Raw genomic sequence first — 57671 nt, 5'->3', positions numbered from 1 at the left:
CCGGCTACAAGACCTTCTGGATCACCAACCAGCAGACCATGACCAAGCGCAACACCATGCTCACGACGTTCTCCGAACAGGCCGACGAGCAGGTGTACCTGAACAACAACCGCAACCAGAACGCCGCGCAGTACGACGGCGACGTGATCGAGCCGTTCAACAAGGCCTTGGCCGACGCGGCGCCGCGCAAGTTGATCGTCGTGCATCTGCTCGGTACGCACATGAGCTACCAGTACCGTTATCCGCCGAGCTTCGACAAGTTCCAGGATCGCAACGGCGTTCCGGCCGGCGTGCGTGACGATCAGGTGCCGACCTACAACAGCTACGACAACGCGGTGCTGTACAACGATTTCGTGGTGTCGAGTCTGATCAAGGACTACGCCAAATCCGATCCGAACGGCTTTTTGCTGTACCTCTCCGACCACGGTGAAGACGTGTTCGACTCGGTGGGCCACAGCACCTTGGGCCGCAACGAAAACAAGCCGACCGCGCCGATGTACACCATTCCGTTCATGGCTTGGGCGTCGCCGAAGTGGCGTGAAAACCACGACTGGAGTTTCGCCGGGGATCTGAGCCGGCCGTACAGCAGCTCGCACCTGATCCACACCTGGGCGGATCTCGCCGGCTTGAGTTTCGATGAACTCGACCGCAGCAAGAGCCTGGTCAGCGACAGCTTCAAGCCCCGTCCGCTGTTGATCGGCAACCCTTACGAGCGTGAACAGCGGGCCCTGATCGACTTCAGCCTGATGAAGCCGAAAAAACCCGCCGCCACGACCACGGAAGTGGTGCTGCAGGAATAAAAAAAAGGGCCGGAAACGGCCCTTTTTTCATATCGGCGAAACATCTTCAAATAACAATATTTCTCGTTTGACACTAAATCGCACTGCCCGCTTTCGTCTTTGAGCAAACGGAATTTTTCCCTCGATGACAAGGAGTCGGCTGCGATGTTCGCGCCCATCACCCGTTCCATGACCCTCACCCTGGGCCTGTGCAGTGTTGCACTGAGCCCGGATCTGCTGGCTGAAACCGACACAGAAAAACAGTCGCCCCCCGCTGCGCCGGCCCTGGAGCTGGCATCCACCAGCGTCACCGCCCAAGGCCTGGGCAACACCACCGAAAACACCCACGCCTACACCACCGGCGCCATGAGCACGGCAACGCGGTTGAACCTGTCGATCAAGGAAACCCCGCAGTCAGTTTCCGTGGTCACTCGCCAGCAGATGGATGATTTCAAGCTCGGTACATTGTCCGAGGCCATGAGCCAGACCACCGGCATCGTGGTGCAACACAACGATTCGGATCGGGTCAGCTATTCGTCCCGCGGCTACTCGATCAACAATTTCCAGATCGACGGGATGCTCAACACCTTCCAGTACATGAAGTCCGATTCGGACACCATCATCTACGACCGCATCGAAGTCGTGCGCGGCGCCACCGGCCTGACCACCGGCGCAGGCGATCCGTCGGCAACCATCAACATGGTGCGCAAACGCCCGACCGCCCAATGGCAGGCTCAGGCCGGTGCGAGCGGCGGCAGCTATGACGATTACTACAGTTACGTCGATGTCGGCGGCCCGCTGGCGTTCGACGGGCGACTGCGCGGTCGCAGCGTGCTGGCCTACCGCGACCAGGGATCGTTTCGCGACAAGTACGCCCTGCAACGGGAAGTCGGCTACGGCATCCTCGAAGCCGACCTGACCGACTCCACCGTGCTGGCCGTCGGTTACGACTATCAGGACAAACAGGTGCAAGGCTCTTCGTGGGGCACCTTGCCGTACTGGAACGCCGACGGCAGCAAGGCCAGCCTCGGACGTTCGACCAACATGGCGACCTCCTGGAGTTCCTGGCCGCTGCGCGACAAGACCGCGTTCGCCACCCTCGATCAGGCCCTGGCGGGCGACTGGCACCTGAAAGCCGCCTACACCCACCGCAAGAGCGACACCGACGGCAAGGTCTACTACGCCGGCGCCGGTTTCCCCGAACCTGATCGCAGCGGCATGACCGCCTACAGCTCACACATGATCGGCCCGCAGCGCATGAAGGCGTACGACTTCAACCTGTCCGGCCCCTACTCGCTGCTGGGCCGCGAACATCAGATGATGATCGGCTACGGCGAAGCCGAGCGCAGCTCCAGCTCGCCGTACACCGTTGACGGTCCGGTGGCGCGCAACTACAGCACCATTCGCGACTGGAAGTACATGGGCGACATTGCCAGATTCCCGGACACCGTGACCGGGCTCACCAGTGCCAAAGACAGCACGCAACAAAAAGCAGGTTATCTGGCGACCCGCCTGAGCCTGACGGACGACCTGCACGCCGTGCTCGGCACTCGCTACGGCAGCTGGAAGGCGTCAAAAACGGCCAACACCTTCGACGACAACCTGCAACTGGAAAGCGTCGATGCCAGCCGCCAGCAGCACAACGACATGTGGACTCCCTACGCCGGCCTGCTCTATGACCTGACGCCGGAGTACACCGTTTACGCCAGCTACACCGACATCTTCAAACCGCAGACCTACCGCGACGCCAACCGCAAGTTCATCGAGCCGATCGTTGGCAGCAACTATGAAATCGGGCTCAAGGGCAGCCTGCTGGACGAACGCCTGAATCTGGCCACCGCCATTTTCTGGAGCAAGCAGGACAACGTCGCCGAAGTGGATGACTCGGTGCCGCCGGATCCGGTGACCCTGGAGGAGTTCTACAAGTCCGGCGGCAAGGGCAACAAGGTCAACGGTTTCGAAGCCGAGGTCTCTGGCGAAGTTCTCGACGGCTGGAACATGACCGCCGGTTACACCTACACCCACTCGGTCAACGGCGAGAAAAATCGCACCAACACCAACCAGCCGCTGAACCTGTTCCGTTTGTCCACGGCCTATCGCTTGCCGGGCAACTGGAACGCCCTGACCGTGGGCGGCGCGGTGAACTGGCAAAGCGACGTATACGGCAATTCCAACCGACCGGTCGGACGCAACGCCAATGGCCGGATCATCACCGAGCGGGCGCGAATCAGTCAGGACGCCTACACAGTGGTCAAGTTGATGTCGCGTTATGAGTTCGACAAACACCTGTCGGCGTCCCTCAACGTCGACAACCTGTTCGACAAGAAGTATTACGACAACGTCGGCTTCTACAACGGCGTGTTCTGGGGCGATCCTCGCACCGTGACGCTGAGCCTCGACTGGAAACTCTGACGCCCTTCCCTCGTGACCTGCACGCGTTATTCACGCGTGCAGCGTTCGTCCGATACGCCGTGGAAACACCCGGTAAAACCTACACTGAACGAGCGTTAACCTCTCGTTAATGCCCTCGACGGACACTGCGCCCCGAGGACCAGATTCATGGACGAACGGCTCCGACATTTTTCGTAGGAGGCACCATGAAAACCACGACTGCAATCCTTGCAGGTCTGCTCACACTGGCATCCGCCAGCGCATTCGCCGAAGGCGGCGCCGAGCGCATGAGACATTACTGGGCAAACTTCCCGGTTCATTCCGCACAGAGCCAGCAGGCTGACGCGAAGACCAATGAACTCAAGGTTCCGGACGACCAGACCGCCCAGGTCACCGAGTCCTATCGCCCTTGAGCGAACGCTTTACCGATGGACCTGCGATGGCTCCGCTCCGGCACCGCAGATGACAGTTGGGCGCCCTTTCCGGGCGCCTTTTTTTATGCCTGCAAATCCTTGATCCAGAACAGCATGCGCCCGTGATTGGGATCGAACATGCCCGGCGCGAAGCCGAATTTGGCGTAGGAATTTTGCGCCACGGCGTTGCCTTCAAGCACTTCCAGAGTGATCTTGCAGCAACCGCGCTGACGGGCGATGTCCTCGACCTTGCGCAGCATTTTCTGACTCAGCCCCAAACCGCGAAACTTGGTCACCACGGACACGTCGTGCACGTTGACCAGCGGCTTGCAGGCAAACGTGGAAAACCCTTCAAAGCAGTTCACCAGCCCCGCCGGCTCGCCACCGACAAACGCCAGGACGCTGAACGCGTGGGGCCGCTTGGCCAGTTCGGCGGGCAGTTGCTGCAACAGCTCGGGGGCAATGGGATGGCCGCCGCCCATCGGGTCTTCGGCGTAATGATTGAGCACCACACCGATGGCCTCGGCATGCACCGGGTTGGTGTAACTGGCTTGAAGCACAAGAATTTCTGCGGAATCCATTTCCTTCCTCGATCGCACGGCGCCCCGGCGCGTTTGATACGCACTGATAGGCTCGGCGACCTTAGCGCGAGGCAGGTCCCGGCGACAACCCGGCATTTTCAGTGCCCCCAGATGAGTTCTTCGGTCCAGCCGAGCTCGGCGAAATCCTCGGCTCGCAAACCGGACTCGCCGGCACAGAAAAACTCGTCCAGCTGCGGCGGTTTCACCGAGGTACCGCTGAGCATCGCGTGGACCTGGCCACGGTGGTGAATCTGGTGTTCGAACAGATGCGAAATCATCCGCAGACGACTGTCGTGTTGCGGCGTGTCGCGGGCGATGGTCACGATACGCCCCAGATCGGCATCGCGCAGTTGCTCGCAATAGGCGACCAGCCGACGGTCGACATGCGCCTGTTCACGGCGCAAGGCCTGAGCCTCGGTGAAGGGTTCGTCAGCGTTGAAGAACACGTAGCAATCGGGATGCGGTTCGTCGCCGCGCAACTCACGCTCCAGCGCGTCGACGTAGAACCAGTCGCAGGTGAGGATGTGGTTAAGGGTCAGGCGGATGCTCGGGAAGAAACTGACCCGTGGCGCTGCCAGCTGCGCGTCGTCGAGCTGGCTCCAGGCCTTGGCCAGTCGATGGTTGGCCCAGGCGTTCTGATAAGCCATGGTCAGCAAATGGTGGGACAGTGGCTGAGTCATGTCGCGCCCTCCGTGTTTCAGGTTTCGGCGAAGCGTTGCAGCTGCATCTCCTGCAAGCGGCTGAGGGTCCGGCGGAATGGGAATTCCAGATAGCCCTCGGTGTACAGCGCGTCCATCGGCACTTCGGCCTCGATGTACAGCGGCACCTTGCGGTCGTAGCACTCGTCGACCAGCGCGATGAAGCGGCGCACGCCGTCGTCGTGCACCGACAGCTGCGGCAATTCGCGGTCACCGGCCACCACCCGTTCCGCGCCATCCTCGGTGCCACGGGCAATCCGCCCTTCGCGTTTTTTCGCGCTGAGGTTCGGCACCTCGCTCAACAGGATAGCCCGGTAGGTGTCGCACAGCGCGATGAAATCCATGGCGGCGAACGGTTGCTCGCACAGGTCGGCGTAACGGCACCACAGCACCGAATCGCTGGCCTGCACCACGCTCAAGGCGCGGTAACCGACCGGCACCGGTTCGGCACTGACAGTCTGCCCGGCGGTCAAGGCGTCGAATACCTGGCTTAGTGCGCTAGCCTCCCCCGGAGATGCGACCCAATAGCGCTGCTCGATGGCGCCGGGATGCAAGCGGTGATCTTCGGCGCCATTCACCGCGACCACTTGCATGTGCTGCTTGATCGCGGTGATTGCCGGCAAAAAGCGGTCGCGGTTGAAGCCGTCGGCATACAACTGATCCGGCGGCAGGTTGGAGGTGCAGACCACCACCACGCCTTCGTCGAACATCACCTGAAACAGGCGCCCGAGAATGATTGCGTCACCGATGTCATTGACGAACAGTTCATCGAAACACAGCACCCGCACCTCGCCCGCCAATTCCCGAGCCAGCGCCCGCAATGGATCGGCGATCCCGGTCAGTTGAAACGAGCGTTGATGCACCCAGCCCATGAAGTGATGAAAGTGCTGCCGCCGCGCCGGCACCTGCAGGCTTTGATGGAACTGGTCCATCAGCCAGGTTTTGCCGCGCCCGACCGGGCCCCACAGGTAAACGCCGGTGACCGAAGGGGCACCGGCATGCAGGGCTTCATGGCATTTTTGCAAGGCCCAGACCGCGTGTTCCTGGGCTTCATCCTGGATGAAGCCCTTGTGGTCGACGGCGTATTGCCAGGCACTCAGGGGGGAGTCGAAAGTCATGCGCGGCAGTATGCCACGATGGCTACAGGGAAATATCCAGTCGAGCGATTTTGCCCTGTTCGTTGAGCCGGAACGTGTAGCGCAGCTCCAGCGGACTGCCGGGAAACGTTCCGGAAATCAGCCCTTGCACCAGCACCTTGCCGGTACGCTGCTGGACGCCCAGCACTTCGACCCGTGGCTGATAGCGCTGGGCGGTGTCTTGCATCCAGTTGGCGATGGCCTGCGGGCCGACCTGATGATGGCCTTCATCGAACACATGGGCATCCTCGGCAAAAAAACTGCCGACCCGGGACGTATCGCGAGCATTGGCGGCGTTGATGTACTCAACGATGGCCGGGGCGAGGATCGAGGTGGGATGGAACATGATTACAGCTCCTTTTTTCGGGTTCTGTCGCCATCCTAGAACAGCCCTGCGTCAATTCCTGTCAGGAGTGAAACGGCCGTTTTCGTCCAGTTGCATCTGCCGCTGCCAGGTTCGCAACAGGTCACTGCGACGCCCCGGATAGCGCTCGCCCTGCAGGCTGGCGGCGGCAATCCGGTCGGTGCGAAAGGTGCGATAGGCGCCGCGCAATTCACACCACGCGACGATGATCCGCACCTCGTTGAGAAAGCCCAGCGCCAGCGGCCAGATCAGGCGCTGGCTCTGCACCTGCTGCGCATCGGCGTAATCGATGTGCAGCTTGGCCTGATCGCGGATCGCGTGACGGAAAACGTTCAACGGCACCGCGTTTTGCGGAAAGCCGTAGCCCGAAGGCCCGGGCATGACGGTCGGATTGCGCATCGCCTCTTGGGCCTGCGGGTCCAGCACCGCAGCGATTTTCGCCAGTGCATCCGCCGCAGCCTTGCTCAGCACCTCGTCGCCGCGCTGATCGACATAACGCAGACCCAGCACGATGGCCTCGGTCTCGTCGGCGTTGAGCATCAGCGGCGGCAGAAACAGACCGCTGCGCAGTACGTAACCGATGCCCGCCTCGCCATGGATCGGCGCCCCGAGTGCGGTCAGTTCGGCGATGTCGCGATAGAGGGTGCGTTCAGAGATTTCCAACTCGGAGGCCAGCGTCGCCGCGGTCACCGGGCGTTTCTTGCCGCGCAGCACTTGCAGCAGGGTCAACAGACGAGTGGTTCGCGACACGGTGTGAGGCTCCGGGCAAAAATTTGCCGGAGCTTAGCAGAGCCTGGTGTCAGAAATTGTCAGGAGCTATCACCAGGCTCGGAGGGGATTACGCGTCGACTTTGTGCCGGGCCGCGTACAGGCAAAGCATCTCCATGGCCAGGGTCGCCGCCGCCAGCGACGTCACGTCCGCATGGTCATAGGCCGGCGCCACCTCCACCACGTCCATGCCCACCAGATTGATGCCGCGCAGGCCGCCAAGGATCTCCAGCGCCTGCACCGTGCTCAGGCCGCCGCACACCGGCGTACCGGTGCCCGGTGCAAAGGCCGGATCGAGGCAATCGATATCAAACGTCAGGTACACCGGGTTATCGCCGACACGCGCGCGAATGGCCTCGACGATCGCCTCACAACCACGGCGATGCACCTGCCGCGCGTCCAGCACCTGAAAGCCCTGATGATCGTCGTTGGTGGTGCGCAAGCCGATCTGCACCGAACGCGACGGATCCACCAGCCCTTCCCGCGCCGCATGCCAGAACATGGTGCCGTGATCGACCCGCTTGCCACCCTCGTCCGGCCAGGTGTCGCTGTGGGCATCGAAGTGGATCAGCGACAGCGTGCCGTGCTTGCGCGCATGGGCCTTGAGCAGCGGGTAGCTGATGAAGTGGTCGCCACCAAAGGTGAGCATCGCGCTGCCGGAACTGAGGATGTGCTCGGCGTGGGCCTCAATGCTTTCCGGAATGGTGTGTGGCGAGCCGTAATCGAAGTCGCAATCGCCGTAATCAATCACCGCCAGATGATCGAACGGGTCAAACGCCCATGGCCAGTGACGTTCCCAGGCAATCCCGGTGGACGCCGCACGAATCCCGCGCGGCCCGAAACGCGCGCCCGGACGGTTGCTGGTGGCGGTGTCGAACGGCACACCGCTGACCGCCACGTCCACGCCGCGCAAGTCACGGCTGTAGCGCCGGCGCATGAAACTGGTGATCCCGGCGTAGGTGCTTTCGGCAGCGGTGCCGTAAAGGCTGTCACGGGTCAGGGCCTGATCGTTTTGCTTTGGCACGTCCATCGGTGTGCTCCTGTTGTTATGGAAGGCTATTGGCGGCTACGGAAGGTTGTCCACAAGCGCGTGCGCTGGCGCATGTCCTTGAGGCTCATGCTGTGGTCGGCGTACAGCCGCTCGCGCACGTCGGGTTTCGGGAAAATGTCCGGATCGTTGCGCACTGCTTCATCCACCAGCGGCGTGGCGGCCTGGTTGGCGGTGGCAAAGAACAGCGTATTGGTAAGCGCCGCCACGGATTCGGGGCGCAACATGAACTCGATGAAGGTGCGAGCGGCCTCGGGGTGCGGCGCGTCTTTGGGGATGGCGAGGTTGTCCTGCCACACCAGCGTGCCTTCCTTGGGAATCCGGTAAGCCACTTCAAACGGCTTGTTGGCCTTGCGCGCCTGATCGGCCGCCATGCTCGCGTCACCGTTGTAGGTCAGCGCCAGGCAGACGCTGCCGTTGGCAAGATCGCTGATCTGCCGGCCGGTGGCGACGTACAGCACCGAGGGCTGCAACTTCTGCAACAAGGCTTCGGCGGCGGCCAGATCGGTCTTGTCGGTGCTGTAGGGATCTTTACCGAGATAGTGCAGCGCGAGGCCGATCACTTCCTGCGGCGAGTCAAGAATGGCGATTCCGCAGTCCTTGAGTTTGCTAGCGTATTCAGGCTTGAACAGCAGATCTAGGCTGTTGAGCGGCACATCCGGCAGCCGCTGTTTGACGGCTTCGACGTTCATGCCCAGCCCCAGCGTGCCCCAGGTGTACGGGACGCCGTAGCGGTTACCGGGATCGACCGCCGCCAGTTTTTCCAGCAGATCCGGATCGAGATTGGCGTAACCCTTGAGCCCTTCGTGAGGGATTTCCTTCAACGCGCCGGCGGCCAACCCACGGGCCAGCACGCTGGACGACGGCACCACCACGTCATAACCGCTGCCGCCGGTGAGCAATTTGGTTTCCAGCACCTCGGACGTATCGAAGGTGTCGTAGCGCACGTGGATGCCGGTTTCCTTTTCGAAGCGCTGCAAGGTTTCAGGCGCCACGTAATCGGCCCAGCTGTAGAGATTGAGGGTTTTCTCTTCGGCCTGAGCGGCGATGGAGACGGTAAGCAACAAAGCGGGCAAACACAGCTTGAAGACGGGAGCCATGACGAACACCTGACCGAAGGAAGTGGTGGCAGGATGCGCCGTCGGATACATTCGAGAAATATCAAGTTTGTTAACCTGACTTTATCCAGGAGTAATGTGATGCTCGGTCAGCTCCACGATGTCGATCTTCAGCTTCTGCGGCTGTTTCTCGGCGTGGTCGAATCCAATGGTTTCAGTGCTGCGCAAGGTGAACTGGGCCTGAGCCAGTCGAGCATCAGCCAGCAAATGGCCAAGCTTGAAACCCGTCTCGGCTATCGGGTGTGCAACCGTGGCAAGGGTGGTTTCAGCCTGACGCCCAAGGGCGAGCAACTGCTGATTGCCGCGCGGGCGCTGTTCGATTCGATCGAAACCTTCCGCCATCAATCCAACGGCGTCGCCGGACGCTTGATCGGCCAAGTGCGCCTGGGACTGTCGGAAGCGGTCGATCAGTCGGTGTTGCAACGGGTGGCGGATGCGATCCGGCGGTTTCGCGAGCGCGACGAATCAGTGCGCATCGAGCTGATCAGCGCCATGCCCGGAGAGATGGAGCGTCTGCTGCTGCAACAGCGGCTGGATTTGGCCATCGGTTACTTCTCCCAGGTGCAGAGCGCGTTCGACTACCGCGAACTGTTCAGCGAAACCCAGCATCTGTATTGCGCGCCCGGTCATCCGCTGTTTACCGACGAGGCGCCCGATGACGCCGCGTTGCAGGCCTGCGACCGGGTCGATCACCCCTATCGGTTTCTGCGCAGTGACGAGCCGTTTCAGGGCAAGGTCTGCTCGGCACGCTCGGAGCAGGTCGAAGGCACCCTCGCCTTTATTCTGTCCGGCAAACACGTCGGTTATCTGCCCAACCATTACGCGCGCCAATGGCAGGACAAAGGCTTGCTACGCCCGGTGCGCGAAGGCGAGTTGAGCTTTGACGTGGCGTTTCATCTGGCCCGCCATCGGGCGCAGGTGCCCGGTGATGCGCAGAAGGCTTTTGAAGAAGATCTGCTGTCAGCCTTTGGTCGAACCTGATCATTTTTTGGAACGCGGAGCGTCCCCGGCTGCATTCCCACGCAGAGCGTGGGAATGATCATGCGTTGCCCTCGCTCCCCTCTTACGGCATCCTGCGCACCCATTTTCCGACCCGGCCCCGCATTGCGGCACGCAAACCACCATGACCGTCTCTGAAAAAGCCCCGCGCAACAACGATCTGATCTACGGCCTCAACGACCGTCCGCACTTCACCGCAACGGTGTTTGCCGCCCTGCAACACGTGCTGGCCAGTTTCGTCGGCATCATCACCCCGACCCTGATCATGGGCGGCGCCCTCGGCCTGCAAAGCGAAATTCCGTACCTGATCAGCATGGCGCTGTTCGTCTCGGGCCTCGGCACATTCGTTCAGGCCAAGCGCTTCGGCCCGGTCGGTTCCGGGCTGTTGTGCCTGCAAGGCACCAGTTTTTCCTTTATCAGCGTGATTCTCAGCGCCGGTTTCATGGTCAAGGCCCGGGGCGGCGGCACCGATGAAATCCTCTCGACGATCTTCGGCGTGTGCTTCTTTGCCGCGTTCATCGAAGTGGTGCTGAGCCAGTTCATCGGCAAGTTGCGCATGCTGATCACCCCGGTGGTGACCGGCACCATCATCACCCTGATGGGCCTGTCGCTGATCAAAGTGGCGATGACCGACATTGCCGGCGGCTTCGGCGCGGCGGATCTGGGCGCGGCGAGCCATGTATTCCTGGCGGCGCTGGTGCTGGGCACCATCGTGGTGTTGAACCGGGTCGACGTGCCGTTCCTGCGGTTGGGCGCAATCGTCATCGGACTGACCCTCGGCTACGTGGTGGCGTGGTTGATGGGCACCGTGGATTTCGCCAACCTGCCGCAAGTGCCGGTGGTCAGCGTGCCGGTGCCGTTCAAATACGGTTTCAACTTCGACTGGGTGGCGTTCGTGCCGGTGGCGGTGATTTTCCTGGTTTCGCCGCTGGAAGCGGCCGGTGACCTGACCGCCAACTCGATGATCTCGCGGCAACCGGTCAAGGGCCCGCTGTACATCCGCCGGATCAAGTCCGGTTTGCTCGCCGACGGCCTCAACTCGGCCATGGCGGCGGTGTTCAACAGCATGCCGATGGTGACCTTCGCCCAGAACAACGGGGTGATTCAGCTTACTGGTGTGGCCAGCCGCTACGTGGCGTTCTTCATCGCCGGTCTGCTGGTGCTGCTGGGGCTATTCCCGATGATCGGTGCGGTGCTGCAACTGATGCCGAAACCGGTACTCGGCGGCGCAGAGCTGGTGATGTTCGGCACCGTGGCGGTGGCCGGGATCAAGATCCTCGCCGAGGCCGGCCTGCATCGGCGCAACATGCTGATCGTGGCGATTTCCCTCGGCATGGGCCTGGGCATTGCCGCCGTGCCGGAAGTGCTGCGCGAATTGCCGCAGGCGCTGCGCAATATTTTCGAGTCGCCAATTACCGTCGGTGCGCTGTGTGCGATCGTGCTGAATATCTTCCTCCCGGAAGAATTCATCGAGCTGGAAGAAGATGACTTCGACCCGGAAGCCTCTATCCTTCAGGTCATGGAAAACCCCGACCTGCCGGCCAAAGCTGAACCCGCATCAACGGCCGCTGTCGCACAGTTGAACCGTTGATCCTGTCCGCTCGATGAAAAAAGGGCTGATACCGGCGACGGTTCAGCCCTTTTTCAATGAGAGAGCATCAATGCGCCGTCTCCAAGCCGTCATCCTGTCCCTGCTTCTGCTCTCACTCAGCGCCTGCGCGCTGTTCCCCAACCGCGACCCGGTGAACATCAACGTGGTCGGCCTCGAACCGCTGCCGAGCCAGGATCTGGAAGTGCGCTTTGCGATCAAGCTGCGGGTGCAGAATCCCAACGAAACGCCCATCGACTACAACGGCATCGCGCTGGATCTGGAGGTCAACGGTCACTCGCTGGCGTCGGGTGTGAGCGATCAGAGCGGCTCGATTCCACGGTTCTCCGAAACCATCGTCAGCGTCCCGGTGAGCATTTCCGCGTTCTCGGTGCTGCGCCAGACCTTGGGCCTGAGCCAGACCCAAACCCTCGACAACCTGCCCTATGTGCTGCGCGGCAAACTGGCCGGCGGGTTGTTTGGCACGATGCGCTTTGTCGATACCGGCAAGCTGAGTCTGCCGAGGGCCAGTGCCGCAACCTGGTAAAGATGCGGTAGCCTGCAGCGTTTACTACAGAAACATGGAAGCTGCAGGCTTATGGAAGACACTCCCACGCTGTACACCGAACGGCTGATTTTGCGTCCGCTTGAACTCGCGGATGCCGAGGCGATCCAGCAGCAATTTCCCCACTGGGAAGTGGTGCAATATCTGAACGCTTTCGTGCCCTGGCCGTATCCGGACGACGGCGCCCTCACCTACCTGCGTGACATTGCGCTGCCGGCCATTGCGGCAGGCAAAGAGTGGCACTGGACGATTCGCCTCAAATCGGCACCGGAGCAATTGATCGGCAACATCAGCCTGATGGACGAGCCGGACAACCACCGTGGGTTCTGGCTCGCCCCGGCCTGGCAGGGTCAGGGCCTGATGACCGAAGCCAGCGAAGCCGTGAACCGGTACTGGTTCGAAACCCTCGATCAGCCGTTGATGCGCGTGCCGAAAGCCGCACCGAACCTTGGTTCGCGAAAGCTCTCGGAACGCGCTGGCATGTGCTTGATCCGCACCGATGAGGACGACTTCGTTGGCGGCCGCTTCCCACGGGAAATCTGGGAAATCACCCGCGAAGAATGGCGGCGCCGACAGTCCGTCAAACCGTGAACCGTACGCCCGGTTTCGCCCGCTCATCGACGCTCAACTCAAACACATCCGGCCGCGCATAGTGGCCGACCACGTCGTAGTCGTAGCGGGCGCGCACCAGTTCTTCGGTGTCGATTTCGGCGGTGAGCAGCCCGGCCTCACCGCGCAACGGCCCGGCCAACACATCGCCCATCGGCCCGACGATCACGCTGCCACCGGCGATCAGCGGTCGATCCCCCGGCCAGTTGGCGATTTCTACGCCCAGTTCATTCGGCGAGGCCTGCACCTGACAGGCGCTGACCACAAAGCAGCGCCCTTCATGGGCGATGTGGCGCATGCTCACCTGCCACATTTCGCGCTCGTCCACGGTCGGCGCACACCAGACCTCGATGCCCTTGGCGTACATCGCCGTGCGCAGCAGCGGCATCATATTTTCCCAGCAGATCACCGCGCCGAGTTTGCCGACCTGAGTGTCGAGCACCGGCAGCGTCGAACCGTCGCCCTTGCCCCAGATCAGCCGTTCGGTGCCGGTGGGCATCAGTTTGCGGTGTTTGGCCACAAGACCCGCCTGCGGGTCGAAATACAGCGCGGTGCAATGCAAGGTGCTGCCGGCCCGCTCGATCACGCCGATCACCAGATTGGCCCCGGTGCGCGCCGACAGCCCGGCCAGCGCTTCGGTTTCCGCCCCCGGCACGTCGATGGCGTTGGCAAAATAACGGGCGTAGGCCTCGCGCCCTTCCGGCAAGCGATAACCCAGTTGCGTGCCAAAGCCCTCGCCCTTCGGGTAACCGCCGAGCAACGCTTCGGGCATCACCACCAGCGTGGCGCCGGATTCGATGATCGCGGTTTCCCAACTCAGGATCTGATCCAGGGTCTCAGCCTTGCCACCGGGCAAGGCGCCGATCTGCAGGGCGGCAACGATTGATTTGGGCATGGCGGTCACTCCGTGAAGTTCAGGTGTTGCTCATTCTCCGGCGCCACGGGATCATGAATAAAGACCGATCCACTGCTGAATGATATGAGCCAGATGAATATCGCAACCGTCGACCTCAACCTGCTGAAAGTCTTCGAAGCCCTGCATGAAGAGTCCAGCGCCAGCCGCGCGGCGTTGCGCCTGGGCGTGACCCAGTCGGCGGTCAGCGCGGCCTTGCGGCGGTTGCGCGAGGTGTATGGCGATCAATTGTTCGTGCGCACCGGCCGGGGTCTGGCGCCGACGCTCAAGGCCAACCAGTTGAAACCGGTTGTCAGCGATGCGCTCAACAAATGCCGGCAAAGCCTGGCCATGGTCGACCCGACCGCCCATCACTACGAAGGACGCTCGGTCACCGTGGGCCTTTCTGACGATTTCGAGATCGCTTACGGCCGGCGGCTGATCGAGGAAATCGCCCGCCGCGCGCCGAAACTGCGGCTGATCTTCCGCCAGACCCACAGCCAGATCGTCGCCCGGGCGCTGATGGAGCGCAGCATCGACCTGGCGATCACCGCCGGCGGGTTCGCCGAGCGGCTGCTCAGCCGTCAGGTGCTGGGTGAAGGGGGTTACGCGTGTCTGGTGGATCCGGCGAGCCTGGCGCCGGGCCAGCAACAGATCGATCTGGAGGAATTCGTCACCCGCGAGCACCTTCTGGTGTCGTCGGGCGGTTTTATCGGGATTACCGATGAAGGGCTGGCGGCGCTGGGCCGCAGTCGCCGGGTCTGTGCCTCGACTACGCATTTCGCGGCGTTGCCGCATTTGCTCAAGGGCAGCGATGCGGTGGCGACCATTCCGACCCACGCGGCGCAGGCCATTGCTTCAATGAGCGGGCTGGCACTGCTGCCCTGCCCGCTGGCGCTGCCGCGTTACCCGATCGAACTGGGCTGGCGCACCAGTACCCAGATCGATCCGGTGGTACTGACGGTGCGCGAAGCGATTGGCGCCAGTTTCAGGGCCGAGTGATTACTTGTTGGCCGCCATCAGGCGATTGACTTCACTGCGCACCATGTTGGCGAACTCCGGCGGCGACATGCCGTCCAGTTCGGCGCGCACGAATTCGGCCCACTTGCCCTTGCGCTTGGAGCGCTCGCCGAACAACCGCGCGGCTTCGCCCTTGGCTTTGCCCAGATTGTTCTGCCAGAGTTCGAACAGTCGGGATTTTTCATCTTCCAGCGCGGCGCGCTCTGCGAGGGATTTGTCGGCCAGATTGAAACTCATCGGGAATTACCTGCTGCATGAAATGGCGACATCTTACACGCTGGACGGAAACCTCTGACGTTGGTTTTTGCTCCGGATGGAAAATCGCTGCAACTTTTCAAGTCGCGCCACACTCCATTGTTCACTGTCCATTCACCTGCAAGGAGTCACCCAATGGCCCGGAAAACCGCCGTTCAAGCCGCCGAAGACCAAATCAAGGACCAGGCCTTCAGCGAACTTCAGGCGCTGATCGAAGAGTCGGAAAAACTGCTCAAGAGCAGTGCCTCGCTGGTCGGCGAGGAAGCGGAGACCCTGCGCGGGCAAATCGCCCAGAAACTGCAGCAGGCGCTGGATTCGGTCACCAGCGTGCGTGACCGCACCAAACCGGCGGTGGACGCCACCGAGAGCTACATTGGCGGACACCCGTGGCAGACCGTGGCGATTTCCGCCGGTTTCGGTCTGGTGGTCGGATTGCTGCTCGGTCGCCGCTGAGCGCGAACAAAAAAGGCGAGCCCTCGGGCTCGCCTTTTTCATGTCCGGCAAACACTCATTCGCCGGCCAGTTCACGCAGCTGCGACAGGGTCTGTTGATCCAGTTCGATGCCCCTGGCCAATGATTTTGCCCGCTGCAAATGCCGCCGGTCACCCGGCAAACGCTTGAGTCCAACCCCGTGCATCTGCCGCACGAGTTCCTGACTGCGTTCGGCGAAGCTTTGCCCGGCGGTCTTGCTCGGGTCGATCACGATCAGCAGTTGGCCAGTCCACGGGGTCTTGGCCCCCGGATGGTTCTTCCAGTCGAACTCGAACGAGAAGTTGCCGCCGGTCAGCGCGGCGGCCAGCAGCTCGACCATCATCGACAGCGCCGAGCCTTTGTGTCCGCCAAACGGCAGCAATGCACCGCCTTCCAGAATCGCTTTCGGGTCGCAGGTCGGCTGGCCAAGGCTGTCGACGCCCATGCCTGCCGGCAGTTTCTCGCCCTTGCGTGCGGCGATTTGCACGTCGCCATGGGCGATGGCGCTGGTGGCCAGGTCGAACACGATCGGCGCACCGTCAGCCCGGGGTGCGGCGAAGGCGATCGGGTTGGTGCCGAACAATGGCCGGTCGGCACCGTGGGGTACCACGCAGGTCATGCTGTTGACCACGCTCAACGCCACCAGACCCTCATCCGCGAAAGGCTCGACGTCCGGCCACAGCGCGGCGAAGTGATGGGAATTACGGATCGCCAACACCGCGATCCCGGCACTGCGGGCCTTTTCCACCAGCAGTGCACGCGCCGCCGCCAGCGCAGGTTGAGCAAAACCGTTGCCGGCATCGACGCTGACGAATCCTGACGCCACGTCCTCGACTTTCGGCACAGCCTGGCCGTTGACCCAGCCGCTGTTGAGCGTCGAGACATAACCGGGGATCCGGAATACGCCGTGACTGTGCGCACCGTCCCGCTCGGCATTGGCGCAATTGGCGGCCAGCGTTCGGGCGACTTCGGCCGAGGTGCCGTGACGGGTGAAAATCGTTTCCAGCAATTGAGTCAGCTCGTCCAGCGAGACCGTGGACGAGACCGCATGATCGTGTGGCGCAGACATCTGAAGCTCCAGAGTAATTATTGGAGGGAACAACAGCGAACGAACAACCCGCCAGAGGATTAACCATGGCCGGCCGGTGGCCTGTCAACCCCGCAATATTTATCTACCACCTTCGCCAGCGTCACCCGCCCTAGCCTTGCGTCTCGACCCACCGGCGCCTGCGCGCATGCGCCCCTCATCGAGACTCGATCATGTCAGCCCCCATCAAACCCTTGTTGTTCCCCGAAGTCTTCGACTCCCCCGGACTATGGACCGAACTGGGCAAGACCCACGGTCTGTCCGAACACGAATTCAGATGGCTCGTCCACGCCAGGCTGTCCTCCCACAACTTGCGCAGCCAGCAGACCCCGGCCATGCGCGCCGAGCGGGTACTGCTTAACGTTGGCAGTGAAATCCCGGTGCCGCTTCCGGGCGCGTTTGTTCTCAGCCAGACACCCGTCAATCAGGCCCATATCCTTTACACCGCCTTCGACGGCATCAAGAAATACGCTGACCGCGCCGACTTGAAGCAACAGTTCGAGCAAAGCCTGAACGACGCCGACGACCAGACCTCGCTGTTTGCGCTCCTGTCGTTGCCACAACGTAAACGGCTGCTCGACGCGGAAAAGATTTCCGTGTCGTTCACACTGATCGAAGGTGATGTATTCGATGAGACCACCGAGGCGATCAAACAGAGCCAGTTGTTGAATGCGCAGGCAATGCGTACGGAGCTGGAGAAACTGCCGACGCTGACGCACCTGCTGGAAAACATTCTCGACGAATTGCTCAAGCCCCACTTCGGCAGCTTGCAGCAGAGCCGAACCCGCGTCGGCTTCTACACCCTGGACGGCGCCACCGGCTCCGACCGTGCGGCGCCCGACAGGCATTGGCTCGAATCCATGAGCCTGAGCGACGCAGTGCTGTTGTATTACCGCCACCAGCAATGGCCGACCGCTGCATTGCGTGAGTTCACCCACCCCGACAGAACGGCCACTCAGGATGACCAACTGCAATGGGAAGACGCCGTCAAAAGTGCTGCCGGCAAGCTGTCGGCGCTGTTGTTTCAACATCTGGAACGCTATTGGGATGCGCCCTCCAGCGACGGCTCGTCGCGTCGGACGTTTTTTGCCGAAGTACTCGAGGATCAGGCGCGCGCCGAATGGATGATCAAACGCGAAACCGGCATTCTCGATGCACCGCAATTCAACGCACTGCACCAGTTGATACGGCCCCGCAACGACGGCTCCATTCGTCCATTGACCGAAACCGTGCGTCTCTGGGAACGTGAAGCCAACTACGTCGAACTGGCGGGTTCGCTGATGATTAGCGGCACCCACGCCTTCCTTTACACGCCGGTGCAGGGCCTGCAGGTACTCACCGACTACAGCGATCTGAAACAGACGCTGCTGAGCAAGTTCATGGCCAAGGGGCATGAAGACGAACTCTACAGCCTGCTCAGCCTGGACGAGCGCAATCGCTTCATTGGCTTCGATCAGCCGCAGGTGTCGGGAGAGCGGGTCCTTGGAGAGGTCTTCAAGATCCTCTTTGAATCCATCATCACCAAGCAACGGCAAAACATCGAGTACGCCTTGCAGGTGTTTCGCCACAGCGATGGCGCGGTGAATCTGCACGCCCTGTTCGACAAGAGCCTGGACATTCGCTCGATGATTCATGCGCGTCTGCTCGAGTTCGACAGCGCTGGACGCTGGAGCACGCAACCGGTGTTGTCGGGCAATCAACAGCCGTCCCTGGTCCTGGCGGACAAGGCGCGTGCCGCGATCAAGACGTTCAGCAGCGTTGAAGCTTCGCTCGGCGAATTACTCAAGACGCAACCGATGGCAACCCTGGAAGTCCAGCGACCGTTTCTCGAAAACCTCAAGTCAAACCTGGGCCATGCCTGGTTTCTCGGGGTGACCGGCGAAGCCCGGCTGCGAGCATTGAACGGTACGCTGCAAGCGTCGGCGCGGGCGATCGTCGATGCCGTGGTCAACCCCGACCAGCCTACCCGCGCACTGCGCCGGGCGCTGGAGGGTTTTCGTCCGGATGCCTATGGGCTCACCCTGCAGTCTGCCGGCCAGCAAAACCTGCTGCCGCTCGCCCATTGCCTGCTGATGACCGAGCGTGGCGGCCTCGACGCCCGGCACTCCGGTCGCGCGGTACTGTGGACACCCGCGCTCGGGCTTGAAGTATTCAACACCGTCGCGGTTGCCCGGCAAAGGCTCGAGCAACGCCTGCTGCATAACGTGCAACGCCTGTCATTGCTGGAGAACATTCTGCCTGCACAGTTTCAGCTGCATCAGCGCTATTCCCTGGGGGCGTTTCAGTTCATCGAACACAACGTGCTGCACAACCGCATGCAATCGGCCATCGAGCATTTTCTCGGGCGCTGCGAGCAGGTGCGCAGCCGCGTCAAGGATCCCGCCCGGCGCAGCAAGACGCTGACAGCGTTGAGTGAGCCGGCTTTTCACACCAACCTGAAACTGGCCACGGCCCATGCCCGGGCAATCGCTGCACAGCAGACCTACCCGGCCTGGCTCGGCATGGCGGCGGTTGCGGAGCAGAAACTGCACGTCGAACTAATGGAGCAATGGCGCCAGAGCGTCGTCGACGACAAGGACTACCTGACAGGTGTGCCGACACTAGTGACCCATGTCGAACAAACCCTGAAATCACTGCTCGACAGCCGCTTCCCCGATAGCCGGATCAATCCTCGCCACATCCGGATATCACCCAATCTGGCCCTGGCCGGCCCTGCGCGCAACCTGGTCGAGTTTGCCCTCAATCACATCAACATCGCCCAAGGCACCGGTTTCAAAGTCACGTCGATCAACGCCAGCGCCTTGCCCAAAGGGCTGGATCAGAGCGCCGTCAGGCAACTGCTGCTGTCGCTCGAAATTCCCAACCGCTACAGCGAAAAAGTCATTCAGGCACTGGCGACGACTACGGTTGCCGGGCTCGCCCGGCAGCAGATTTTCTTCCGTCAGTTGCCCTGGCAATTGCTGCAGCATGCTCACGCGCTGAAACTGCAGCAGCATTTGTCCGAAACCGCGTTCAGTTACATTCGGCAGGCGCTGGACATGCCGGATGCCATCGCCCGTGCCGCCGTCGCCGGCACACACGCCATGGTGTGTCCACTGTCACTGGTCAAGACCGCCGGGGCTACTGCCGTCGAGGCATGCGGACTGTATGTGTTGGCACCCGGCACCGCCCACAAGGGGCCAGTGCTGCTCTATACCCCGTTTGCCGAGCAGGCATTTCACGAATTCTTCGACGAGAAAGCCCTGATTGCCGCTCTGAATACTCCGGGTTTTCTGCAAAACCTGTTGCTTCGCCGTTTACCGCAGACGCAGCGAGCGACCTTCCGCAGCCTGCTTGCCAGCAGCCTGGGACAGACCAGCGAAATGACGCTGGACTACCGCCCGATTGGCGGCAACCTGCTGGAACGTCTGTATCAGGACAATCTCGAGCTGTTGAAGCAGATGCTCGCTTCGCAGCGCGACAGCGACGGGCAATCCGACTGGGAAAACGCCAAAGTCCTGTTCAGTGATGACATCCGACAGGTCGCGGACGTGTTGCAAGGCAAACTCGCCTATGGGCGCTTTCTCTGGCAAGCCTACGATGACTTCAAGGATTCGGCCGAGGCCCTGCAGAATCATCATTGGAAGAAGGCGCTGAAGTCGTTTATCGATGGCGCAGAGCAAATGGTCACCGTCGGCCTTTTGCCTGAAATGTCCGCCGAAAGCGCAGTTGTCACCGACGTCGGTGAACAGGCAACCGAAGCCGGTGCGCAGAAGCTCGAAAAGGTGGTTGCGCCGAGCCTGGACGAAATTGAACTGACCTCGCCACAACGCACACTGCTGCAGCCTTTCGAAGCAACCGACGTAGCGCTCAAGGACCTCACCTTCAGTGCGACCCAGGGCGTGTACCAGAAGACATCCAACAACCGCAGCTATGCCGCGGTGGACGGCAAGGTGTACCGGGTCGTCAAAAACGGCTCGGACTGGCAATTGGCAAAGGGTGAAGAGCGCGGCCCGTCACTGCGCAAGACCGACTCACGGATGGTGCGGATCACGCCGGGCCAGACTGTTCATTACGGCAAAGCCTTTTCCCGAATGCTCGAGCACAGCAAATACACTCGGATTCGTCGCACGATGCTCAACATAGAAGCCCACGGTATGGAAGAAATCACCCGGCGCTACCCTGAAAAAGCCCGGGTGTTGGGGCGTGCAGTGGGACTGGCCCGGGATTATGCGTTCAACTGCCTGCATAACCTGGCCATCCTGGACATCAACGTTGTGCCCGGCGGACGGGTCAACCGGTTTCTCATGGAGTTCTTTGATGTCCCGAAAGTCACAACGCAGATCCTGTCCAGGATCAAGACCGCGATCCTGCCGATCTGCAATGCGTTGGTAGACCCGACGGACGATCTGCTCAACACCGACCGCTTCATCGTCGGCTCCACCAGGTGGTTTCACGACGTGATCGCGTTTGTCCTCGATGGCGACCAGCAGAACAAGGTCCATTTCACCCAGCACTTTTTTGACCAGGACCTGGGGGACTACGTGCCCGTCACTGCGCCTGGATTTGATATCGACGGCCACGCACAAGCCGAAACCCTGATCCACGAACTCGCCCATCAACTGAGCAACGCCTGGGATATCGCAACCGTACGCGGGCGAGAGCCTTTCTGTGACCTGATTTCGTCCGTGACACCCGACGGCGCCAAGCTGCTCCAGGAGTTGCAGGACGAACGAAGAATGGCGCTTTCACTGGCCACTCCCCGGGCGCAATTGTTTGCGGAATGGAACCCGGAGCGCGCGGTCTGGATTGACTTTGACAGAATTCCCGAAAAAGAGGCCACGGCCGCGGAGATATTCAGGCAAACGCACAGCACCACCATGAACGGGGCGCGCAATGCGTTCATGGATCAACAAACATCGGATGCCCGCGTCGGTGTCATCTTGCACAACGCCGATTCGATCGCGCTGCTGATCTGCGAAGTGGGCCGGCAGCTGGAAGTTGCATCGTCCCCTTGATCCACACAAAAAATGCGCAGGCTCGATACCTGCGCATTCCGTTCAACCGCGTTGAATTCAATCCTTCCGGTCACGAAGGACATTGCCCGATGCGCCGTCGATACGGAATTCGTACACCACGCCATCAGCCTTGCGCCCTTCCCCTTTCCAATAGCCGTTGTTGTCGGCCTCGATCTCGTAGACCTCGACATAACCGGCCTTGGTCTTGACGATCTCGATGGCTTTTTCGATGGTGATCCATCCAGCGCCCGGGCGGTCGGCCAGCGCCGCACCGGCACTCAGGAGACTGGCGGTTGCGACGAAAGCGGCCAAGGTTCTTTTGATCATTTTTTCACTCCATTTATGATTAATGTTCGCGGGACGTCCTGTTTTTTGGGGCGTCTGAGGGAAAAAAAGTTCCAAGTTTGATGGGTAAATGCCATGACGGTTGTTCTCGACACCTCCCCCCCAAGGTTAGAATGCGGGAAATCAGGATGAGTCAATGACCCAGAACACCCTCTCGGAAGCCGAATACGATGCGATCACCGATGCCGCCGCGCATTGGTGCATGCGTCTGCACGCCGTCGACTGCACCGCCGAAGAGCGGCTGGCGTTCGAACAATGGCGCGATGCACACCCGCTTCACGCGTTCGAGTATGAGGCGATGCTGGAAATCTGGGACGTGGCTGAACACTTGCCGCGCCCGGAACCCGCACCGGTTGTGCCGATTCGCCAACCCGTCAGCTCATGGCGCCAGTACGCCGTTGCGGCGTCTGTCTGCGCACTGGCCTTGCCACTGGCGGCCTGGACCGGCTGGAACCTCGGCTGGCTGCCCAACAGCTATCAGCATTTCGCGGCCACCGATAACGTCCGCCATGTCACCCTGGGTGACGGCAGTCAGGTCGAGCTGAACCTCAACACCGAGCTGACCTACAGCAACTTCAAGGACGAACGCCGCGTCACCCTGAAAAAAGGCGAGGCGTTCTTTGAAGTCAGCCACGACCTGAGCCACCCGTTCATTGTCAGGGCCGCCGAAGGCAGGATTCGCGTCACCGGCACCCGCTTCAACGTCTGGATGTATGAGGATCAGGTGAAGGTCAACCTGATCGAGGGTTCCGTGCTGGTCACCAGCAATTCCCGACTGGCCGGTGACGGCTTGCGTCTGGGGCCCTCGATGCAGGCGCGCTACAAGCACGGCGACGACATGCCGCAAATCAGCCAGACCTACGCCAACGACAACTCGCTGGCCTGGCGCAGCGGCAAACTGGTGCTCGACAACCTGTCGCTGAACGAAGCGTTGCCGCAGATCAACCGTTACCTGGACAAACCGCTGATGCTCGCCGACAACTCGACTGGCTCGATCCGGGTCGGCGGGATCTACAACATCAAGGAATTGAACAGCTTCGCCAGTTCCCTGCCCAAAGTCTTGCCGGTGTTCCTGACCCGCAACAAGGACGGCAACCCGGTCATCAATCCGATGCCGCAGCAACCGGTAAAAAACTGAAGGCCGTTCCCGTGAGGGAGCGGCCTTCTGCTTTGGCACTTGTCAGCGATGTTTACCGGTGATTACTGCGCCGCGACTTTCCCCGCCTTTTCCAGATCATCGTGCACGGTTTGCACCTGATACTGCGGATCAGCCTTGATCTGCTGCTCGGTGAACGGCAACACGCTCCACTGTTTCTTCGAGAACGCCTCGGTCTGGTCGCGGGAATACTTCGACGCCGGATCGCTGGACAGCGAGAACGCCAGCAGGCCCTGGGCATGCGGCCCCTTGTCGTCGAACGTGACGACTTGCAGATAACTGGTGCCGCTGACCACCTCCAGCTTGCCGTCTTCACGGGGCACGCTCTGGATCGCGTTGTAAATGCCCAGCGTCCCCGGGCCACCGTGGATCGGCGTTTGCTGGCCGCCACTGCTGACCACCTGCACATCGCCCCAACGGGTTTTCTCGGTCAGGCCCATTTTGGTGGCGGACTCGGCCGACGCCAGCATGGCCTCGCGCAATGCCTTGGCCACTTCCGGCTTTTCAATGGCCAGCCCGCGTGGTGTGTGTTGCGCATCCTTCGGATCGAAGGCCACACGCCAGGCCTGCGGCGATTCCTGCATCGCTTGCATGATGGTCTGGAAATGCACCAGCCCGACGCCCGATTCCAGATTCGCCCGGCCGTCCCACGCCTTCAGGCTGCTGCACACCGATTTCAACGCTGCATCAGGCTGGGAAGCACAGAACTTCAACAGATCCGGCAACACCTGCGTTGCCAGGAACACCTGATCGTCCATCACCATGTGTTGCAGGTCCTGCACCGATACCGGGCCTTTTTTGCTCAGGGTCGCCAGACGATCCAGCGCAAAGCGCGAGCGAAGGCCCAGCGGCTGGCCGTCCTGACTGATCAGCGGCGAGAAGCCGGTCAGCGGTTGCGCCGGGTTGGCCAGCCATGCCGAGTCGTTGGAGTGCTGGACGAAGTCCTTGCGCAACAGCTGCGGCAGTTGGTTAGACGCGTAGATGCCCTTTTGCGCAGCTTGCGGGTCAATGTCCCAGGCGCAGGCGCTGTTGGAACCGTCGAGCACGATCATTTTCAGACCGGCGCGCGGGTCGCTGCACTTGGTCAGTTTGTCGACGCTGACGTTCGGCACCACCGACAGGTTCATGTACAGCGTCTGGCCCTTGTCATCTACCGCCAGGGTGTTGACCCACGGGATGCCCTGAATGGTGTGCACCGAATCCTGCAGATCCTTGAGATTGCCGGCGCGGTTCATGGCGTACCACTGCTTCAGCACCCGGTCGTTGTCGAGGTTGGCATCGCGCAAGCTGTAAGCGTACTGGTTGTTCCAGTCGAGCTTGCCGGGCCACTGCACGATCGGGCCGAACTGCGAACTGTAGACATCCCGCTGGACCGGTACGACCTGACCGTCCGCCTGTTTGACCTGCACCGCGACCGTCTGCTTGCTCATCGGCAACGACTGGCCGTCGAGCAGGTAACGGGTCGAATCCTTCGGATCGAGTTGCAGGCGATACAGGGTGAAATGCTTGGACGAGTCGACGGTGTGGGTCCAGGCCAGGTGCTGGTTGAAGCCGATGTTGATCATCGGCAGGCCCGGCAGCGCCGCGCCCATCACATCGAGTTTGCCCGGAATGGTCAGGTGCATCTGATAGAAGCGCATGCCGCCGACCCACGGAAAATGCGGGTTGGCCAGCAGCATCCCACGGCCATTGAACGAACGCTCGCTGCCCACCGCTACCGCGTTGCTGCCACGGTCCAGGGCGAAGCGCTGCTGGCGCGTGTCCGCCAGTTGGTAAGCCCGCGCATCGTTTTCAATCTGCGCAGTGGCCTGCGGCGGAGTAGCACCCGCCAGCGCTTCGGTGAACTGACCGACACCGCCCTCGACCAGCAGGCGACGGGTCAGCTTTACCAGGTCTTCGGCGGCGATATCGCGCACCCATTCACCCTGGCACTGTTGCGGCAGTCCCTGCTGGCGACGTTCGGCCAGGTAACGGTTGTAGCCGGCGGCATAACCTTCCACCAGATCACGCACTTCGACCGGCTGAGCCTGCCAGAAAGCGTTCACTGCCTGCGGCGTGTTGAGCCACTGGAAGAACACGTCGCTGACGCGGTTCTCGCGCTCTTCGACTGTCAGTTGCTCCGGCCCGAAGTACCGCGACCGCTCGCCGTTGACCGTCACGATCTCGTTGGCCAGCAGGCACAGGTTGTCCTGCGCATAGGCATAACCGATGCCGAATCCGAGACCGCGTTCGTTCTCCGCACGGATGTGCGGTACGCCAAAGCCTGTGCGACGGATATCCGCGCCGGTCTGAACGGACGGGCTGAACGCCTGCGCCGACAGACTCAGCCCGAGAAACAGGCCGGCAAGGGTCAGTCCGGTGAATTGCCTGGAAATAGTCACGCTCGCTCCTGATCGAAATGCCGTAGAGCGAACCGCCCGCCACCGTGAACACGTCGGGCCCGGCTCGCTCTGAAATCACCCACGCGTCACGCGCAATGAGCCTGTCCAGAAAACGAAGCCGCGGAAAAAAAATTTAGTCGGTCACACAGCCCTCTCGCACCGTAATCACGGGGAAAAGACAAAACCACGACAAATTTTCTACATTTTTCGCTTCATGATTTGTCGAGCTGAAACGTCTTGTTTAGAGAGAGCACAAAAAACCTTTCCTGATCAGGCTCTGAAAGGAGTAATCGCATGTACAACCCACCCCTACCATCGGAAGGTAGCCAGACCCCACAAGGAGCGCCCATGGGTTCGCACGTCGACGTATTCGGGCAACGGATCGAGCGTCACGGCAATGAGCGCATCCGTTTGCTGCTTAAAAGCTTCGGCCTGCGCACCAGCCTGATTCGCCTCAAAGTCATCGACACCCTGCTGGTCGCCGCCGAGGACGACCGTCGTCTGGGTGTGCGTGGCGTGCATAGCCAACTGCTGGATCTGGACATTCCGTTGTCCTTCCTCAGCGTTCGTGAAGTGTTGAAGCGTCTGTGTGCCGAAGGCGTTATCACGTTCAACGACGACAAGAGCTACAGCCTCCATCCCCAGGCTGCCGCGGTGCTCAACAACGATTGAAGCACCCGGCAGACGCCGTCAGGGCTTGACCTTGCGGCGCATCACGCCGTTGATCACCACGACCACCACCGCCACACCGATGGCGATGTACTGGAACGTTTGCTCGCTAAGCTTGCCGGCGTTTTGCAGCCAGGACAGGCCGAGCATGATCAGCAGTACGGCGACGGCGATCAGAATCGAATATATCAAGCGTTGCTTATGGGTCATTACAGGTTCCTGAACCGTTGGAATGTATCGGGTTTGTATCGGCGTTGATGCCATGCGCATACCGTTTGACGGGGATGCGCCGCGGTAAACGGGGTCTCATGTTACAGCCGATGAAGAGCTTTGGCTTCAAACGGCGTTAACCATGAGGATCCTTGAAATGCTGCGTCGAATCACCTGGCTGATTCCTGTACTTGCACTGCTCACCCTGAGCGGCTGCATCATCTTTCCCCACGGCGGCTGGCATGGCGATCATCGCCACTATGGGCCTGGCCCGGGCTACTACTACCATCGTTAAGTCATTTCGCCGGAAGGATGCCAGCGTCCAACCATTCAAATGCAACAACGGATTTAAGCGTCAGGAAAAATGCCCACAGGAATGTGGGCTTTTTTTATGGCTCGGCCATCAATGCCGTAGGGCGTTTCACCTTTGCAAGCAAGAAAGTCTCCCTTTGCAACATCACGCATAACCGCGTCATAGACCGTCACACCAATGGCGTAGGAACAATCCCTGCTCATCCCTACCCTTTGCGCTCCCTCTCGACGACCGTGAAAGCGCATGCAAAGAACTCTCATCCCCCTCCCCCCACTCCAGGCACTCGGCTTCTGTCTGGCCATCACCCTGTTCGAATGGTTGACCTACATGGCCAGCGACATGGTCATGCCGGCCATGCTGACCGTCACCCGGGATCTCGAAGCCGAGGCCGCTCACATCCCCAACGCATTCAATCTGTATCTGATCGGCGGTGTCTGCCTGCAATGGCTGATCGGGCCGCTGTCCGATCGGTTCGGCCGGCGCCCGTTGCTGCTGGGCGGTTGCGCACTGTTCGGCGTGACCTGCGCGGCGGCTGTCGCCACGCCCGGCATCGAAGTGTTCAACGCCCTGCGCCTGTTGCAAGGCATGGGCCTGGGGTTCGTCGTGGCGGTCAGTTACCCCGCGCTTCAGGAAGTCTTCTGCGAGGCCGATGCGGTGCGCCTGATGGCGTTACTAGGTAATGTCGCGCTGCTTTCGCCCCTGCTCGGCCCGCTGCTCGGCAGTCTGCTGCTGGAATGGCTGAGCTGGCGCGAGCTGTTCCTCGGTCTGGGTCTGATCGCGACACTGACCTGGCTCGGACTGTATGCCTGCATGCCGGAGACGATCGGCGTTGTCCGCCACGATGGAGGTCGACAAGCGCCGATCCCTTTCTCGTTTCGCCAGATCAGTAGCCGCTACCTTGCATTGCTGCGCAATCACCGGTTTGTCGGCACCTGCCTGGCCCTGGGTCTGATGAGCCTGCCACTGATTGCCTGGATCGGACTGGCGCCGCTTCTTCTTGTCCAGTTGCTGGGCCTGACCACGCGCGAATATGCGCTGTGGCAGATTCCGGTGTTTTCGGCGGTCATCGTCGGCAATCTGATCCTCGACCGACTGCTGGCGTCGCGGGATCTGCCGCAATTGATTCGCCTGGCGCTCTGGCCGTTCTGCCTGGGTTTGCTGACCTTGATCGCCACCGCGGTGACCAGCCTTTCGCTTGCCGGATTGATGACCGGCCTTGGGCTGTATGCCGTGGGGCTGGGCATGAGCAACGCCGCTTTGTACCGACTGGCACTGTTTTCCAGCAATGACAGCAAAGGTCTGGTGTCTGCCGCGATCGGCATGATTTCGATTGCCGTGATGGGTGTCGGTGGTTCGTTGATCGCAGCGATCGGCGGCGGCACCCGTCTTGAATCCTTCGCTATTTGGGCGGCGCTGGGCGGCCTGCTCAGCCTGCCCCTGCTGTACCGGTTTCTGCCACACGTCCCGGCAGACACTGCTTCTTCAACATAACGACAAGGACGCCTGATGAACCACTTCCCCTACAGCGACGCACTCTGTGCGTTGACGCAACCCTATTGCCCGGATTCCGTGCCGGACGGGCTGTTTAACCAGGCCATGGCCGAAATCAGCCGGTTTCACAGCCAGCACACTCCGGGATACGAACACTGGTTGAATGCCAACGGCCTGAACGCAGGTGACCTGGACCATCTAGATGACTGGTCACGCCTTCCGCCGATCTTCGCCAGTTATTTCAAGCGCCAGGCCCTGCTCAGCCCCACCGGGATGGACGCGCTGGAACTCACCTCCTCCGGCACCAGTGGCGAGAAAAGCCGCATGCGTTACGACGAGCGCAGCCTGGGCGCGGCCCAGAACATGGTCGAGCGGATCTTCCAGCACTATGACTGGGACACCCTGCACACGCCGTGCAACTACCTGCTGCTGAGCTATGAACCCGAGGGCAGCATCAGCCTGGGAACATCATTCACCGATCAGTTTCTGTGCGGCTTCGCGCCCGTCAATCGCGTGGCCTACGCACTGCGCCGAACGGGTGGCGGTCATGAATTCGACGGCTTTGGCGTGATCGCAGCCTTGCAGTCCTTCGCCGAAGAAGGTTTGCCGGTACGGATCTTCGGCTTCCCGGCCTTTCTCTGGCAGACCCTGCAACGCATGCAGGCGACCGGGGTGGCTGACCTGCAACTGGCGCAAGGCTCGCTGACGCTGTTTGGCGGCGGCTGGAAAACCCACGCGGCGCAAGAGATTCCCCGCCAGCAACTGTACGAACGCATTCACCGCCAACTGGGCATCGAGATGTCCCGTTGCCGTGACGGCTACGGCGCAGTCGAGCATGCGGTGCCTTATCTCGAATGTGCTCACCACCGTTTCCATGTACCGGTCTATTCGAAGGTTTTCGTGCGCCATCCCGCTGACTTTACGGTTCAGCCTTACGGCCGTCAGGGCTTGCTGAGTTTTGTCTCGCCTTACATTTCTTCGAGCCCCGCGCACGCGGTGGTCATGAGCGATCTCGCCACCCTGCATCCCGGCGCCAGCTGTGGCTGTGGTCTGTCCACCGACTTGTTCGAACTGCATGGCCGCGCGGCCACCACCGCTGGCCGTAGCTGCGCCCTGGCCGCCTCTGAACTGCTGGGGAAGCACTGATATGTACTTGATCAACGGACAGCTTCACGACGACTGCACCCTCGACGGCGCACTGCAACAGCTTTACCTGGATTTGCCGGAACGATTGGCCAAAACACTCGAAACAGCGACCGTGCTGAGCGCAGCAGCCGCTTTCGCCAAACGTCTGCAGGATCCGGACACGGCATTGCCTATCGATCCCGAGCAACGCCAGTCACTGATCGAGTTCTGCCAACCCGCGGCCCTTCGGCGCAAGCTTGAGCGCGAACTCGGCGAGCAGCCGGGCAGCCTGCGTCGCCTCGACTATCGCCAGTCACGCTTTGAACGCTGGAGCCCGCTGGGCCTGGTGGTTCACATCACCCCCGGCAATGCACCGCTGCTGGCTTTCTGTGCGGTGATCGAAGGCCTGCTGGCCGGCAACGTCAACTGGTTGCGCCCCAGCAGCAGCGATCAGGGTCTGACGGCGCAATTGCTTCATGGATTGGCGCAGTGTGATGTGACCGGCCAGATCGCCGGGCATGTCGCCGTCGTTCCGGCCAGCACGGCCCAGATCGGTCAGTTGTGCCAACAGGCCAACGGCGTTTCAGCGTGGGGCGGTGAGTCGGCGCTGCAAGCCATCCGCCAGCAACTGGCACCCGGATGTCGCTGGATCGACTGGGGCCACCGCATCAGCTTCATCTACCTGACACCGGCAACGGTCACGCCAGAAGCCCTGGACAGCGTGGCCGATGAAGTCTGCCGCCTCGATCAGCAGGCCTGCTCCAGCCCGCAATGGCTGCTGGTGGACAGTGACGATGAAAACACTTTGCGCTCAATCGGCGAAGAACTGGCCGAGGCGTTCGAGCGTCGATCCCGGCAATGGCCAGTCCTGCCGCCTTCGATTCAGGAGGCCTCGGAAATCACCACCCGAACGGCGATGGCGCGCCTGGCCCAGAGCTTTGGCGGGGCCAGCGGTCATGTGTGGCAGGCGCCGGACTGGCGGGTGATCTGGACCCACGACCAGCAACTCGGTCCCTCGCCGCTGTTTCGCAGCCTGCTGCTCAAACCGATGTCGCGCGCACGGATCGCCGAGGCGCTGTTGCCCTGGCGAAACGTGTTGCAAAGCGCCGGACTGATGTGTGCCGAACAAGAAATGGCCGAACTGGCTCAAACGCTGATCGCTGCAGGTGTCACACGGGTCACTCCGGTGCAGGCGATTCACGAGGGCTATGAGGGCGAACCCCACGACGGTGTGTATGCCTTGCAGAGATTGAGCCGTCGGGTATCGGTCAGTCTGCCGGCTACAGAGCTTGCGACCCGTGCCACGCTCGACCCTCTGCCGACGCCACCCTGCGTGGCCAATCTGCCGATCATGAGCAAGGACACCTTTGTCACCCTTCCGATCCATTCAACGTCGCGGTTGTATTTCCGCTCCGGCGGCAGCAGCGGCACCCCGGCGTTGGCCGGTTACAGCTACCGCGACTTCGATCGGCAGATGCGTGCCAGCGCCGACGGCTTGTTCGCGGCGGGACTCGACCCGAGCCGCGACCGGGTGATGAACCTGTTCTTCAGCGGCGGGCTGTATGGCGGTTTTTTCAGTTTTTCCAAAGTGCTGGAGCTGCTGGGGGCCACGCACCTGCCGATGGGGGCGCCGGCCGATGACGATTACCGCGAGATCGCGCAGATAATCATCGACCAGCGCGTCACCGTGCTGGTCGGTATGCCAAGCACCCTGCACCGTCTGTTCCTCAATGAGCAGGAACGGCTACGCGAATATGGCGGGATCGAAAAAGTCTTCCTCGGCGGCGAACATCCTGGCAAACAAAGCCTTGCGCTGATGCGCAGCTGCGGCGTCAGGCTGATTCGCTCGGCCATTTACGGCAGTGTCGACGCCGGGCCGCTCGGCCATGCTTGCCCGGCCACCGGCGATGGCGTGTTTCATCTCATGAGCGATATCCAGCATCTGGAGATCGTCGAATTCGAGGCTGATCGACCGGTGATCGATGGTGAAACCGGGCGTCTGGTATTCACCTCCATCGAGCGCGAGGGGCAGGACGTTCAGCGCTACGACGTCGGCGACAGCGGTCGCTGGCTCCCCGGTGCGTGTGACTGCGGGCTGCCCACGCCGCGCTTCGAACTGCTGCAACGCCACGGCAGATTGATGCGCATCGGCACCGACTTCATCTGCCTGTCGCAACTGGCAGAGCATCTGCAGACCGAGTTCCAGCTGATCCTCGAACATGCCCCGGACGGCCTGGAGCGCATGCGCTTTCGCAGCCCACGGCAAGCCGATGATGTACAGCGTCGCCTGCTGACCTATCCGACCCTGGCGACGCTCATCCACACCGGACTGCTGACCGTTGAGGTAGAGGTTTGCGCCAGCGATCGGTTCACCCGCAACAAACACAGCGGCAAGACGCCGCTGCTGATCGACAATCGGGGCGTTGTTCCCTGCGCAGACAGGCAAGGAGCCGAACATGAACACACGATTTGAACTGCAAGAACTGGTGACCTTGGCGCGACGGCATTCCGGCTTTTATGCAAGCCACTTCGCCGACATTCCCCCGCACATCTCATCACTGGAACAACTGCCGGTGATCGACCCCGTGGAATACTGGAAAGGCAGTCATGACCTTGACCATTGGCCTGTCCTGACGGCGCCGCTGAATGACGCACTGGTTTTCAAGACCGGAGGCACCACCAGCGCCGGCAAGTTTTCACTGTTCCGGCGCGAGGAATGGCAGACGCTGGTGACGGACTTCGGTCGCAGTCTCGACGCGCAGCTGAGCGCCGGGGACCGGGTGGCCAACCTGTTCTTTGCGGGTGACCTGTATGCCAGTTTCATCTTCACCCACGATGCGCTGGCGCAGGTTGAAACCGAGATCGTCGAGTTTCCCTTCACCGGCCATATCGACTCGAACCTTCTCGCCGATGCGATCGACCGGCACCGGATCAATGTGCTCGCGGGTATACCGGCCCATCTGCTGAGCTTTGCCGCGTGGCTCGAGCAGAATGGCCGGGCCCTCGAGGGTGTCACCGCCCTGCTCTACGCCGGCGAAAGCCTGTTTGACGCACAGTTGCAACGGCTTGAGCGGGTGTTCCCCAATGCCCGCGTGGCCTCGATCGGCTACGCCAGCGTGGACGCCGGATTCATCGGTGCCAGCCATCGTGACTGCGCTCTTGGCGAACACCGGGCTCCCGAAGGCCACGGTGTGCTGGAAATTCTCGACGAACAGACCGGTGAAGTGATCGAAGAATGCGGTCGGGTCGGGCGCCTGGTCATGACCAACCTCACGCGCCGGTTGATGCCGTTGATCCGCTACCCGGTCGGCGACCGTGCGTGCTGGCGAGAGCCGCCAGGCACGTCGGGGCGCAAGTTCGCGCTGATGGGCCGCTGCGCCGACAGCCAGAGGGTGCGCGTGGGCATTCTGACTCTGCTGCCGCAATCGATTGGCGAGACCGTGCTGCGCATCACCGGCAGCGACGATTGGCAACTGGTCATCGAGCAGGATGACGCCGTGGATATCCTGCGCCTGCACTGGGCGCCGGACGCCCTGACACCGGCAAACGCTGAAGCCGACCAGACGCTGCACAGTGCCTTGATCGAAGATTATCCGTTGATCAGGCAACTGAGCGCCGATCACCTGCTGGTATTGCAGATTCGCTGCTGCAAGGTTCAGGAACTGGCACGCCATCCACGCTCCGGCAAACGGCAACACGTGCTCGATCGGCGCGTCTACAACGGCTCTGGCCAGGGGACCTGCTGATGGACGCGATCACCCTGCGAGGCTACCGCACCAGTGACGCCCCGGCCGTCAGCCACCTGTTCAGAAAGATCTATGGCGACCATTACGCTCAGCCGCATGTTTATCTGCCCCGCATGATCAGCCAGAACTATGCCGACCGCCGCTGGCACTCGTTAGTAGCGGTGGCGAACGGTCAAGTGGCAGGTCACTCCGCGTTGATTCTCGACAAAGGATCATCCCTCGCCGAACTGGCCCTGAGCGTGGTAGATCCGCAGATCCGTGGGCAAAACGTCGCCACGCAAATGGGCCGGCATTTGCTGATCCATGCGCAGGCGCTGGGTTATCAGGGGGTCACGATCAAGCAAATGACCCATCACCCCTACACCCAGAAAATGGCCGCCGGCCTTGGTTTTCACAACACCGGCGTGTTGCCCGATCACGCACCGTCGCCCTTTGGCGGCGCGGTGACGGAATCGCTCGTGCTGGGTTACGCCCCGGGCGATGGTTATCAGCGCCCGTTGCCGGCCTTGACCTGGCCGGATGAATGCCGTGAGTTCATGCAGCAGATGTGCGACGTGTTCGGAACGCGGGTGAACGTGTCGCCCTGGGTCGGCGCACCGGCGCAGCTGGAACAGCGCTGGGGGCGATACGACGGGGTATTCAACGAAGTGGACGACAGTTTGCTCAAGCAGCTGCAACAACTGCCCGACCATTGGCTGATTTCGATCAGGCTCAGGCTGGCGCAGGGTTTCGACAATGCCTGGCGCCGGTTATCGACGATGGGTTTCGTGTTCAGCGGACTGGCGCCCGATGAACGAGGCGCTGGATGGCTGGCGTTGTTTCATCGGGGGTTCCAGCCCAAATCGCTGATATTGCATTGCCCGCAAATGCAGCGACTGCATGACGATATGCAGCGGCAGATCGCCTCGCCCTCTAAACTCCACGCTTGCGGCAATCGCCCATAAACGAAAGAGCCCGCCCCGTTACCTGGGCGGGCTCTGTCTGTCATGCCTTGGCTTTTATACCTTGATCGGTAGGAGGCTTGCGCTCCCCGCCCTGACCATAAGTCTGCAGGTTCTGCAGTACATAAATGGCTTTCTTGTACTCGGGGATCAACGTATTCGCGTACTTGTTGCCCTTGAGATTGTTGTTCTGGATGGTATCCAGCTGCGTTGCGAAGTACTCCAGCGCATTGAACTTGGCATCCGGGTCCTTCTGTATGCCGAAGCGATCAAACTTGTCGCCGGCATTGAGCAGGGTCATGGACGTGATCTCGGAAATCAGGCCCCGGCCACGCAGCATTGCACTGAGACTGCCCAACTGCTTGGCAGAAACATTGGTGGGATCGAAACCCTTGATGTTCTTGTGCAGCCCCTGTTTGTCCATCTCCGCGATGCTGATCGCGTTGGGATCGTTGCCGACCAGGGCCAGCATCTGCTTGACCTTCACGCTTTGAGAAACCGGTTTGCTCGAGCTGCCTGTGTCTCGAACCAGCAAACCCGCCTTGGGTTGCCAGGCACCGGTATATCCGATAGTCATGAGCAAGCTCCTTGCGAGGAAAACATGAAAAATTCCTTGTTGAACCACATTTGAGTTGCCCGGAGTATCGGCCGGCAAACTAATGGCACCAACTCCTTTCTGCACTTTTTTACAATTTTTGTACATTCACGATACAAATCGGCAACAGCCCCGGAAATACGGGACTAGAGCGTTCATGACAAGGTGATGAAAGTGGGTTTATTGCTCTAATGTTCGGGACGGTTAGTTCCCGTGTATCAGGCCAGATACCTTCCTTTGGTCGGGATCGGCTCTTTTAGGACGAAAGTACCTAAAGCTTCCCGAGTACCCGACGATACGTTAGGAAACCCGCGCTGTTTTTCCCCTGCCCACAATAAGAATCCCTGCTCAAGGACCGGTTTCCATGCCCGCATTCCGCACCATTCAGGCTCGCTACACGCTGTTTCTGGTTCTGTTCATTCTGTTGTTGTCGGTGCTGACCGTGGTTGGCATCAGCCAGTTGGTCGCGCCCAAGCTGCGCCATACCGAAGAACAGGTCGTGCTCAACCGCATCGCTGAAGTGGCCGAGCAGATCCAGGGCGAATTGAACAAGGTCCAGGCGCAACAGCGCAGCATCACCCAGACCATTCCGCTGCTCGACAGCGCGGCCATCGACACGGTGTTGCCGGGGCTGGTGGATCAATACGGCGAACTCAAAGTATTCGGCGGCGGCATCTGGCCGCTGCCCGGCCAGCGTGAGGCCGGGCGCAACAAGTTCAGTACGTTCTGGCACCGGGATGCCTCCGGCAAACTGGCGGTGAACACCTTCTGGAACAGCGACGCGGCCCCCAATTATTATGACCAGAGCTGGTACAAGGGCGGCATGCAAACCCCGCGCGGCCAGTGCGCGTGGGCCGCTGCCTATAAAGATGACGCCAGCGCCGAACCGCGCACCAACTGCGCCATGGCCATCCAGAAAAACGGCAGCGCCTGGGGCGTCTCGACCATCGACGTGACCCTGGGCTTCTTCAACGATCTGGTGGCGCGCAAGGAAAAAGACCTCAACGCCGAAATGCTGATTGTCGAGGCCGACGGCAAGATCATCAGCAACAGCTCGCGCATCAGCGGGCCGATCGTGCTGAAGAACATCAGCGAACTGGCCGGCGGCTCGACCTTCGCCAGCCAGGTCAAGGCCGGGCTGCAAAACCGTGAGCAGGCGCAGCGCGTCGAATTCGACAACAACGGGGAAGCCAGCACGTTCTTCATGCGCCCGATCGAAGGCACCCCGTGGTTCCTCGCCACCGCGCTGCCGACCAAAATGCTCACCGCCCAGCGTGACGACGTGCTCAGCAGCCTGAGCCTGTTGCAGATTCCGCTGGTGATCCTGCTGGTGCTGTTGCAGGTCTACGCGATCCGCCAACTGGTCTCGCGCATGAAAGCGCTGAAAGCCAACATCGATTCGCTGTCCAGCGGCGATGCCGACCTGACCCGGCGCATCACCATTCGCGCTGAAGATGAACTCGGTGCCATCGGGCATTCGGTCAACACCTTCATCGCCTACCTGCAGAACATGATCGGCGAGGTCACCCAGGCCACCGGCGCCATGGCTTCGAGCCTCGACAACCTGCAACGCACCTCGGCGCACACCAGCCAGATTCTGCTGCGCCACGCTTCGGAAACCGACCAGACCGTTACCGCGATCAACGAAATGAGCTCGACCGCCGAAAGCGTCGCGCAAAATGCCGCCGAAACCGCCGCTTTCACCCAGCGCGCCAATGAAAACGCCGACCGTTCCCGCATTGTGGTCGGTGAAGCGTCCGGCAGCGTGGTGGCGTTGATCGACGAAGTGGCCAGCGCCACCCACAAAGTCGAAAGCATGCAGCAGGACGCCCAGCGCATCACCGAAATCCTCGGCGTGATCGGCGCCATTGCCGGCCAGACCAACCTGCTGGCGCTCAACGCGGCCATCGAAGCGGCCCGCGCCGGTGAACAGGGTCGCGGTTTTGCCGTGGTAGCGGACGAAGTACGAGCCCTCGCCGCCCGCACCCAGGCCAGCACCTCCGAAATCAACGAAATGTTGACCCGTCTGACCCAGGGCGTGAGCTCGTCGGTCAGCGCCATGGAAAACACCCAGGCCAGCTGCCAGTCGGCCGCCGATGCCACGGCGCGAGTCAACAGTGGCCTCGACGAGATGGCCGGTTCGGTCAGCCACATCAACAGCCTCAGCACCCAGATCGCCACCGCCGCCGAGCAACAAAGCGCGGTCACCGAAGAGATCAACCGCAGCATGGTGCAGATCCGCCACATGGTTGATGAGCTGGTGGAAAGCGGCCAGGCCAGCGAACTCAACACCTGCCAGTTGCTGGAAGCCAATAGCAGGGTGAGCGCGATCATGGGGCGCTTCAAGGTTCGCTGACCGTTTTGTCATCTTGCGCTCAGTGGCCTGTCAGCTTTGATCTACGATCATGTTGGCAGGCCTGCCTCGTATCACTTGGAAACACTCCGTTGATGCCCGGCAGGAAAAACCGGTCAAAATGCCTTTCTTTTTTGACCGTTCCTCCTTCGAGCCGAGAGCCCTCCATGCGAAACCACCTGCGTCTGGCTGCCCTGAGCGCCCTGTTCATTTCCTCCCTGGCGCAAGCCGCCGACCTTATCCCGATCGAAGTCCACCGCGACGCCAACTGCGGCTGTTGCAAAAAGTGGATCAGCCACCTGGAAGCCAATGGCTTCAAGGTCGAAGACCACGTCGAGTCCGACATGAGCAGCTTCAAGCAGCAACACGGTGTACCGCCACGTCTGGCGTCCTGCCACACCGCAATCATCAACGGCAAATTCGTCGAAGGCCACGTCCCGGCGGAACAGGTGCTGGCCCTGAGCAAGCGTGACGACCTGCTGGGCGTTGCCGCACCGGGCATGCCAATGGGCTCGCCGGGCATGGAAATGGACGGCATGAGCGATGCGTATCAAGTGATCGGCCTCAAGAAAGACGGCGCCGATGTGGTGGTGGCGGATTACCCGGCCCATTGATGACGGCGGGTTATCTCGGGCTGTTCCTGGCCGCGTTTGGCGCAGCGACACTCTTGCCACTGCAATCGGAAGCCGTGCTGGTCGGGCTGCTGGTCAGCGATCGTTACTGGCTGTGGGGGCTGCTGGCGGTGGCGACGCTGGGCAATGTCCTGGGTTCGCTGGTGAACTGGTGGCTGGGGCGCGGGCTGGAACGGTTTCAGGACCGGCGCTGGTTTCCGGTCAGCCCGAAGCATATGGAGCGTGCCCGCGTTCACTATCAGCGTTATGGTCACTGGTCGCTGCTACTTAGCTGGTTGCCGGTGATCGGCGACCCGCTGACGTTGATCGCCGGGGTCATGCGTGAACCCCTCGGGCGCTTTCTGTTGATCGTCACCCTCGCCAAAGGCGCCCGCTACGGGGTGCTGGCGATGCTCACCCTAGGCTGGCTCGGTTGAACGATCCGGCCCGGGGATTGCCTGTGTTTAACGTCGCCCTAATCCGGCCGTTCCAGCATCGGCCGATTTCTTGTGGAGTTGTCCTATGTCTGTGTCGCTGACCCGCTGGCTGCCCGGCTTGCTGCTAACCGCCGCCCTGCCCCTGCTTGCTCACGCCGAAGGCCCGCAATACGGCCCGGAGCTGCAAGGTTTCGATTATCCCTACACCCTCAAGCACTTTGCCTTTCAGTCCCAGGGCAAGTCGCTGCAGATGGGTTACATGGACGTCGCCGCCCACGGCAAGGCCAACGGACGCACCGTGGTGCTGATGCACGGCAAGAATTTTTGCGGCGCGACCTGGGACAGTTCGATCAAGGCCCTGAGCGAGGCCGGTTACCGGGTGGTCGCCCCGGATCAGATCGGTTTCTGCACCTCCAGCAAACCCGATCACTACCAGTACACCTTCCAGCAACTGGCGGCCAACACCCAGCAACTGCTCAAGACGCTGGGCATCCAGAAAGCCACTCTGCTCGGCCACTCCACCGGCGGCATGCTCGCCACCCGTTACGCGCTGCAATACCCGGATCAGGTCGAGCAACTGGCGCTGGTCAATCCGATCGGCCTGGAAGACTGGAAAGCCCTCGGCGTGCCGTATCGCAGCGTCGATCAGTGGTATCAGCGCGAACTGAAAGTCACCGCCCAGGGCATTCGCGACTATGAACGCACAACCTATTACGACGGCCGCTGGAAACCCGAATTCGACCGTTGGGTGGACATGCTCGCGGGCCTGAGCAACGGCCCGGGCAAGACTCAGGTCGCATGGAACTCGGCGCTGATCTACGACATGATCTTCACCCAGCCGGTGTACTACGAGTTCAAAGACCTGAAGATGCCGACCCTGCTGCTGATCGGCACTTCCGACACCACGGCCATCGGCAAGGACATTGCGCCGCCGGAAGTGAAGGCGAAAATCGGTCACTACGAGGTGCTGGGCAAGCAGGTCGCGAAACTGATTCCTCAGTCCACGCTGGTGGAATTCCCCGGCATGGGCCACGCCCCGCAGATGGAAGAGCCGGCGAAGTTTCACGAGGCACTGCTGGGCTGGCTGGACAAAACCAATCCCGTTCGTTGAAGAGGTAACGCTGATGGCGGTGCAGATTGCGGTGATCGATGACTGGCAGGACGTCGCGCGGGGCGTAGTTGACTGGTCGGTGCTCGACAGTCTCGGCGAAGTCACCTTCGTCCATGAGTACCCGGCGGACAACGCCACGCTGGCCGAACGTCTGGGCCAGTTCGAAGTGATCTGCGTGATGCGCGAACGCACGCGCTTCGATGAAGACCTGCTCAAACGCTTACCGAACCTGAAGCTGCTTGTCACCGGCGGCATGCGCAACGCGGCGCTGGACATGCCGGCCGCCGCCCGCCTCGGGATCAAGGTCTGCGGCACCGACAGCTACAAACACGCGGCGCCGGAACTGACCTGGGCGCTGATCATGGCCGCCACCCGCAATCTGCTGAACGAGGCCAACGCCCTGCGCGCCGGCCAGTGGCAGCAAGGCCTGGGCGGCGACCTGCACGGCAAGACCCTCGGCATTCTCGGCCTCGGCAGCATTGGCCAGCGGGTGGCGCAGTTCGGTCAGGTGTTCGGCATGCGCGTGATCGCGTGGAGCGAAAACCTCACCGCCGAGCGCGCCGAACAGGTCGGCGTCACTTATGTCAGCAAGCAGCAATTGTTCGAACAGGCTGACGTGTTGTCGGTGCATCTGGTGCTCAGCGACCGCAGCCGGGGGCTGGTCGATGCCCAGACCCTGGACTGGATGAAGCCGACCGCGCTGCTGGTCAACACCGCGCGCGGACCGATTGTCGACGAAGCGGCGCTGATCAAAGCCTTGCAGAAACAGCGCCTCGGCGGTGCGGCCCTCGACGTGTTCGATCAGGAACCGCTGCCTGCGCTGCACCCGTTTCGCACCCTCGACAACGTGCTGGCCACGCCGCATGTCGGCTACGTCAGCCGCCAGAACTATGAGCTGTTCTTTTCGCAGATGATCGAAGACATTCAAGCCTGGTCAGCCGGGGAACCGATCCGCCTGCTCAACTGAAACTCCTCGCCTTCGCGGGCAATCCCTGCCCGCGAAGCAGCACCCGCTGTTCGCCCGCCAACACAACTGTCCGCACCGCAACAGTGCGCCCGCACTTTCCCGGCGCCCGAAATCGTGACCGGCCGGTCACCATTTTGCATCATCGACCCCGCCAAACATGCACTTCGTCGGGGCGCCCCCTCTCCCGAAGCCACGGATTTCGTGAGCCCGCAACAGATTGTCGAACAATTCATCCGATTGGCCTGGCCCGCTCTAGGATCTGGCCTAGACTGGTTTTCGCGGGGTAAAACCGGCCGGTCATAAAGTCAAAAATTCGTCGAAACTTTTGCTGATCGCGGCGGGTCATCTGATAGGCAGGGCCAAAGTGACTGGTTCAAGTCTTGCAATGGCCCTCTCACCCATTCTGCTTGCACGTGTTGGGTAGCGTTTGCTCACCGATGCGTGGCGCGTTTGCGCCCGGCCACAGGACCTGGCCATGGACATCGCTTGTTCAAGACAAGAATCAGATCAAAAAAAGACGGGAGATTCATATGATCAGTGCGGCATTGGATATTCAGGGAGAACGTGCTCATCAGCCGATGGGTGAATCGAGCACCATAAGCATTCCCGGCAGCCGGTCGATCAACGTCCCGAGCACCAAGACGCTGACCCCGGTGGCCAGCCAGAACCCGAACAAGAAAAAAGTGCTGTTCGTGACCTCGGAAATCGCCGATCTGGTGAAGACCGGCGGTCTGGGAGACGTTTCTGCCGCCCTGCCCCGCGCCATGGCGCACCTGCATGACGTCCGGGTGTTGATCCCCGGCTACCCGCAAGTGATGAACAGCGAGAATCCGATCCACATCATCGGCGAACTGGGCGGCCACGCCGCGCTGCCGCCCTGCAAGATCGGGCGCATGGACATGCCTGACGGTCTGGTCATCTATGTGTTGATCTGCCCTGAACTCTACGCTCGCGACGGCGGCCCGTATGGCGCCAACAACGGTCGCGACTGGCCGGACAACCACATCCGCTTCGCCCGTCTGGGCCTGGCCGCTGCCGATATCGCCGCCAACCTCGCACAAATCCACTGGTGCCCGGATCTGGTGCACGCCCACGACTGGCCGGCCGGGCTGGCGCCTGCTTATATGCACTGGCGCGGGCAACGCACGCCGACCTTGTTCACCATTCACAACCTCGCCTATCAAGGCGTGACCAGCCTGGGCTCGTGCCCGGAACTCGGGATTCCCGCCCATGCCCTGCAACAGGAAGGCATGGAGTTCTACGGCAAGATGTCGTTCCTCAAGGCCGGCATGGCCTATTCGAGCCACATCACCACGGTCAGCGCCACCTACGCGCAGGAAATCACCACTCCGGATTTCGGCTGCGGTCTGGACGGTTTTCTCGCCGCCAAGACCCAGCAAGGTTTGCTCAGCGGCATTCCCAACGGCATTGATGAGAGCTGGGACGCTGCCACCGACCCGCATCTGTTCGCGCCATTTGCCATCGGCGACTGGGAAGGCAAGGCCATCAACGCCGCCCACGTGCGCGAACTGTTCGGCCTGAACGAGTCCGAAGGTCCTCTGTTTGCAGTGGTCTCGCGTCTGGTCTATCAAAAAGGCCTCGACCTGACCGAAGCGGTATCGGAATACATCGTCCAGAACGGTGGCCAGATCGCGATCATCGGCCGTGGCGAACCGGAAGAAGAACAGGCCATGCGCGAGCTGGCGCTGCGCTTCCCCGGGCAGATCGGCGTGCGCATCGGCTTCAATGAAACCGACGCCCGACGCATGTTTGCCGGCAGCGATTTCCTGCTGATGCCATCGCGGTATGAACCCTGCGGTCTGAGCCAGATGTACGCCCAGCGTTTCGGTTCGTTGCCGGTGGCACGCAACACTGGCGGGCTGGCCGACACCATTGAAAACGGCGTCACCGGTTTCCTGTTCAACGAATCGACCGCGGACAGCTACCGCGAAGCCCTGAGCCGCGCGTTCAAGGTGTTTGCGTTCCCGGACCTGCTGCACGCAATGCGTTGCCGGGCGATGGCCGCGCCGTTCAACTGGTGCAAGGCGGTCGAACCCTACGCCGAACTCTACGAACAACTGGTGGCCAAGGCGCTGGGTAAAACGCACCACAAATAACCAGGGAGGTTTTCAACGATGCCGTCACGGACACCTGAAAGCTGGCCCCACGGCGCGATCATGCTGGATGCCGACCACACGCAATTCGCGTTGTGGGCGCCGGATGCGTTTTTCGTCAGCGTCGAGCTGGGCAACGGCCAGTCCCTGCCCATGCTGCCCCAGGGCGATGGCTGGTTTGTCATCAAGACCCGCTGCCCCGCCGGCAGCCGCTACCGTTTCAATATCGACGGCGAACTGGAGGTGCCCGACCCGGCCTCCAGAGCGCAGGACGGTGACCTCGACCGCCACAGTGTGGTGGTCGATCCGCACCTCTATTCCTGGCGCAACACCACCTGGCAAGGTCGGCCGTGGAACGAAGCGGTGATCTACGAATTGCATGTCGGTGCGCTCGGCGGGTTCGCCGAAGTCGAGCAGCATCTGGCGCGTCTGGCCGGGCTGGGCGTCACCGCCATCGAACTGATGCCGATCGCGCAGTTTCCCGGCGATCGCAACTGGGGCTACGACGGCGTGCTGCATTACGCACCGCAGGCCAGTTACGGCACGCCGGAACAACTCAAACACCTTATCGACAGCGCCCACGGTTATGGCCTGGCAGTGATTCTCGACGTGGTCTACAACCACTTCGGCCCCGACGGCAATTACCTGCACCGCTACGCCAAGGGCTTTTTCCGCGAAGACAAACACACGCCGTGGGGCGCGGCTATCGACTTTCGTCGTCGCGAAGTGCGGGACTTCTTCGTCGAAAACGCCTTGATGTGGCTGCTGGAATACCGTTTCGACGGCCTGCGACTGGACGCGGTGCATGCCATACAAAGCCCGGACTTTCTGCCTGAACTCGCACATCGCATACGTCAGCAGATCGACCCCGCCCGCCATGTGTGGCTGACCATCGAGAACGAACTCAACCAGTCGAGCCTGTTGGAGGAAAACTATGACGCGCAGTGGAACGACGACGGCCATAACGCCCTGCACGTGTTGCTGACCGGTGAAACTGACGCCTATTACGCGGACTATGCACTGCAACCCACCGAGCAATTGGCCCGCTGCCTGAGCCAGGGTTTCGTGTTTCAGGGGCATATCACCCGCCACGGCGAACCCCGCGGCGAGCCAAGCGAGCATCTGCCCTCCACGGCGTTCGTGCTGTTCCTGCAGAACCATGACCAGATCGGCAACCGCGCCTTCGGCGAGCGCCTGCATCAATTGGCCGACCCGCGCGCGGTGGAGGCTGCGACAGCGCTGTTGTTGCTGTCGCCGATGATTCCCCTGATGTTCATGGGCGACGAATACGCCGCCGAACAGCCGTTCCTGTTCTTCACCAGCCACCATGGCGAACTGGCGAAACTGGTGCGCGAAGGCCGGCGCAACGAGTTTGCCGCTTTCAGTGCTTTCTCCGATCCGCACAAGCGCGAGCAGATTCCCGATCCGAACGCCGAGCAAACGTTTCACGCCTCACAACCGCGGCTGGTCGGCAGCGGCACAGCTCGGCAACGGGAGACGTTGGCGCTGTACCGCCAACTGCTGCAATTGCGCCATCAATACATCATTCCCAACCTGTCCGGAACGCAGGCACTCGGCGCCCAGGTGCTGGGGCCCGGGGCGGTCAGCGCGCGCTGGCGGCTGGGCGATGGCAGCGAGCTGCGAATCGACCTGAACCTCAGCGATACGCCAGTGGTCAACCTTCCACAGGCTGATTCGGTGTGGCTGTTTCGTCAGCCATCCGACGCTGGCCTGTCGGATGAGGGGCAACTGCCCCCGTATTGCGCGCTCGTCAGCCTCACGGCCGCAACCCCTTTGCCACCCCTGGATGGAGAGCGCCTATGAGCGATGCGCAACTGGAAATTCTCGCCAGCCGAGCCGGCCTTGCCGTCGACTGGATTGACGCCAACGGCCGACCGCAAAAAGTCGCCCCGGCGGTGCTGCGCAATGTTCTGACCGGCCTCGGTCACCCGGCCGGAACGGCCCAGGAAATCGACGCCAGCCTGCTCGAACTGCAACAGGTGCAGGAAAATCGCCATCTGCCACCGCTGCTCACTGCCGACGCCGGCGTGGGCGTGGACCTGGCCCGTTATTTCGAACCCGAAACCCCTTGCGAGATTCACCTTGAAGACGGCTCGCGCCTGAACCTGAAGCTGGATGCCGAGGCCGTGTTGCCCGGCGAGATTCCGGTCGGCTATCAGCAAGTGCACATCGCCGACCAGCAATTCACCCTGGCCGTAGCACCGGAACGCTGCTTCAGCGTGGGTGACGCGGTGGACAGCCCGATACCTCGCGCGTGGGGCCTGAGCGTGCAGCTGTATGGCCTGCGCCGCCCCGGCGATGGCGGTTTCGGCGACACCCAGGCCCTGGAAGAACTGGCCCGGGTGGCCGGCGAGCGCGGTGCCGATGCCTTGGCGATCAGCCCGCTGCACGCGATGTTCAGCGCCGACACCGGGCGCTACAGCCCTTACTCGCCGTCCAGTCGGCTGTTTCTCAATGCGCTGTACGCCGCACCCGGCGCGATACTCGGCGAGCGCGCGCTGCGCGATGCGATTGAGGCGGCCGGCCTGACCGATCAGTTCGAGCAACTGGAAAACCTGAAACTGATCGACTGGCCGAAAGCCGCCGAGGCCAAACTGAAACTGCTGCAAGCCCTGTACGACGGCTTCATCAGCGGCGAGCACCCGTTACATGCGGATTTCTCCAACTTCCGCGATGCCGGCGGCGAAGCGCTGGAAAACCACTGCCGCTTCGAAGCCATTCAGGAAATGCGCGCCGCCAGTGGCGAAAACCTCGATTGGCGCCAATGGCCGGAACACTGGCATGACCCGCGCGGCGCCGCCCTTGGCGCGTTTGCCGAAGAATACGCCGAGCGCATCAGCTACTTCGCGTTCTGCCAGTGGTTGATCCACCGCTGCCTCGAACGCGCCCAGACCGCCGCCCGCAGCGCCGGCATGGGCATCGGCCTGATTGCGGACCTGGCCGTGGGTGCGGACGGTGCCGGCAGTCAGGCCTGGAGCTTTCAGGATGAATTGCTCGCCTCGCTGACCGTCGGCGCACCGCCGGACATCCTCAATCGCTCGGGCCAGGGCTGGGGCATTTCCGCGTTTTCCCCGGAAGGTCTGGTGCGCAACGGTTTTCGCGCGTTCATCGACATGCTGCGCGCCAACTTCGCCCACGCCGGCGGGTTGCGTATCGACCATGTCATGGGCCTGCAACGGTTGTGGGTGATCCCCAACGGCGCGGTCCCGGCGGACGGCGCCTACCTGTATTACCCAGTGGATGACCTGCTGCGTCTGCTGACCCTCGAATCCCATCGCCATCAAGCGATCGTGCTCGGCGAAGACCTCGGCACCGTGCCCGATGGTCTGCGGGAAAAACTCGTCGCCCGGGCCATGCTCGGCATGCGCGTGTTGTTGTTTGAACAGGACAACACCCATTTCAAGCCGATCCTCGACTGGCCGGACAACGCCCTCGCCACCACCAGCACCCACGATCTGCCGACCCTCAACGGCTGGTGGCATGGCCGCGACATCGACTGGAACGCGCGGCTCGGGCTGATCGACGCCAATGGCGAAATCGACTGGCGCCGTTACCGCGAACGCGAGCGTGAAGGCCTGCGCGGTGCCCTGAGCCAGGACCCGCAAAACTTTCGCGAGGAATCTCACGAAGCCGATCAGGTGGTCGACGCCGCTGTACGTTTCCTCGGCCACACCCGGGCGCCGCTGGTGCTGTTGCCACTGGAAGATGCGCTGGGGCTCGACGAACAGGCCAACCTGCCCGGCACCATCGACACCCACCCAAACTGGTCGCGTCGCTTGCCGGGCACCAGTGAAGCGCTGCTCGACGGCGTTGACGCCGCACGACGCCTGGAACTGCTGGCTTGCGCGCGTCTTCAGGCAGCCGAGCGTGACCGATGAGTGCACTGCCTATCCAGACACTGCGCGCCACGGTCCGCCTGCAATTTCATCGCGGTTTTACCCTTGATCAGGCGGTGCCACTGGTGCCGTATTTCGCCCGACTCGGCATCAGCCACATTTATGCCTCGCCGCTGCTCGCCGCCCGCGCGGGCTCGATGCATGGCTACGACGTGGTCGACCCGACCCGGGTGAATCCGGAACTCGGCGGCGAGCCGGCATTGCGCCGTCTGGTCGCCAGCCTGCGCGAACACGGCATGGGGCTGATCCTCGACATCGTCTCCAATCACATGGCAGTCGGTGGCGGCGACAACCCGTGGTGGCTCGACCTGCTGGAATGGGGACGGCTCAGCCCCTACGGCGAATTCTTCGACATTCAGTGGCACTCGCCCGACCCGTTGATGGAAGGCCAGTTGCTGCTGCCATTTCTCGGCAGCGATTACGGCGTCGCGCTACAGGACGCGACCCTGCCGCTGGTGTTCAACGCAGAGAGCGGCACCTTTCATGTCGAGCATTACGAACATTACTTTCCGATCTGCCCCGGCGATTACGGTGAACTGCTCAAATCCGATGACGCCCCGAATGAAGCGCTCAAGGCCCTCGCCGACCGCTTCAGCGCGCTCAGTTACCAGACCGACGCCCGCTCGCTGGCCCTCCCGCTCAAGGAAGAACTTCAGCAACTGGCCAGCGACCCGCAAATCCTCCAGGCCATCCAGCGCAACCTGACCCACTACGATTCGAAGACCGGAGAAGGTTTTCAGCGCCTGCATCAATTGCTGGAGCGGCAAAGCTATCGCCTGGCGAGCTGGCGCACGGCGGCGGATGACATCAACTGGCGGCGCTTCTTCGACATCAACGAACTCGGCGGTTTGCGCGTCGAACGCCCGGCGGTGTTCGAGGCCACCCACGGCAAGATCTTCCAGTTGATCGGCGAAGGCTTGATCGACGGCCTGCGCATCGACCACATCGACGGCCTCGCCGACCCGCGCAGTTACTGCCGCAAACTGCGCCGCCGCCTCGACCACCTGGCACCGGGCCGACACTTGCCGATCTACGTCGAGAAGATCCTCGGCGACGGCGAAACCCTGCCCACCGACTGGTCCGTGGACGGCAGCACCGGTTATGAATTCATGAACCAGCTGTCGCTGCTGCAACACGATCCGGACGGCGAACATGTGCTTGGCGATCTGTGGAAACGCCGCACCGAGCGTCCCTCTGCGTTTATCGAAGAAGCGCAGCTGGCGCGCCAGCAGATCCTCAACGGCTCGCTGGCCAGCGATTGCGAAAGCGTCGCCCAGGCCCTGCTGCAAGTGGCGCGTGATGACCTGATGACCCGAGACCTCACGCTCGGCTCGATTCGTCGGGTGTTGCAGGCGCTGATCGTGCACTTCCCGGTCTATCGCACCTACATCACCCCGATGGGCCGCTCGGCGCGGGACGAGGTGTTTTTCCAGCAGGCCATGGACGGTGCGCGGCAGACATTGAGCGAAGCCGATTGGCCGGTGCTCGACTCTGTAGCCGGTTGGCTTGGCGGCCAGCCGTGGCGACGCAAGCCCCGTGGCCGTTCGCGCAAGATTCTGAAGCATGCCTGCGTGCGCTTTCAGCAACTCACTTCACCGGCCGCCGCCAAAGCGGTGGAAGACACCGCGCTGTATCGCTCGGCGGTGCTGCTGTCGCGCAATGACGTCGGCTACAACACCGAGCAGTTCAGCGCGCCGGTCAGCGACTTTCACGCGGTGAACCAGCAACGTCTGGCGAGCTTCCCGGACAACCTGCTGGCCACCGCCACCCACGACCACAAACGCGGCGAAGACACCCGCGCGCGGCTGGCCGTGCTCAGCGAACGCAGCCACTGGTACGCCGAACAGATCGAACTGTGGCGCGCCCTCGCCCGGCCGCTGCGTCATGACGATCAGCTGCCGTCGTCGGCGGACGAATTGATCCTCTATCAGGCGCTGCTCGGCAGTTGGCCGCTGGACCTGCGCGACGACGATCAGGCCGGTTTCGCCGACTACGCCAAACGAATCTGGCAGTGGCAGCAGAAAGCCCTGCGCGAAGCCAAGCTGCAAAGCAGCTGGAGCGCGCCGAACGAGGCTTACGAAAACGCAGCTCAAGCGTTTACCGAACAATTGCTGCTGGCCCCCGAAGGCGAACTGCTGCGCGGGGCGCTGGCCAAGACCGTCAACAGCATCGCTGCGGCCGGCGCCCTCAACGGTCTGGCGCAAACCTTGCTGCGCATGACGGTGCCGGGGATACCGGATCTGTACCAAGGCAACGAGTATTGGGATTTCAGTCTGGTCGATCCGGACAACCGCCGGCCGGTGGACTACGGTCTGCGCGAACAGACCCTGACGGCGACGCCCGCAGAGGAACTGTTGTCCGGTTGGCGAGACGGGCGAATCAAGCAGGCCTTGATCGCCCAGGTGCTGCAGTTGCGCACCGAACACAGCGAATTGTTCCGCCGCGGTTCGTACCAGGCCCTCGAGGTGCTGGGCAGCCAGGCGCACAACGTGCTCGCGTTTGCCCGCGAGCATGGGGAGCAACGGGTCATCGTGATCGTGCCGATCCGTTGCGCAACACTGCTGGAAAACAGTGCCCTACCCATGGTCGATGCGCTGCGCTGGGGCGATACGCGGGTGGTTTTACCGTTCGACGCCTCTGACGAAAATCTGAAGGGACTTTTTTCGAGCACCGCAGTCACAAAAAACAGGGAGCTGCAGGTCAGCACCGCGCTGGGGGATTTCCCGGTCAATCTGCTTATCCAACACGTCTAGCAGCATGAGTTCAGTTCAGGAGCATTGCGATGAGTACCGACGATAAACGCATCCGCGAATTCGCCTATCAGATCTGGGAATCCGAAGGTAAACCCGAAGGCCAGGAAGCGCGCCACTGGGAGATGGCGCGCAAACTGGCCGAATCCGAGGCGCTGGCACCAAAAAAATCGCCCAAGGCTGCCGGCAGTAAAACCGCCGGCAAGACCGCCACCAGTAAAGCTGTCGATGGCAAGGCGCCCGCCGCCAAGCCCAAGGCCACGACGGCCAAGGCCAAGCCAGCCAGTGCCGCCAAGGTCATTCCCCCGGGCGAAAAAGCCGCCGAGAAAAAGCCCCGCGCGCCGCGCAAGCCGCCAGCGGTCTGACGCGTCCCGAACCGTTGAATTGAACGACCGTGTGGCGGGTTCGCTCGCCACCGAGGGCGCACTCGTCCTCGAAAAAATGCCAACCCCCGATTTTTTGCAGGAGCACCTATGACCCGTCCAAAGAAAGCCGAGCCCGCCGCGCACGCCGAACCCTCGCGCATCCGTGAAGGCCTGCCCTTCCCGCTCGGCGCAACCTGGGATGGTCTGGGGGTGAACTTCGCGCTGTTTTCCGCCAACGCCACCCGGGTCGAACTGTGCATTTTCGACGATGCCGGCGAAGTCGAACTCGAACGCATCGAACTGCCGGAATACACCGATGAGATCTACCATGGCTATCTGCCCGATGCACATCCGGGCCTGATTTACGGCTACCGGGTCTACGGCCCGTACGACCCGGCCAACGGCCATCGCTTCAATCACAACAAATTGCTGATCGACCCGTACGCCAAGCAACTGGTGGGCGAGTTGAAATGGTCCGAGGCGCTGTTCGGCTACACCATCGGCCACCCCGACGCCGACCTCAGTTTCGACGAGCGCGACAGCGCGCCCTTCGTCCCCAAGTGCAAAGTCATCGACCCGGCGCACACCTGGGGCCACGACCATCGCGTCAGCGTGCCGTGGGACAAGACCATCATTTACGAAACCCACGTGCGCGGCATCAGCATGCGCCACCCTTCCGTGCCGGAGAACGTGCGCGGGACGTTTGCCGGGCTGATGGTCGACGACGTGCTGGAACACATCCGCAAACTCGGCGTGTCGACCGTCGAGCTGCTGCCGATCCACGCCTTCGTCAACGACCAGCACCTGCTGCACAAAGGCATGACCAATTACTGGGGCTACAACAGCATCGCGTTCTTCGCCCCGGACCCGCGCTACCTGGCCAGCGGCAAGATTGCCGAGTTCAAGGAAATGGTCGCGCACCTGCACGACGCCAATCTCGAAGTGATTCTCGACGTGGTCTACAACCACACCGCCGAAGGCAACGAGCAAGGCCCGACCCTGTCGATGCGCGGGATCGACAACGCCTCGTACTACCGTTTGATGCCGGACGACAAGCGCTTCTACATCAACGATTCCGGCACCGGTAACACCCTCGATTTGAGCCACCCGTGTGTGCTGCAAATGGTCACCGACTCGCTGCGCTACTGGGCCAGCGAAATGCATGTCGACGGCTTCCGTTTCGATCTGGCGACTATTCTCGGCCGCTATCACGACGGTTTCGATGAACGTCACAGCTTCCTCGTCGCCTGCCGTCAGGACCCGGTGCTGCGTCAGGTGAAAATGATCGCCGAGCCCTGGGACTGTGGCCCCGGTGGCTATCAGGTGGGCAACTTCCCGCCGGGCTGGGTCGAGTGGAACGACAAGTTCCGCGACACAGTGCGCGCGTTCTGGAAAGGCGACGACGGCCAGCTCGCCGACTTCGCCAGCCGCATGACCGCCTCCGGGGAGATGTTCAACCAGCGCGGTCGCCGGCCTTATTCGTCGGTGAATTTCGTCACCGCCCACGACGGTTTCACCCTCAACGATCTGGTGTCCTACAACGACAAGCACAACGAGGCCAACGACGAAAACAATCAGGACGGCAGCAACAACAACCTGTCCTGGAACCACGGCGTCGAAGGCCCCACCGACGACCCGGAAATCAATGCGCTGCGCCACCGGCAGATGCGCAATTTCTTCGCCACCTTGCTGCTGTCCCAAGGCACGCCGATGCTGGTGGCCGGCGACGAATTCGCCCGCACCCAGGACGGCAACAACAACGCCTACTGCCAGGACAGTGAGATCGGCTGGGTCAACTGGGATCTGAGCGAGGACGGCAAGGCGCTGCTGAAATTCGTCAAACGCCTGATCAAGTTGCGCCTGGCCTACCCGATCCTGCGGCGCGGGCGTTTTCTGGTCGGCGAATACAACGAGGACATCGGGGTCAAGGACGTCACCTGGCTCGCGCCGGACGCCACCGAGATGACCACCGAACACTGGCATGACGCGCACAACCGCTGCATGGGCATGTTGCTCGACGGCCGCGCCCAGGAAACCGGGATTCGCCGCAAGGGCGCCGACGCCACGCTGCTGCTGGTGGTCAACGCCCATCACGACATCGTCAACTTCACTTTGCCGGAAGTGCCTGAAGGCAGTTTCTGGACCTGCATGATCGACACCAATCAGCCATCGATCCGTGGGCAGGAACGCTTCACGTTCGGCCACGAGTATTCGGTCACCGGCCGCTCGCTGCTGCTGTTCGAACTGCAACGCGAAGAAGAGGACTGACATGGACTTGCCCGGCAACCTCTCACGGCACACCCCGGATTACCGCGACACCGCCGCCCTCGGCACGTGTCTGCGGGAAATGGTCGAGGCCGGCCTCGACCGTCTGCCATTGCCCGGCAGCGGTCGTACGCTGGAGCGCTGGCAACGGCTGTCCGAGGTCGGCGGGCATGATCTGGGCCTGTGCAAACTCTACGAAGGCCATACCGATGCGTTGGCGATCATCGAGCAACTCGGTGGCTCGCCGACACCCGGCAGCACGTGGGGCATGTGGGCAGCCGAACCACCGCAGGCGCGGGTCCGGGTCAGCCGTTCGTGGCAACTGGTGCGGCTGAACGGGCGCAAGGCCTGGTGCTCCGGGGCGGCGGTGCTCAGTCATGCCCTGCTCACGGCGTGGGATGAGGATGATCGCCAGCAACTGGTGGCCGTGGCCCTCGATCAACCAGGCGTGACCGTGACCGATCAGGGCTGGCAAGCGGTCGGCATGGCGGCCACCGGCAGCGTCGAGGTGCTGTTCGATGATGTCGAGGCCCAGGCGATCGGCGACCCCGGCGACTACCTGCAACGTCCGGGTTTCTGGCACGGCGGAATCGGGATCGCCGCCTGCTGGTACGGCGCCGCGAGGGAGATCGGCGAACGCTTGCGCCAGCAATGTGCGCGACGTGAAGAACCCCACGCGCTGGCCAGTCTCGGCGCCGTCGACAGCGCCTTGCACGGTGCAGCTCAAGCGCTGCGCGTCAGCGCTCTGGACATCGACTGCCATCCCCACAGCAACGCCGAATTGCTGGCCCGCCGCGTACGCGCGGTGGTCGAGGATGCCGCCGAACAGGTGATCCGCGAGACCGGTCGGGCCCTCGGCGCCGGGCCGTTCTGCAAGGATCCGCACTTTGCCCGTCTGGCAGCCGACTTGCCGGTGTATCTGCGCCAGAGCCATGCCGAGCGTGATCTGGCAGCACTGGGCCAATTGATTGCGCAGCAACCGCGCGAGGGTTGGGCCCTATGAAACGCAATCCGATCGTCGGCGAGGGAACTTCCCTGCAGGAATGGCAGGGCTCACGTCATCTGGCGGCGGTGGACAGCATCGACATTCTGGATCTGGTCCCGCCGGGATCGCGGGCGGTGGTAATCGCGCCGCACCCGGACGATGAAGTGCTCGGTTGCGGCGGACTGTTGCAACGGCTCGCTGAGGCGGGACGTACCCTGCAACTGATCTCGGTCACCGATGGCAGCGCCAGTCATCCGGGTTCGGATCGCTGGCCAGTGGAGCGCCTGAGCGTCGTGCGCCCGCAGGAATCCGCCGAAGCCCTGCGTCGCCTCGGTCTGCCCATGCACCAGTTGCAGTGGCTGCGCGGCGGCTTTCCCGACACCCAGGTCGCCGCGCGCGAGTCGATGCTGTGCGAATACCTGACCCGCTATCTGCAACCCGACGACGTGATCTTCACCACCTGGCGCGAAGACGGCCACAGCGACCACGAAGCCGTCGGCCGCGCCAGCGTCGAAGCGGCCCGGCGCGTGGGCGCGATCTGCCACGAACTGCCGGTCTGGACATGGCACTGGGCAACGCCCGAAGACGCCATCGTGCCGTGGGAGCGGGCGCGCAAAATTTTGCTCAGCCCGGCGCAAGTTGCGCGCAAGCGTCATGCGGTGCACGCCTTCGCCAGCCAGCTGGAAGGCGATCCCGACGCTGGCCTGTCTCCGGTGCTAAAGCCTTATGTCATCGATCGACTGCTGCAACCGTTCGAGCTGATCTTCCTATGAGTGTCTTTCTATGAGTGTCGAGGATCGCTACTTCGAAGGCCTGTTCAGAGGCAATAACGACCCCTGGGGCTTCCGCCAGCGCTGGTACGAACAACGCAAACGCCTCGTGACCCTGGCGGCCCTGCCCCGGCCGCACTACCGGGCCATCTTCGAGCCCGGGTGCGCCAACGGTGAACTGAGTGCAGCACTGGCCGAACGCTGCGATCGTTTGTTGTGCTGCGACACCAGCGCCGCCGCAGCCAATCTGGCGCGCACACGGTTGAGTCTGTTCGACCACGCCGAGGTGCGTCACGGGCGCTTGCCGATTGACTGGCCTGAGGAAAAATTCGATCTGATCGTCTTCAGCGAGATCGGCTACTACCTCGACCGGCAAGATCTGACGGAGGTTATCCGTCGCATCAGCGATTCGTTGACCGCGGACGGGCAATTGCTGGCCTGTCACTGGCGCCCGCCCATCGAAGATTGCCCGCTCAATGCGCGACAGGTTCACGACCTGATTCACGAACAGTTGCACCTGCCGCGATTGGTCCTGCATCAGGAAGCCGATTTCCTGCTGGAAGTCTGGAGCCGCGAACCCCGTTCGGTGGCCGCGCTGGAGGGGTTGCGATGATTGGCATCCTGATTCCTGCGCACAACGAGGAAGAGTGGCTCGATGAATGTCTGCACGCAGCTTTGCGCGCTGGCGGACATCCCATGCTGGCGGGTGAACCGGTGGAAATTCTGGTGGTGCTGGACAGCTGCACCGATCGTTCGGCGCACATCGTCAGCCAGTATCCGGTGCAAGCTTTGAGCATCGAAGCGCGCAATGTCGGCCAGGCGCGAGCCATCGGCGCGCAGCAATTGCTTGAACGCGGTGCGCGCTGGATTTCCTGCTCCGACGCCGACAGCCGGGTCGCCGAGGATTGGCTGGTGGCGCAACTGGGGCTGGGCACCGATGCCGTGTGCGGCACGGTGACCGTTGACCGCTGGCAGGACGGATTCGATGAAGCGGCGCAGATTCGCTATCACCGCGATTACCGCGCCTGCGAAGGCCATCGGCACATCCATGGCGCCAACCTGGGCGTCAGCGCGCAAGCTTATGTTCGCGCCGGCGGCTTCGAGCCGCTGTCCTGTGATGAGGACGTGCAGCTGGTGCGTCAACTCGAGCGCTCAGGGGCCAGCATCGCCTGGAGCCATCGCCCGCAAGTCATCACCAGCGCCCGTCTGGACAGCCGCGCACGCGGCGGTTTTGGCGACTATCTGCGACAGCTGGCACAGACTGAATAAAAAAAAGCGGATCAGGTTGATCTGTGACGCGACGAACCGCCCGTCTTGAGCAATACTCTGCTGCGCAGCAATCCAGGGTTCGGAGCGCTGCAGGGCTATCCACCAGCCTTCACGGGTCGCACACGCCTGGTATCACCAGCGTTTGGGCGACTGAGGGCGAGACTCAACAAGGACGTATCACTCATGAAACCGTTATCCCTCAGCGAGAGCGGCCTGCCGGCGCAGATCTGGAACAGCGCCCCGCAGCTCGACAATATTCCCGTCATCAACACCCACACTTTGGTCCCGCCCGGTGCCCGCGCAGTGGTCATCGCCCCGCACCCCGGCGATGAAGTGGTGACCTGCGGCGGCCTGCTGCAACTGCTTTCCAGCCTCGGCCATCCCTTGCAACTGCTGTCGATCACCGATGGCAGCGCCAGTCATCCGGGCTCGCGTCAGTGGTCGGAGAAACGCCTGAGCGTGTTCCGCCCGCAGGAAAGCGTCGAAGCCCTGCGCCGTCTGGGCTTGCCGATGCACAGCCTGAAATGGGTGCGCGGCGGTTTCACCGACAAAGCCCTGCTCGACCAGGAAACCCAACTGACCGATTTCATTGCCCGCTACCTGCGCCCCGGCGACGTGGTGTTCAGCACCTGGCGCGAAGACGGCACCACCGATCATGAAGTGGTCGGCCGGGCGAGTGCCAAAGCGGCACAACAGGTTGGCGCCACCTACCACGATGTGCCGGTCTGGGCCTGGCACTGGCCGGAACGGGATCAGGCGCAGATCCCGTGGCATCGCGCACGCAAGCTGCGCCTCGACACCTGGACCGTCGCGCGCAAGAGCCACGCCACCCACGCCTACGCCAGCCAGCTCAATGGCGAACCGGCGATCGGTATCGCGCCGCTGCTGCCCAAGTCGATTCTGGAGCGCATGCGCCTGCCCTACGAGATCGTCTTCGTCGATTGACGGTCCGTCGGGCGCGGGCAGCCACTCAAAGTGAACTGCCCGCGCCCGGATCAGTCGCATGAACAGGCAGTCATGATTCAGAGGAGTGAACGTGTCCAGCGATCCCAAGCGTCATGCCGTCGACGCACAGACCTCGACCCCGTCCGCCATCCATCGCCTGCGGGTGCTGACGGTCAATACGCACAAGGGTTTCACCGCGCTCAATCGACGTTTCATCCTTCCGGAGCTGCGCGAAGCGGTGCGCAGCACCTCGGCCGATCTGGTGTTTCTGCAGGAAGTGGTGGGCGAACACGAGCGGCATTCCAGCCGCTACAACGAATGGCCGCAGACCTCGCAGTACGAATTCCTTGCCGACAGCATGTGGAGCGATTTTGCCTACGGCCGCAATGCGGTGTATCCCGATGGCCATCACGGCAACGCCCTGTTGTCGAAATACCCGATCCGCGAATACCGCAACCTCGACGTCTCCATTACCGGCCCTGAACGGCGCGGGCTGTTGCATTGCGTACTGGATGTGCCGGGGCATGCCGAAGTGCATGCCATCTGCGTGCACCTGAGCCTGCTCGAAAGCCATCGGCAATTGCAGTTGCAGCTGCTATGCCAGTTGCTCGAATCGCTGCCCGACGATGCGCCGGTGATCATCGCCGGCGACTTCAATGACTGGCAGTTGCAGGGCAACGTCGCCCTCGCCCGCCGCGACTACCTGCACGAAGCCTTCGAACGTCATCACGGCCGCCCGGCCAAGACCTACCCCGCGCGGTTCCCGTTGCTGCGACTGGATCGGATTTATCTGCGCAATGCCAGCAGCCACGACCCGCAGATCCTCGGCAACAAACCGTGGACACATCTCTCGGATCATTTGCCGCTGGCGGTTGAAGTGCATTTGTAGCGCGATACTGACAGCTGTCCTCACTCACAAAGCGCTGCGAAACCGATTGCCACATTCGGTTTCGCAGACCGACTGTCGGCTATAAAACGTCTCTGCCTTGCGGGTTTCACAGCCATTGGCTCTACAAACAAGCACTTAGATAAATGCGCAAAAACATAAACTTGCATCATCTGTTTTGACCCGACCGCTCATCGTCCAATTTCTTGACGCAAGGGCTCGGGTCTTCTTAGCTCTACCTTACTACCCCCGGAAATACTACTCGGGGCGAACCTCAGGTCACTCGTCAAAACGGGCGGCCACGGGCTCGCCTCGCTCCATTCGGTCGCCCCTCGTTCGGGGTAGGAGAGACGCCAAGGCGAGATACCACATGCGCTAGCAAGGTAGAACTCCATGAAAACCTCACTCACCTCACAAGAGATCAAAGTCACGTTCTGCACCGTTTCAAGTTCTATCTTGCTGTGCTCGTCCATGGAGGCGCAGGCGGGTCCTGTGGCGGACGAGGCGACGCCCTGGTATCGCCAGGACATTCCCGTCATGACCCTCCCCGCCACGATCGTGACCCCGGGCCCGCAACGGCTGAGCCCACAGCCGGATCTGCGCGGGACAAACCTGATTACCGAAGATCTCGCCCCCTCTGCCTGGGAGCAGCTTTACGGGCCGACGTCCCGCCAGGCGCAAACCGACGTCCTCAGCCCGGGCTTCGCCACGCCCGGCACCGGCGACTTCAAGGGGCCCGCCGTACTGACCCTGAAAAGCAGCAGCGGCCACACCCAGCAGGTCGGCCTGATCGGCGGGGTCAATCAGATTCAGGGCAACAGCAACGGCCTGATCACCAGCCGCGCCCTCGCCGACCCGAACACCGACACCCTCAACCTGCAAGGCCAGAGCCTGGGCGCTTACTACAGCCTGATCGGCCCGCAGGGCTGGCACGTCGACCTGTCGGCCAGTGGCGGCCGGGTCAGCGGTTTCAGCCGTAACGAGCAAGGCGCACGCCTGGCCACCGAAGGCAGCGCGATGACGCTGTCGGTGGAAGGCGGGTTCCCGATCGGCCTGGGGGAAAACTGGGTGGTTGAACCGCAGGCGCAATTGATCAACCAGCGCATCACCCTGGACACGCCCTACGCGGGTTCGGGCAATGCGTCCTCCAGCGACATTTCATCGTGGAGCGGCCG

At 61.9% G+C, this 57671-nt stretch carries 50 protein-coding genes (2 of these 50 cut by a window edge); 36 read left to right on the top strand and 14 right to left on the bottom strand.

Annotated features, from left to right (window positions below; all coding sequences use genetic code 11):
* From ABTV87_RS14105 to ABTV87_RS14095, 3 genes are all read left to right on the top strand, one after another.
* A protein-coding gene (locus ABTV87_RS14105) for a phosphoethanolamine transferase CptA (RefSeq protein WP_007957509.1) crosses the window boundary here: on the top strand, positions 1-800 show its 3' portion. Its footprint begins 952 nt before the window's first position; the window shows 800 of its 1752 coding nt (coding positions 953-1752); its start codon lies beyond the left edge, outside the window; its stop codon occupies positions 798-800.
* A gap of 144 nt (positions 801-944) precedes the next feature.
* Positions 945-3191, top strand: a complete 2247-nt coding sequence (locus ABTV87_RS14100; RefSeq protein ID WP_221535442.1) for a TonB-dependent siderophore receptor — start codon at positions 945-947, stop codon at positions 3189-3191.
* 185 nt (positions 3192-3376) lie between these two features.
* Entirely contained in the window at positions 3377-3583 is a 207-nt protein-coding gene (locus ABTV87_RS14095) for a hypothetical protein (protein WP_007957512.1), read from the top strand.
* Between the two features lie 83 nt (positions 3584-3666).
* On the opposite strand, the gene ABTV87_RS14090 is transcribed toward ABTV87_RS14095, so the two are convergent.
* The 7 genes from ABTV87_RS14090 to ABTV87_RS14060 form a co-directional block, all read right to left on the bottom strand.
* Complete coding sequence (locus ABTV87_RS14090; protein ID WP_115077848.1) at positions 3667-4164, bottom strand: GNAT family N-acetyltransferase; 498 nt, start codon at positions 4162-4164, stop codon at positions 3667-3669.
* Between the two features lie 98 nt (positions 4165-4262).
* Positions 4263-4844 carry a DinB family protein gene (locus tag ABTV87_RS14085; protein ID WP_221535443.1) on the bottom strand — a complete coding sequence of 194 codons (582 nt, stop codon included), beginning with the start codon at positions 4842-4844 and terminating at the stop codon, positions 4263-4265.
* Positions 4845-4861: 17 nt separating this feature from the next.
* On the bottom strand, positions 4862-5980 hold the full coding sequence (zapE, locus tag ABTV87_RS14080) for a cell division protein ZapE (RefSeq protein ID WP_433899799.1): 1119 nt from the start codon (positions 5978-5980) through the stop codon (positions 4862-4864).
* Positions 5981-6002: 22 nt separating this feature from the next.
* The gene (locus ABTV87_RS14075) at positions 6003-6344 is read right to left on the bottom strand and encodes a nuclear transport factor 2 family protein (RefSeq protein WP_007957516.1); all 342 of its coding nucleotides are present in this window, start codon (positions 6342-6344) and stop codon (positions 6003-6005) included.
* A gap of 51 nt (positions 6345-6395) precedes the next feature.
* On the bottom strand, positions 6396-7112 hold the full coding sequence (locus ABTV87_RS14070) for a helix-turn-helix transcriptional regulator (protein ID WP_433899798.1): 717 nt from the start codon (positions 7110-7112) through the stop codon (positions 6396-6398).
* Positions 7113-7200: 88 nt separating this feature from the next.
* On the bottom strand, positions 7201-8160 hold the full coding sequence (gene speB / locus ABTV87_RS14065) for an agmatinase (protein WP_433899797.1): 960 nt from the start codon (positions 8158-8160) through the stop codon (positions 7201-7203).
* 26 nt (positions 8161-8186) lie between these two features.
* Positions 8187-9278 carry a polyamine ABC transporter substrate-binding protein gene (locus tag ABTV87_RS14060; RefSeq protein ID WP_273900209.1) on the bottom strand — a complete coding sequence of 364 codons (1092 nt, stop codon included), beginning with the start codon at positions 9276-9278 and terminating at the stop codon, positions 8187-8189.
* 99 nt (positions 9279-9377) lie between these two features.
* Between ABTV87_RS14060 and ABTV87_RS14055 the strand changes: the two genes are divergently transcribed.
* The 4 genes from ABTV87_RS14055 (at position 9378) to ABTV87_RS14040 (ending at position 13039) form a co-directional block, all read left to right on the top strand.
* The gene (locus tag ABTV87_RS14055; protein WP_433899796.1) at positions 9378-10277 is read left to right on the top strand and encodes a LysR family transcriptional regulator; all 900 of its coding nucleotides are present in this window, start codon (positions 9378-9380) and stop codon (positions 10275-10277) included.
* A gap of 142 nt (positions 10278-10419) precedes the next feature.
* Positions 10420-11886 carry a nucleobase:cation symporter-2 family protein gene (locus ABTV87_RS14050; RefSeq protein WP_221535447.1) on the top strand — a complete coding sequence of 489 codons (1467 nt, stop codon included), beginning with the start codon at positions 10420-10422 and terminating at the stop codon, positions 11884-11886.
* A 70-nt stretch (positions 11887-11956) separates the two neighbouring features.
* The gene (locus ABTV87_RS14045) at positions 11957-12430 is read left to right on the top strand and encodes an LEA type 2 family protein (protein ID WP_007957522.1); all 474 of its coding nucleotides are present in this window, start codon (positions 11957-11959) and stop codon (positions 12428-12430) included.
* A 51-nt stretch (positions 12431-12481) separates the two neighbouring features.
* Positions 12482-13039 (top strand): GNAT family N-acetyltransferase, encoded by a 558-nt coding sequence (locus ABTV87_RS14040; protein WP_433899795.1) that lies wholly within the window; start codon positions 12482-12484, stop codon positions 13037-13039.
* Here the strand turns inward: ABTV87_RS14040 and ABTV87_RS14035 are convergent.
* Positions 13029-13952: a carbon-nitrogen hydrolase family protein gene (locus tag ABTV87_RS14035; protein ID WP_433899794.1), complete on the bottom strand. Its 924-nt coding sequence runs from the start codon at positions 13950-13952 to the stop codon at positions 13029-13031. The genes ABTV87_RS14040 and ABTV87_RS14035 overlap by 11 nt on opposite strands.
* Positions 13953-14036: 84 nt before the next feature.
* Between ABTV87_RS14035 and ABTV87_RS14030 the strand changes: the two genes are divergently transcribed.
* Positions 14037-14951: a LysR family transcriptional regulator gene (locus ABTV87_RS14030; protein ID WP_221535450.1), complete on the top strand. Its 915-nt coding sequence runs from the start codon at positions 14037-14039 to the stop codon at positions 14949-14951.
* Here ABTV87_RS14030 and ABTV87_RS14025 read toward each other — a convergent pair whose 3' ends face one another.
* Complete coding sequence (locus tag ABTV87_RS14025) at positions 14952-15206, bottom strand: hypothetical protein (protein ID WP_007957535.1); 255 nt, start codon at positions 15204-15206, stop codon at positions 14952-14954.
* Between the two features lie 153 nt (positions 15207-15359).
* Here ABTV87_RS14025 and ABTV87_RS14020 point away from each other — a divergent pair, with 153 nt between their 5' ends.
* The gene (locus tag ABTV87_RS14020; RefSeq protein WP_007957537.1) at positions 15360-15677 is read left to right on the top strand and encodes a DUF883 family protein; all 318 of its coding nucleotides are present in this window, start codon (positions 15360-15362) and stop codon (positions 15675-15677) included.
* Positions 15678-15732: 55 nt separating this feature from the next.
* Here ABTV87_RS14020 and ABTV87_RS14015 read toward each other — a convergent pair whose 3' ends face one another.
* A complete protein-coding gene (locus ABTV87_RS14015) occupies positions 15733-16764 on the bottom strand; it encodes an Ldh family oxidoreductase (RefSeq protein ID WP_258713534.1) in 1032 nt (343 codons plus the stop codon).
* A gap of 191 nt (positions 16765-16955) precedes the next feature.
* Between ABTV87_RS14015 and ABTV87_RS14010 the strand changes: the two genes are divergently transcribed.
* Entirely contained in the window at positions 16956-21779 is a 4824-nt protein-coding gene (locus ABTV87_RS14010) for a dermonecrotic toxin domain-containing protein (RefSeq protein ID WP_433899793.1), read from the top strand.
* Positions 21780-21836: 57 nt separating this feature from the next.
* Here the strand turns inward: ABTV87_RS14010 and ABTV87_RS14005 are convergent, their stop codons facing one another.
* A complete protein-coding gene (locus tag ABTV87_RS14005) occupies positions 21837-22106 on the bottom strand; it encodes a PepSY domain-containing protein (protein WP_085603990.1) in 270 nt (89 codons plus the stop codon).
* Positions 22107-22260: 154 nt separating this feature from the next.
* Here ABTV87_RS14005 and ABTV87_RS14000 point away from each other — a divergent pair, with 154 nt between their 5' ends.
* Positions 22261-23262: a FecR family protein gene (locus ABTV87_RS14000; RefSeq protein ID WP_007957546.1), complete on the top strand. Its 1002-nt coding sequence runs from the start codon at positions 22261-22263 to the stop codon at positions 23260-23262.
* A gap of 62 nt (positions 23263-23324) precedes the next feature.
* On the opposite strand, the gene pvdQ is transcribed toward ABTV87_RS14000, so the two are convergent.
* Positions 23325-25661 (bottom strand): bifunctional acylase PvdQ, encoded by a 2337-nt coding sequence (gene pvdQ, locus ABTV87_RS13995; protein WP_433899792.1) that lies wholly within the window; start codon positions 25659-25661, stop codon positions 23325-23327.
* Between the two features lie 294 nt (positions 25662-25955).
* Between pvdQ and ABTV87_RS13990 the strand changes: the two genes are divergently transcribed.
* Positions 25956-26333 carry a fe2+ zn2+ uptake regulation protein gene (locus ABTV87_RS13990; protein WP_045121840.1) on the top strand — a complete coding sequence of 126 codons (378 nt, stop codon included), beginning with the start codon at positions 25956-25958 and terminating at the stop codon, positions 26331-26333.
* Between the two features lie 18 nt (positions 26334-26351).
* On the opposite strand, the gene ABTV87_RS13985 is transcribed toward ABTV87_RS13990, so the two are convergent.
* Entirely contained in the window at positions 26352-26540 is a 189-nt protein-coding gene (locus tag ABTV87_RS13985; protein WP_007957552.1) for a hypothetical protein, read from the bottom strand.
* A 142-nt stretch (positions 26541-26682) separates the two neighbouring features.
* On the opposite strand from ABTV87_RS13985, the gene ABTV87_RS13980 reads away from it, so the two are divergent.
* From ABTV87_RS13980 to ABTV87_RS13955, 6 genes are all read left to right on the top strand, one after another.
* A complete protein-coding gene (locus ABTV87_RS13980) occupies positions 26683-26835 on the top strand; it encodes a hypothetical protein (protein WP_375748081.1) in 153 nt (50 codons plus the stop codon).
* Positions 26836-27096: 261 nt separating this feature from the next.
* Positions 27097-28344, top strand: coding sequence for an MFS transporter (locus tag ABTV87_RS13975; RefSeq protein WP_433899791.1), 1248 nt, complete (start codon positions 27097-27099; stop codon positions 28342-28344).
* 15 nt (positions 28345-28359) lie between these two features.
* Positions 28360-29490: an acyl-protein synthase gene (locus tag ABTV87_RS13970; RefSeq protein ID WP_433899790.1), complete on the top strand. Its 1131-nt coding sequence runs from the start codon at positions 28360-28362 to the stop codon at positions 29488-29490.
* 1 nt (position 29491) lies between these two features.
* A complete protein-coding gene (locus tag ABTV87_RS13965; protein WP_433899789.1) occupies positions 29492-31942 on the top strand; it encodes an aldehyde dehydrogenase family protein in 2451 nt (816 codons plus the stop codon).
* Positions 31926-33215 carry a phenylacetate--CoA ligase family protein gene (locus ABTV87_RS13960; RefSeq protein ID WP_433899788.1) on the top strand — a complete coding sequence of 430 codons (1290 nt, stop codon included), beginning with the start codon at positions 31926-31928 and terminating at the stop codon, positions 33213-33215. The genes ABTV87_RS13965 and ABTV87_RS13960 overlap by 17 nt, the downstream gene beginning before the upstream one ends.
* Positions 33215-34159 carry a GNAT family N-acetyltransferase gene (locus ABTV87_RS13955; protein ID WP_433899787.1) on the top strand — a complete coding sequence of 315 codons (945 nt, stop codon included), beginning with the start codon at positions 33215-33217 and terminating at the stop codon, positions 34157-34159. The genes ABTV87_RS13960 and ABTV87_RS13955 overlap by 1 nt, the downstream gene beginning before the upstream one ends.
* Positions 34160-34199: 40 nt before the next feature.
* Here the strand turns inward: ABTV87_RS13955 and ABTV87_RS13950 are convergent, their stop codons facing one another.
* The gene (locus tag ABTV87_RS13950; protein ID WP_085604016.1) at positions 34200-34733 is read right to left on the bottom strand and encodes a hypothetical protein; all 534 of its coding nucleotides are present in this window, start codon (positions 34731-34733) and stop codon (positions 34200-34202) included.
* A gap of 382 nt (positions 34734-35115) precedes the next feature.
* Between ABTV87_RS13950 and ABTV87_RS13945 the strand changes: the two genes are divergently transcribed.
* The 18 genes from ABTV87_RS13945 to ABTV87_RS13860 form a co-directional block, all read left to right on the top strand.
* Positions 35116-37107 (top strand): methyl-accepting chemotaxis protein, encoded by a 1992-nt coding sequence (locus ABTV87_RS13945; protein ID WP_433899786.1) that lies wholly within the window; start codon positions 35116-35118, stop codon positions 37105-37107.
* Between the two features lie 164 nt (positions 37108-37271).
* Positions 37272-37718 (top strand): DUF411 domain-containing protein, encoded by a 447-nt coding sequence (locus ABTV87_RS13940; RefSeq protein WP_007957572.1) that lies wholly within the window; start codon positions 37272-37274, stop codon positions 37716-37718.
* The gene (locus ABTV87_RS13935; RefSeq protein ID WP_221535778.1) at positions 37718-38152 is read left to right on the top strand and encodes a YqaA family protein; all 435 of its coding nucleotides are present in this window, start codon (positions 37718-37720) and stop codon (positions 38150-38152) included. The genes ABTV87_RS13940 and ABTV87_RS13935 overlap by 1 nt, the downstream gene beginning before the upstream one ends.
* An 85-nt stretch (positions 38153-38237) precedes the next feature.
* Positions 38238-39263, top strand: coding sequence for an alpha/beta fold hydrolase (locus ABTV87_RS13930; RefSeq protein WP_007957574.1), 1026 nt, complete (start codon positions 38238-38240; stop codon positions 39261-39263).
* 13 nt (positions 39264-39276) lie between these two features.
* Positions 39277-40230, top strand: coding sequence for a D-2-hydroxyacid dehydrogenase family protein (locus ABTV87_RS13925; protein ID WP_433899785.1), 954 nt, complete (start codon positions 39277-39279; stop codon positions 40228-40230).
* Positions 40231-40760: 530 nt separating this feature from the next.
* Positions 40761-42347, top strand: coding sequence for a glycogen synthase GlgA (gene glgA / locus ABTV87_RS13920; RefSeq protein WP_433899784.1), 1587 nt, complete (start codon positions 40761-40763; stop codon positions 42345-42347).
* Positions 42348-42365: 18 nt separating this feature from the next.
* On the top strand, positions 42366-44168 hold the full coding sequence (gene treZ / locus ABTV87_RS13915; protein ID WP_433899783.1) for a malto-oligosyltrehalose trehalohydrolase: 1803 nt from the start codon (positions 42366-42368) through the stop codon (positions 44166-44168).
* The gene (gene malQ / locus ABTV87_RS13910; RefSeq protein WP_433899782.1) at positions 44165-46243 is read left to right on the top strand and encodes a 4-alpha-glucanotransferase; all 2079 of its coding nucleotides are present in this window, start codon (positions 44165-44167) and stop codon (positions 46241-46243) included. Before treZ ends, malQ begins: the two co-directional genes overlap by 4 nt.
* Positions 46240-49014, top strand: coding sequence for a malto-oligosyltrehalose synthase (locus tag ABTV87_RS13905; protein ID WP_433899781.1), 2775 nt, complete (start codon positions 46240-46242; stop codon positions 49012-49014). The genes malQ and ABTV87_RS13905 overlap by 4 nt, the downstream gene beginning before the upstream one ends.
* Positions 49015-49043: 29 nt before the next feature.
* Entirely contained in the window at positions 49044-49376 is a 333-nt protein-coding gene (locus ABTV87_RS13900; RefSeq protein WP_127798011.1) for a DUF2934 domain-containing protein, read from the top strand.
* 108 nt (positions 49377-49484) lie between these two features.
* Positions 49485-51644 carry a glycogen debranching protein GlgX gene (gene glgX / locus ABTV87_RS13895; RefSeq protein ID WP_433899780.1) on the top strand — a complete coding sequence of 720 codons (2160 nt, stop codon included), beginning with the start codon at positions 49485-49487 and terminating at the stop codon, positions 51642-51644.
* Between the two features lies 1 nt (position 51645).
* Positions 51646-52644 (top strand): acyl-CoA dehydrogenase family protein, encoded by a 999-nt coding sequence (locus ABTV87_RS13890; RefSeq protein WP_433899779.1) that lies wholly within the window; start codon positions 51646-51648, stop codon positions 52642-52644.
* Positions 52641-53399 carry a PIG-L deacetylase family protein gene (locus tag ABTV87_RS13885; protein ID WP_433899778.1) on the top strand — a complete coding sequence of 253 codons (759 nt, stop codon included), beginning with the start codon at positions 52641-52643 and terminating at the stop codon, positions 53397-53399. Before ABTV87_RS13890 ends, ABTV87_RS13885 begins: the two co-directional genes overlap by 4 nt.
* A 10-nt stretch (positions 53400-53409) precedes the next feature.
* On the top strand, positions 53410-54009 hold the full coding sequence (locus tag ABTV87_RS13880) for an SAM-dependent methyltransferase (RefSeq protein WP_433899777.1): 600 nt from the start codon (positions 53410-53412) through the stop codon (positions 54007-54009).
* Positions 54006-54665, top strand: a complete 660-nt coding sequence (locus ABTV87_RS13875) for a glycosyltransferase (protein ID WP_085604064.1) — start codon at positions 54006-54008, stop codon at positions 54663-54665. The genes ABTV87_RS13880 and ABTV87_RS13875 overlap by 4 nt, the downstream gene beginning before the upstream one ends.
* Before the next feature lie 183 nt (positions 54666-54848).
* Positions 54849-55610: a PIG-L deacetylase family protein gene (locus tag ABTV87_RS13870; protein WP_085604067.1), complete on the top strand. Its 762-nt coding sequence runs from the start codon at positions 54849-54851 to the stop codon at positions 55608-55610.
* 91 nt (positions 55611-55701) lie between these two features.
* Complete coding sequence (locus ABTV87_RS13865) at positions 55702-56499, top strand: endonuclease/exonuclease/phosphatase family protein (protein ID WP_221533837.1); 798 nt, start codon at positions 55702-55704, stop codon at positions 56497-56499.
* 390 nt (positions 56500-56889) lie between these two features.
* Positions 56890-57671, top strand: partial view of an autotransporter outer membrane beta-barrel domain-containing protein gene (locus ABTV87_RS13860; protein WP_433899776.1) — the 5' portion only. 289 nt of this gene lie beyond the right edge of the window; 782 of the gene's 1071 nt are visible here — the first part of the coding sequence; its start codon is at positions 56890-56892; the stop codon falls past the right edge of the window.

The organism is Pseudomonas sp. PSE1(2024), from assembly GCF_050990555.1.
In the GTDB taxonomy this organism is placed as follows: domain Bacteria; phylum Pseudomonadota; class Gammaproteobacteria; order Pseudomonadales; family Pseudomonadaceae; genus Aquipseudomonas; species Aquipseudomonas aphyarum.
This window is presented reverse-complemented; position numbering and strand designations above follow the sequence as displayed.

What these genes read in the sequence shown, in the direction of transcription:
- ABTV87_RS13885 (WP_433899778.1), top strand. Translation starts at nt 52,641, where the DNA reads ATGAAACGCAATCCGATCGTCGGCGAGGGAACTTCCCTGCAGGAATGG.
- ABTV87_RS13870 (WP_085604067.1), top strand. Translation starts at nt 54,849, where the DNA reads ATGAAACCGTTATCCCTCAGCGAGAGCGGCCTGCCGGCGCAGATCTGG.
- ABTV87_RS13965 (WP_433899789.1), top strand. Translation starts at nt 29,492, where the DNA reads ATGTACTTGATCAACGGACAGCTTCACGACGACTGCACCCTCGACGGC.
- ABTV87_RS13930 (WP_007957574.1), top strand. Translation starts at nt 38,238, where the DNA reads ATGTCTGTGTCGCTGACCCGCTGGCTGCCCGGCTTGCTGCTAACCGCC.
- ABTV87_RS14015 (WP_258713534.1), bottom strand. Translation starts at nt 16,764, where the DNA reads ATGTCTGCGCCACACGATCATGCGGTCTCGTCCACGGTCTCGCTGGAC.
- ABTV87_RS13970 (WP_433899790.1), top strand. Translation starts at nt 28,360, where the DNA reads ATGAACCACTTCCCCTACAGCGACGCACTCTGTGCGTTGACGCAACCC.
- ABTV87_RS14055 (WP_433899796.1), top strand. Translation starts at nt 9,378, where the DNA reads ATGCTCGGTCAGCTCCACGATGTCGATCTTCAGCTTCTGCGGCTGTTT.
- ABTV87_RS13905 (WP_433899781.1), top strand. Translation starts at nt 46,240, where the DNA reads ATGAGTGCACTGCCTATCCAGACACTGCGCGCCACGGTCCGCCTGCAA.
- ABTV87_RS14075 (WP_007957516.1), bottom strand. Translation starts at nt 6,344, where the DNA reads ATGTTCCATCCCACCTCGATCCTCGCCCCGGCCATCGTTGAGTACATC.
- malQ (WP_433899782.1), top strand. Translation starts at nt 44,165, where the DNA reads ATGAGCGATGCGCAACTGGAAATTCTCGCCAGCCGAGCCGGCCTTGCC.
- ABTV87_RS14000 (WP_007957546.1), top strand. Translation starts at nt 22,261, where the DNA reads ATGACCCAGAACACCCTCTCGGAAGCCGAATACGATGCGATCACCGAT.
- ABTV87_RS13890 (WP_433899779.1), top strand. Translation starts at nt 51,646, where the DNA reads ATGGACTTGCCCGGCAACCTCTCACGGCACACCCCGGATTACCGCGAC.
- ABTV87_RS13950 (WP_085604016.1), bottom strand. Translation starts at nt 34,733, where the DNA reads ATGACTATCGGATATACCGGTGCCTGGCAACCCAAGGCGGGTTTGCTG.
- zapE (WP_433899799.1), bottom strand. Translation starts at nt 5,980, where the DNA reads ATGACTTTCGACTCCCCCCTGAGTGCCTGGCAATACGCCGTCGACCAC.
- ABTV87_RS13980 (WP_375748081.1), top strand. Translation starts at nt 26,683, where the DNA reads ATGAGGATCCTTGAAATGCTGCGTCGAATCACCTGGCTGATTCCTGTA.
- ABTV87_RS14035 (WP_433899794.1), bottom strand. Translation starts at nt 13,952, where the DNA reads ATGCCCAAATCAATCGTTGCCGCCCTGCAGATCGGCGCCTTGCCCGGT.
- ABTV87_RS14020 (WP_007957537.1), top strand. Translation starts at nt 15,360, where the DNA reads ATGGCCCGGAAAACCGCCGTTCAAGCCGCCGAAGACCAAATCAAGGAC.
- ABTV87_RS13975 (WP_433899791.1), top strand. Translation starts at nt 27,097, where the DNA reads ATGCAAAGAACTCTCATCCCCCTCCCCCCACTCCAGGCACTCGGCTTC.
- ABTV87_RS13875 (WP_085604064.1), top strand. Translation starts at nt 54,006, where the DNA reads ATGATTGGCATCCTGATTCCTGCGCACAACGAGGAAGAGTGGCTCGAT.
- ABTV87_RS14100 (WP_221535442.1), top strand. Translation starts at nt 945, where the DNA reads ATGTTCGCGCCCATCACCCGTTCCATGACCCTCACCCTGGGCCTGTGC.
- ABTV87_RS13925 (WP_433899785.1), top strand. Translation starts at nt 39,277, where the DNA reads ATGGCGGTGCAGATTGCGGTGATCGATGACTGGCAGGACGTCGCGCGG.
- ABTV87_RS13945 (WP_433899786.1), top strand. Translation starts at nt 35,116, where the DNA reads ATGCCCGCATTCCGCACCATTCAGGCTCGCTACACGCTGTTTCTGGTT.
- ABTV87_RS14085 (WP_221535443.1), bottom strand. Translation starts at nt 4,844, where the DNA reads ATGACTCAGCCACTGTCCCACCATTTGCTGACCATGGCTTATCAGAAC.
- ABTV87_RS14045 (WP_007957522.1), top strand. Translation starts at nt 11,957, where the DNA reads ATGCGCCGTCTCCAAGCCGTCATCCTGTCCCTGCTTCTGCTCTCACTC.
- ABTV87_RS14095 (WP_007957512.1), top strand. Translation starts at nt 3,377, where the DNA reads ATGAAAACCACGACTGCAATCCTTGCAGGTCTGCTCACACTGGCATCC.
- ABTV87_RS13960 (WP_433899788.1), top strand. Translation starts at nt 31,926, where the DNA reads ATGAACACACGATTTGAACTGCAAGAACTGGTGACCTTGGCGCGACGG.
- ABTV87_RS14025 (WP_007957535.1), bottom strand. Translation starts at nt 15,206, where the DNA reads ATGAGTTTCAATCTGGCCGACAAATCCCTCGCAGAGCGCGCCGCGCTG.
- ABTV87_RS13935 (WP_221535778.1), top strand. Translation starts at nt 37,718, where the DNA reads ATGACGGCGGGTTATCTCGGGCTGTTCCTGGCCGCGTTTGGCGCAGCG.
- ABTV87_RS13880 (WP_433899777.1), top strand. Translation starts at nt 53,410, where the DNA reads ATGAGTGTCGAGGATCGCTACTTCGAAGGCCTGTTCAGAGGCAATAAC.
- ABTV87_RS14010 (WP_433899793.1), top strand. Translation starts at nt 16,956, where the DNA reads ATGTCAGCCCCCATCAAACCCTTGTTGTTCCCCGAAGTCTTCGACTCC.
- glgX (WP_433899780.1), top strand. Translation starts at nt 49,485, where the DNA reads ATGACCCGTCCAAAGAAAGCCGAGCCCGCCGCGCACGCCGAACCCTCG.
- ABTV87_RS13985 (WP_007957552.1), bottom strand. Translation starts at nt 26,540, where the DNA reads ATGACCCATAAGCAACGCTTGATATATTCGATTCTGATCGCCGTCGCC.
- glgA (WP_433899784.1), top strand. Translation starts at nt 40,761, where the DNA reads ATGATCAGTGCGGCATTGGATATTCAGGGAGAACGTGCTCATCAGCCG.
- speB (WP_433899797.1), bottom strand. Translation starts at nt 8,160, where the DNA reads ATGGACGTGCCAAAGCAAAACGATCAGGCCCTGACCCGTGACAGCCTT.
- ABTV87_RS13900 (WP_127798011.1), top strand. Translation starts at nt 49,044, where the DNA reads ATGAGTACCGACGATAAACGCATCCGCGAATTCGCCTATCAGATCTGG.
- ABTV87_RS14040 (WP_433899795.1), top strand. Translation starts at nt 12,482, where the DNA reads ATGGAAGACACTCCCACGCTGTACACCGAACGGCTGATTTTGCGTCCG.
- ABTV87_RS14030 (WP_221535450.1), top strand. Translation starts at nt 14,037, where the DNA reads ATGAGCCAGATGAATATCGCAACCGTCGACCTCAACCTGCTGAAAGTC.
- ABTV87_RS14090 (WP_115077848.1), bottom strand. Translation starts at nt 4,164, where the DNA reads ATGGATTCCGCAGAAATTCTTGTGCTTCAAGCCAGTTACACCAACCCG.
- ABTV87_RS14060 (WP_273900209.1), bottom strand. Translation starts at nt 9,278, where the DNA reads ATGGCTCCCGTCTTCAAGCTGTGTTTGCCCGCTTTGTTGCTTACCGTC.
- ABTV87_RS13990 (WP_045121840.1), top strand. Translation starts at nt 25,956, where the DNA reads ATGTACAACCCACCCCTACCATCGGAAGGTAGCCAGACCCCACAAGGA.
- ABTV87_RS13940 (WP_007957572.1), top strand. Translation starts at nt 37,272, where the DNA reads ATGCGAAACCACCTGCGTCTGGCTGCCCTGAGCGCCCTGTTCATTTCC.
- ABTV87_RS14050 (WP_221535447.1), top strand. Translation starts at nt 10,420, where the DNA reads ATGACCGTCTCTGAAAAAGCCCCGCGCAACAACGATCTGATCTACGGC.
- ABTV87_RS14005 (WP_085603990.1), bottom strand. Translation starts at nt 22,106, where the DNA reads ATGATCAAAAGAACCTTGGCCGCTTTCGTCGCAACCGCCAGTCTCCTG.
- ABTV87_RS13955 (WP_433899787.1), top strand. Translation starts at nt 33,215, where the DNA reads ATGGACGCGATCACCCTGCGAGGCTACCGCACCAGTGACGCCCCGGCC.
- treZ (WP_433899783.1), top strand. Translation starts at nt 42,366, where the DNA reads ATGCCGTCACGGACACCTGAAAGCTGGCCCCACGGCGCGATCATGCTG.